The organism is Synechococcus sp. MW101C3 (assembly GCF_002252635.1).
Taxonomy (GTDB): domain Bacteria; phylum Cyanobacteriota; class Cyanobacteriia; order PCC-6307; family Cyanobiaceae; genus MW101C3.
Genome location: NZ_NQKX01000002.1, coordinates 53,469 through 108,780 on the forward strand (window position 1 = coordinate 53,469; position 55,312 = coordinate 108,780).

Annotated in this window: 55 protein-coding genes, 1 tRNA gene and 1 pseudogene (2 of these 57 only partly in view); 26 read left to right on the forward strand and 31 right to left on the reverse strand. The window is 62.4% G+C overall.

Features of this window, described 5'->3' with window-relative positions; genetic code table 11:
• A protein-coding gene (locus tag CJZ80_RS02535) for a PIN domain-containing protein (RefSeq protein ID WP_198948208.1) crosses the window boundary here: on the reverse strand, window positions 1–531 show its 5' portion. It extends 39 nt beyond the left edge of the window; only the first 531 of its 570 coding nucleotides appear in the window; the start codon lies at window positions 529–531; the stop codon falls past the left edge of the window.
• A 1-nt stretch (window position 532) separates the two neighbouring features.
• Window positions 533–973 (reverse strand): helix-turn-helix domain-containing protein, encoded by a 441-nt coding sequence (locus CJZ80_RS02540; RefSeq protein ID WP_233132747.1) that lies wholly within the window; start codon window positions 971–973, stop codon window positions 533–535.
• Between the two features lie 139 nt (window positions 974–1,112).
• On the opposite strand from CJZ80_RS02540, the gene CJZ80_RS02545 reads away from it, so the two are divergent.
• A complete protein-coding gene (locus tag CJZ80_RS02545) occupies window positions 1,113–1,520 on the forward strand; it encodes a lysozyme inhibitor LprI family protein (protein ID WP_158217400.1) in 408 nt (135 codons plus the stop codon).
• Window positions 1,521–1,534: 14 nt separating this feature from the next.
• On the opposite strand, the gene CJZ80_RS14840 is transcribed toward CJZ80_RS02545, so the two are convergent.
• Genes CJZ80_RS14840 through CJZ80_RS02565 form a run of 4 tightly spaced genes read right to left on the reverse strand, consistent with a single transcriptional unit; the run spans window position 1,535 to window position 3,295 of the window.
• A complete protein-coding gene (locus CJZ80_RS14840) occupies window positions 1,535–1,774 on the reverse strand; it encodes a helix-turn-helix domain-containing protein (protein ID WP_158217401.1) in 240 nt (79 codons plus the stop codon).
• Window positions 1,774–2,556, reverse strand: a complete 783-nt coding sequence (locus CJZ80_RS02555) for a BRO family protein (RefSeq protein ID WP_094510527.1) — start codon at window positions 2,554–2,556, stop codon at window positions 1,774–1,776. Before CJZ80_RS02555 ends, CJZ80_RS14840 begins: the two co-directional genes overlap by 1 nt.
• Window positions 2,553–2,858 carry a hypothetical protein gene (locus CJZ80_RS02560; protein WP_094510528.1) on the reverse strand — a complete coding sequence of 102 codons (306 nt, stop codon included), beginning with the start codon at window positions 2,856–2,858 and terminating at the stop codon, window positions 2,553–2,555. Before CJZ80_RS02560 ends, CJZ80_RS02555 begins: the two co-directional genes overlap by 4 nt.
• Window positions 2,858–3,295: a hypothetical protein gene (locus CJZ80_RS02565; protein WP_233132748.1), complete on the reverse strand. Its 438-nt coding sequence runs from the start codon at window positions 3,293–3,295 to the stop codon at window positions 2,858–2,860. The genes CJZ80_RS02560 and CJZ80_RS02565 overlap by 1 nt, the downstream gene beginning before the upstream one ends.
• A 456-nt stretch (window positions 3,296–3,751) precedes the next feature.
• On the opposite strand from CJZ80_RS02565, the gene CJZ80_RS02570 reads away from it, so the two are divergent.
• Window positions 3,752–6,982, forward strand: coding sequence for a DUF5906 domain-containing protein (locus CJZ80_RS02570; protein WP_094510529.1), 3,231 nt, complete (start codon window positions 3,752–3,754; stop codon window positions 6,980–6,982).
• Between the two features lie 776 nt (window positions 6,983–7,758).
• The gene (locus CJZ80_RS02575) at window positions 7,759–8,223 is read left to right on the forward strand and encodes a sigma factor-like helix-turn-helix DNA-binding protein (RefSeq protein WP_094510530.1); all 465 of its coding nucleotides are present in this window, start codon (window positions 7,759–7,761) and stop codon (window positions 8,221–8,223) included.
• 1,279 nt (window positions 8,224–9,502) lie between these two features.
• Here CJZ80_RS02575 and CJZ80_RS02580 read toward each other — a convergent pair.
• A protein-coding gene (locus CJZ80_RS02580; protein WP_369802981.1) for an IS3 family transposase occupies window positions 9,503–10,614 on the reverse strand; the annotation gives its coding sequence in 2 pieces (ribosomal slippage) (window positions 9,503–10,353 and window positions 10,353–10,614; 1,113 coding nt in all).
• A gap of 192 nt (window positions 10,615–10,806) precedes the next feature.
• On the opposite strand from CJZ80_RS02580, the gene CJZ80_RS02585 reads away from it, so the two are divergent.
• The 5 genes from CJZ80_RS02585 to CJZ80_RS02605 all read left to right on the forward strand — a co-directional run bounded on the left by CJZ80_RS02585 (window position 10,807) and on the right by CJZ80_RS02605 (window position 13,322).
• A complete protein-coding gene (locus CJZ80_RS02585) occupies window positions 10,807–11,220 on the forward strand; it encodes a hypothetical protein (protein WP_094510532.1) in 414 nt (137 codons plus the stop codon).
• The gene (locus tag CJZ80_RS02590; RefSeq protein ID WP_094510533.1) at window positions 11,217–11,450 is read left to right on the forward strand and encodes a hypothetical protein; all 234 of its coding nucleotides are present in this window, start codon (window positions 11,217–11,219) and stop codon (window positions 11,448–11,450) included. The genes CJZ80_RS02585 and CJZ80_RS02590 overlap by 4 nt, the downstream gene beginning before the upstream one ends.
• A gap of 116 nt (window positions 11,451–11,566) precedes the next feature.
• Window positions 11,567–11,890, forward strand: a complete 324-nt coding sequence (locus tag CJZ80_RS02595) for a hypothetical protein (RefSeq protein ID WP_094510534.1) — start codon at window positions 11,567–11,569, stop codon at window positions 11,888–11,890.
• The gene (locus CJZ80_RS02600; RefSeq protein ID WP_094510535.1) at window positions 11,887–12,192 is read left to right on the forward strand and encodes a hypothetical protein; all 306 of its coding nucleotides are present in this window, start codon (window positions 11,887–11,889) and stop codon (window positions 12,190–12,192) included. The genes CJZ80_RS02595 and CJZ80_RS02600 overlap by 4 nt, the downstream gene beginning before the upstream one ends.
• Before the next feature lie 113 nt (window positions 12,193–12,305).
• Window positions 12,306–13,322 carry a DUF932 domain-containing protein gene (locus CJZ80_RS02605; protein ID WP_094510536.1) on the forward strand — a complete coding sequence of 339 codons (1,017 nt, stop codon included), beginning with the start codon at window positions 12,306–12,308 and terminating at the stop codon, window positions 13,320–13,322.
• 850 nt (window positions 13,323–14,172) lie between these two features.
• Here the strand turns inward: CJZ80_RS02605 and CJZ80_RS02610 are convergent.
• The 10 genes and pseudogenes from CJZ80_RS02610 to CJZ80_RS02655 all read right to left on the reverse strand — a co-directional run bounded on the left by CJZ80_RS02610 (window position 14,173) and on the right by CJZ80_RS02655 (window position 22,774).
• The gene (locus CJZ80_RS02610; RefSeq protein ID WP_094510537.1) at window positions 14,173–14,424 is read right to left on the reverse strand and encodes a transposase; all 252 of its coding nucleotides are present in this window, start codon (window positions 14,422–14,424) and stop codon (window positions 14,173–14,175) included.
• A 16-nt stretch (window positions 14,425–14,440) separates the two neighbouring features.
• Window positions 14,441–14,890, reverse strand: coding sequence for a hypothetical protein (locus CJZ80_RS02615; RefSeq protein WP_094510538.1), 450 nt, complete (start codon window positions 14,888–14,890; stop codon window positions 14,441–14,443).
• Window positions 14,891–15,363: 473 nt separating this feature from the next.
• Complete coding sequence (locus CJZ80_RS02620) at window positions 15,364–15,900, reverse strand: hypothetical protein (RefSeq protein WP_094510539.1); 537 nt, start codon at window positions 15,898–15,900, stop codon at window positions 15,364–15,366.
• A complete protein-coding gene (locus tag CJZ80_RS02625) occupies window positions 15,870–16,952 on the reverse strand; it encodes a glycosyltransferase family 2 protein (RefSeq protein ID WP_094510540.1) in 1,083 nt (360 codons plus the stop codon). The genes CJZ80_RS02620 and CJZ80_RS02625 overlap by 31 nt, the downstream gene beginning before the upstream one ends.
• 2,300 nt (window positions 16,953–19,252) lie before the next feature.
• A complete protein-coding gene (locus tag CJZ80_RS02635; RefSeq protein ID WP_198948209.1) occupies window positions 19,253–19,726 on the reverse strand; it encodes a VOC family protein in 474 nt (157 codons plus the stop codon).
• A 203-nt stretch (window positions 19,727–19,929) separates the two neighbouring features.
• Complete coding sequence (locus CJZ80_RS15550; protein WP_233132785.1) at window positions 19,930–20,352, reverse strand: zincin-like metallopeptidase domain-containing protein; 423 nt, start codon at window positions 20,350–20,352, stop codon at window positions 19,930–19,932.
• 120 nt (window positions 20,353–20,472) lie between these two features.
• Window positions 20,473–20,706, reverse strand: a pseudogene (locus tag CJZ80_RS15555) (ArdC family protein); the annotation flags it as partial.
• Between the two features lie 449 nt (window positions 20,707–21,155).
• The gene (locus CJZ80_RS02645) at window positions 21,156–21,548 is read right to left on the reverse strand and encodes a DUF302 domain-containing protein (protein WP_094510542.1); all 393 of its coding nucleotides are present in this window, start codon (window positions 21,546–21,548) and stop codon (window positions 21,156–21,158) included.
• A gap of 54 nt (window positions 21,549–21,602) precedes the next feature.
• Window positions 21,603–22,139 (reverse strand): DUF305 domain-containing protein, encoded by a 537-nt coding sequence (locus tag CJZ80_RS02650; RefSeq protein WP_233132749.1) that lies wholly within the window; start codon window positions 22,137–22,139, stop codon window positions 21,603–21,605.
• Window positions 22,140–22,357: 218 nt separating this feature from the next.
• Window positions 22,358–22,774, reverse strand: coding sequence for a heavy metal-responsive transcriptional regulator (locus CJZ80_RS02655; RefSeq protein WP_094510544.1), 417 nt, complete (start codon window positions 22,772–22,774; stop codon window positions 22,358–22,360).
• Window positions 22,775–22,838: 64 nt separating this feature from the next.
• On the opposite strand from CJZ80_RS02655, the gene CJZ80_RS02660 reads away from it, so the two are divergent.
• Genes CJZ80_RS02660 through CJZ80_RS02670 form a run of 3 tightly spaced genes read left to right on the forward strand, consistent with a single transcriptional unit; the run spans window position 22,839 to window position 23,636 of the window.
• The gene (locus CJZ80_RS02660) at window positions 22,839–23,054 is read left to right on the forward strand and encodes a DUF3721 domain-containing protein (protein ID WP_094510545.1); all 216 of its coding nucleotides are present in this window, start codon (window positions 22,839–22,841) and stop codon (window positions 23,052–23,054) included.
• Window positions 23,055–23,100: 46 nt separating this feature from the next.
• Entirely contained in the window at window positions 23,101–23,355 is a 255-nt protein-coding gene (locus CJZ80_RS02665; protein ID WP_094510546.1) for a DUF3721 domain-containing protein, read from the forward strand.
• Window positions 23,352–23,636 (forward strand): hypothetical protein, encoded by a 285-nt coding sequence (locus CJZ80_RS02670; protein ID WP_094510547.1) that lies wholly within the window; start codon window positions 23,352–23,354, stop codon window positions 23,634–23,636. The genes CJZ80_RS02665 and CJZ80_RS02670 overlap by 4 nt, the downstream gene beginning before the upstream one ends.
• 12 nt (window positions 23,637–23,648) lie before the next feature.
• Here the strand turns inward: CJZ80_RS02670 and rppB are convergent, their stop codons facing one another.
• Together rppB and rppA are read right to left on the reverse strand one after the other, a co-directional pair.
• Window positions 23,649–25,022: a two-component system sensor histidine kinase RppB gene (gene rppB, locus CJZ80_RS02675; RefSeq protein ID WP_094510548.1), complete on the reverse strand. Its 1,374-nt coding sequence runs from the start codon at window positions 25,020–25,022 to the stop codon at window positions 23,649–23,651.
• 29 nt (window positions 25,023–25,051) lie between these two features.
• The gene (gene rppA, locus CJZ80_RS02680; protein WP_198948210.1) at window positions 25,052–25,762 is read right to left on the reverse strand and encodes a two-component system response regulator RppA; all 711 of its coding nucleotides are present in this window, start codon (window positions 25,760–25,762) and stop codon (window positions 25,052–25,054) included.
• Between the two features lie 123 nt (window positions 25,763–25,885).
• Between rppA and CJZ80_RS02685 the strand changes: the two genes are divergently transcribed.
• From CJZ80_RS02685 to CJZ80_RS02695, 3 genes are read left to right on the forward strand one after another with little or no spacing between them, the layout of a single operon-like run.
• Window positions 25,886–26,455 (forward strand): efflux RND transporter periplasmic adaptor subunit, encoded by a 570-nt coding sequence (locus CJZ80_RS02685; RefSeq protein ID WP_094510549.1) that lies wholly within the window; start codon window positions 25,886–25,888, stop codon window positions 26,453–26,455.
• 42 nt (window positions 26,456–26,497) lie between these two features.
• Window positions 26,498–29,617, forward strand: coding sequence for an efflux RND transporter permease subunit (locus tag CJZ80_RS02690; RefSeq protein WP_094510550.1), 3,120 nt, complete (start codon window positions 26,498–26,500; stop codon window positions 29,615–29,617).
• Window positions 29,618–29,648: 31 nt separating this feature from the next.
• Window positions 29,649–30,731, forward strand: a complete 1,083-nt coding sequence (locus CJZ80_RS02695; protein ID WP_233132750.1) for a DMT family transporter — start codon at window positions 29,649–29,651, stop codon at window positions 30,729–30,731.
• 31 nt (window positions 30,732–30,762) lie between these two features.
• On the opposite strand, the gene CJZ80_RS02700 is transcribed toward CJZ80_RS02695, so the two are convergent.
• Both CJZ80_RS02700 and CJZ80_RS02705 read right to left on the reverse strand, forming a co-directional pair.
• Complete coding sequence (locus tag CJZ80_RS02700; RefSeq protein WP_233132751.1) at window positions 30,763–32,961, reverse strand: heavy metal translocating P-type ATPase; 2,199 nt, start codon at window positions 32,959–32,961, stop codon at window positions 30,763–30,765.
• Between the two features lie 55 nt (window positions 32,962–33,016).
• Window positions 33,017–33,754, reverse strand: a complete 738-nt coding sequence (locus CJZ80_RS02705; protein ID WP_094510553.1) for a DUF305 domain-containing protein — start codon at window positions 33,752–33,754, stop codon at window positions 33,017–33,019.
• A gap of 160 nt (window positions 33,755–33,914) precedes the next feature.
• Here CJZ80_RS02705 and CJZ80_RS02710 point away from each other — a divergent pair, with 160 nt between their 5' ends.
• The 4 genes from CJZ80_RS02710 to CJZ80_RS02725 all read left to right on the forward strand — a co-directional run bounded on the left by CJZ80_RS02710 (window position 33,915) and on the right by CJZ80_RS02725 (window position 38,685).
• On the forward strand, window positions 33,915–34,412 hold the full coding sequence (locus CJZ80_RS02710) for a DUF411 domain-containing protein (protein ID WP_233132752.1): 498 nt from the start codon (window positions 33,915–33,917) through the stop codon (window positions 34,410–34,412).
• A 10-nt stretch (window positions 34,413–34,422) separates the two neighbouring features.
• Window positions 34,423–35,901: a multicopper oxidase family protein gene (locus tag CJZ80_RS02715; protein WP_094510555.1), complete on the forward strand. Its 1,479-nt coding sequence runs from the start codon at window positions 34,423–34,425 to the stop codon at window positions 35,899–35,901.
• Window positions 35,902–35,974: 73 nt separating this feature from the next.
• Complete coding sequence (locus tag CJZ80_RS02720; RefSeq protein ID WP_094510556.1) at window positions 35,975–36,385, forward strand: hypothetical protein; 411 nt, start codon at window positions 35,975–35,977, stop codon at window positions 36,383–36,385.
• A gap of 86 nt (window positions 36,386–36,471) precedes the next feature.
• Window positions 36,472–38,685 (forward strand): cation-translocating P-type ATPase, encoded by a 2,214-nt coding sequence (locus tag CJZ80_RS02725; protein WP_233132753.1) that lies wholly within the window; start codon window positions 36,472–36,474, stop codon window positions 38,683–38,685.
• 333 nt (window positions 38,686–39,018) lie between these two features.
• Here the strand turns inward: CJZ80_RS02725 and cadR are convergent, their stop codons facing one another.
• Window positions 39,019–39,435: a Cd(II)/Pb(II)-responsive transcriptional regulator gene (gene cadR, locus CJZ80_RS02730; RefSeq protein WP_094510557.1), complete on the reverse strand. Its 417-nt coding sequence runs from the start codon at window positions 39,433–39,435 to the stop codon at window positions 39,019–39,021.
• Window positions 39,436–39,526: 91 nt separating this feature from the next.
• Between cadR and CJZ80_RS02735 the strand changes: the two genes are divergently transcribed.
• From CJZ80_RS02735 to CJZ80_RS02750, 4 genes are all read left to right on the forward strand, one after another.
• Window positions 39,527–40,480, forward strand: a complete 954-nt coding sequence (locus CJZ80_RS02735; protein WP_198948211.1) for a vitamin K epoxide reductase family protein — start codon at window positions 39,527–39,529, stop codon at window positions 40,478–40,480.
• 101 nt (window positions 40,481–40,581) lie between these two features.
• Complete coding sequence (locus CJZ80_RS02740; RefSeq protein ID WP_094510559.1) at window positions 40,582–41,892, forward strand: Nramp family divalent metal transporter; 1,311 nt, start codon at window positions 40,582–40,584, stop codon at window positions 41,890–41,892.
• Window positions 41,885–42,550, forward strand: coding sequence for a class I SAM-dependent methyltransferase (locus tag CJZ80_RS02745; protein ID WP_233132754.1), 666 nt, complete (start codon window positions 41,885–41,887; stop codon window positions 42,548–42,550). Before CJZ80_RS02740 ends, CJZ80_RS02745 begins: the two co-directional genes overlap by 8 nt.
• Before the next feature lie 28 nt (window positions 42,551–42,578).
• Window positions 42,579–43,667 (forward strand): DMT family transporter, encoded by a 1,089-nt coding sequence (locus tag CJZ80_RS02750; RefSeq protein ID WP_094510766.1) that lies wholly within the window; start codon window positions 42,579–42,581, stop codon window positions 43,665–43,667.
• 172 nt (window positions 43,668–43,839) lie between these two features.
• Here the strand turns inward: CJZ80_RS02750 and CJZ80_RS02755 are convergent, their stop codons facing one another.
• From CJZ80_RS02755 to CJZ80_RS02770, 5 genes are all read right to left on the reverse strand, one after another.
• The gene (locus tag CJZ80_RS02755; protein WP_094510560.1) at window positions 43,840–44,352 is read right to left on the reverse strand and encodes an LOG family protein; all 513 of its coding nucleotides are present in this window, start codon (window positions 44,350–44,352) and stop codon (window positions 43,840–43,842) included.
• Entirely contained in the window at window positions 44,349–44,624 is a 276-nt protein-coding gene (locus CJZ80_RS02760) for a galactose oxidase (RefSeq protein ID WP_094510561.1), read from the reverse strand. Before CJZ80_RS02760 ends, CJZ80_RS02755 begins: the two co-directional genes overlap by 4 nt.
• Before the next feature lie 223 nt (window positions 44,625–44,847).
• Complete coding sequence (locus CJZ80_RS02765) at window positions 44,848–45,825, reverse strand: hypothetical protein (protein WP_144036882.1); 978 nt, start codon at window positions 45,823–45,825, stop codon at window positions 44,848–44,850.
• A 673-nt stretch (window positions 45,826–46,498) separates the two neighbouring features.
• Window positions 46,499–46,651, reverse strand: a complete 153-nt coding sequence (locus CJZ80_RS15240) for a hypothetical protein (RefSeq protein WP_158217402.1) — start codon at window positions 46,649–46,651, stop codon at window positions 46,499–46,501.
• A gap of 15 nt (window positions 46,652–46,666) precedes the next feature.
• Window positions 46,667–46,740, reverse strand: a tRNA-Pro gene (locus CJZ80_RS02770).
• Between the two features lie 995 nt (window positions 46,741–47,735).
• Here CJZ80_RS02770 and CJZ80_RS02775 point away from each other — a divergent pair.
• Window positions 47,736–48,644: a cation diffusion facilitator family transporter gene (locus CJZ80_RS02775; protein WP_094510563.1), complete on the forward strand. Its 909-nt coding sequence runs from the start codon at window positions 47,736–47,738 to the stop codon at window positions 48,642–48,644.
• 221 nt (window positions 48,645–48,865) lie between these two features.
• On the opposite strand, the gene CJZ80_RS15245 is transcribed toward CJZ80_RS02775, so the two are convergent.
• Window positions 48,866–49,039, reverse strand: coding sequence for a hypothetical protein (locus CJZ80_RS15245; RefSeq protein ID WP_158217403.1), 174 nt, complete (start codon window positions 49,037–49,039; stop codon window positions 48,866–48,868).
• A gap of 149 nt (window positions 49,040–49,188) precedes the next feature.
• On the opposite strand from CJZ80_RS15245, the gene CJZ80_RS02785 reads away from it, so the two are divergent.
• A complete protein-coding gene (locus CJZ80_RS02785) occupies window positions 49,189–50,022 on the forward strand; it encodes a sulfotransferase family 2 domain-containing protein (RefSeq protein WP_094510565.1) in 834 nt (277 codons plus the stop codon).
• Window positions 50,023–50,518: 496 nt separating this feature from the next.
• On the opposite strand, the gene CJZ80_RS02790 is transcribed toward CJZ80_RS02785, so the two are convergent.
• Window positions 50,519–51,832, reverse strand: a complete 1,314-nt coding sequence (locus tag CJZ80_RS02790; RefSeq protein WP_144036884.1) for an exo-alpha-sialidase — start codon at window positions 51,830–51,832, stop codon at window positions 50,519–50,521.
• A 250-nt stretch (window positions 51,833–52,082) separates the two neighbouring features.
• On the opposite strand from CJZ80_RS02790, the gene CJZ80_RS14845 reads away from it, so the two are divergent.
• Window positions 52,083–53,789, forward strand: a complete 1,707-nt coding sequence (locus CJZ80_RS14845) for a hypothetical protein (RefSeq protein ID WP_144036885.1) — start codon at window positions 52,083–52,085, stop codon at window positions 53,787–53,789.
• 136 nt (window positions 53,790–53,925) lie between these two features.
• Here CJZ80_RS14845 and CJZ80_RS02800 read toward each other — a convergent pair whose 3' ends face one another.
• Complete coding sequence (locus CJZ80_RS02800) at window positions 53,926–54,414, reverse strand: hypothetical protein (RefSeq protein ID WP_094510568.1); 489 nt, start codon at window positions 54,412–54,414, stop codon at window positions 53,926–53,928.
• A gap of 313 nt (window positions 54,415–54,727) precedes the next feature.
• Between CJZ80_RS02800 and CJZ80_RS02805 the strand changes: the two genes are divergently transcribed.
• On the forward strand, window positions 54,728–55,249 hold the full coding sequence (locus CJZ80_RS02805) for a cupin domain-containing protein (protein ID WP_094510767.1): 522 nt from the start codon (window positions 54,728–54,730) through the stop codon (window positions 55,247–55,249).
• Window positions 55,250–55,294: 45 nt separating this feature from the next.
• On the opposite strand, the gene CJZ80_RS15560 is transcribed toward CJZ80_RS02805, so the two are convergent.
• Window positions 55,295–55,312 carry the 3' portion of a hypothetical protein gene (locus CJZ80_RS15560; protein ID WP_233132755.1) on the reverse strand. Its footprint extends 201 nt past the window's final position, so the window shows 18 of its 219 coding nt (coding positions 202–219); its start codon lies beyond the right edge, outside the window; its stop codon occupies window positions 55,295–55,297.

The following is a 55,312-nucleotide window of genomic DNA, read 5'->3' on the forward strand; positions in this document are numbered from 1 at the left end:
CCTGCTCAAGCCTTGTTCCGCCATGGTCGCCAAGTACTCCTCGACTGTTTTGGGAGGATTCTTCAGGCTGGCTCGGTGCAGTCGCATCGCCGTGCAGACTCTCGCGCTATCCAGATTCAACTGATCCACCAGAAACGGATCGGGATGGCAGGCGCCAATCCCATAGCTCGCCAAGGCTTGCTCCGGGAAGTCATCCAGGTTGAAGGTGAGGATCAGATCGGCCCCGCACTTGATGGCGGCGGCTAGGACATGGCGGTCGTCCGGATCAGGTAGCTCCAGGGCTGGAATCAGGGTCTGATGGCCATCCACCAGCGCATCGCGCACGTGAGCATTCATCAGCGAGCGGGTGCGCTCCAGTTGCTGTTTGGGCAGATCAGGCCGGTTCCGCAGTACTGCTGTGATCCACTCGTCGTGAATCTGGTCGCTCCATCGCGCCTGGTAGAGATCCGTGAGGGCCAGTCGCATCAGCAGATCGCGAAGGGGAGCCGGATAGAGAACGCACGCGTCGTAGACGACGGTGAGGCGATTCACCTCAGTAGCCCATGCCCAGCTCTTGGGCCTGAGCTGCCAACTCATCGAGGGCTGCGGCACGCTGCTGATCGATGGCGTGCTTGTACGCCATCAGGTCGGCCGTGCGAATGCGCCGATGGGTACCGACCTTGCGGAAAGGGATCTCCCCTTGCTCTAGGCGCTCGATCAGGAACGGCCGTGACACATTCAGGAGATCAGCGGCTTGCTGGGTCCTGAGCTCGGCGTGCACCGGAACCAGCGTGACGGCATTGCCCTTGGCCATCTGCACCAGGATTCCCTGCAGCAACTCCAGTGCCGCAACCGGGATGGGGACGGACGCGTGCTGGCCACCTTCCAGATCCAGGGAGAGGCTGGCTTGACGCAGGCCAAGGCTGGTACGGAGGCAGGAGAGATCGCGCAGGCTTGCTTCTGCGGCCTTGGCCGCCTCAGCCGTGGGGATCACGGGCTCAATTGAACTGGGAAAAGCGACGGCCATGGACCAGGAGGAGGGGAAGGCCACTCGAACCTTAATCGAAATAAACGGAGCAAACGCAGCTTCCGCAAGAGCGTTGGGCTGGCGCGTCCTATTCCTGCTCAGATCTATGCATGGTCCGATTGTGTCCGGCTCCGCTTCTATGCGCCTGCTGCTGCTCGCCGCGTTTGTGATGGCAACCGCGCTGATCCCGTTGCCCGCCCAAGCCGCGGGTGACACCCTGGGCCAATCGGTGGAGCTGCTGCAGCGGTTTCCCTTTCGGCCCGACTGTGACGGCAACACCCAGGAGATCGTGGCCTGCCAGTGGCGCCAGCGGAATCAGGATGACGCCACGCTGCAGCGCCTGCTGAGTAGTACAGCCCTGCTGGAGCAATGGCGCGCCAGCCGCCGACGAGTCTGTGAGCTAGCCGCAACGAAGGCGGAGGGGGGCTCAATTCACCCCATCGTCTGGCTGAGCTGCGAGACCAGCGTCAATGCAGCATTGATCCAGCAGATCAGCCAGCCCCTGGTCCCCTGATCGGGCCTCGACATCTACAGGTGGCGGCGGCTCCAGCCTGTGATGGTTGCCTCCACGTTCTCCAGGTGCCACTGGAGCGGACCCCGACCCTGGGTGCAGCCCCAGCGGCGGTAGTGCTTGCCTGGTTGCAGTACCCCCCGCAGCCGCAGCTGGCGGAGGGTTTCGCGGCTCATTCCCAGGGCAGCACAGGCCTCTGCCGTGGTCACCCAGACCCGGTCACGCCCATTTTTGGGAGGTGTCGTCTGTTTCTCCATCAGGCCAGCTCCTGCAGAACGTCGATCAGGGCGGGGTTCCAGAAGGTTTGGTAACTGCTGAGGCCACCGGGGCAGTAGGGCAGGGCCTCTGCCCACTGCAGGCCAGCATTGGTGAGCTCCCATTCCCCACGCTGGTTGCGGACCTGCAGCCCACAGGCGGCGAGGTGCTGGTTTGTTTCTTTGGTCTTCATGCTCAGCAACTGCCCGAGCCCCGTGGCATTGAGGGAGCAGATCGGTTTCTCCGTCGCCGGCAGTGCCCGCCGCAGGGTTTCGGTCGCCAGGCCAGTGTTCACTTCAATGCAGGTGAGTGTGGCGGCCATGGCGATGCCGAGCTTCACGCCGGGGAGCTGGGCCACTGCCTGACCGATCAGCAGCAAGGCGCTGACGCTGTCCTGCTTGTCAGGCTGTAGAGCCGCTTGGGCAGGAGCCATGCCGGGTATGGCGTAGTGACCGGTGCGGCGGAGGGTGGGGAGCACCTCATGTGTGACCCAGCGCTTGAAGCATCTGGCCTCAGGCTTGTGGCTGCCGAGCACCAGGTCGTAGAGCCCCGGCTCGTTGATCAGACTCAGGCTGGGCGGATCGCCCGCGGAAGCACCCTCATTTGAAATGAGGGTCTTCTCGTCGGCATCGAGGCGGCTGAGAGCCTGGCTGACATTGCCAATGGCGAGGGTGGCGCAGACATTGGCGGCGACGAACCAGGGTTCGCCACGCTCGTCGGTGAAGACCCGGATCTGTTGTCTCTCGAACTCGAAGGGCACTAGGGAGAAAGCGGTGTTGGTCATCGTTGTGAAATTGGTTTGAAGGACGGTGCCCAACCGGTGGTGGTGACCGCATCGGGGCGCAAGACGGCGTTGGTGCTGGACGGAATGAGCCGCGGCGGTATCGAGCCAGCGTTCACCAGTAGAAGGGTGCTCAGCTGTAAAACCAGGACCAGCAGCAGCAGCCGGTAGAGGTCCCGCAGGCTGCTGACGTGGACGGTGGTGGTGGGCCGGCGGGCGCGGCAAATGGTCGGCGGCTGGGGTTTTCCCCCCTGGGTCCGGCCGCCGCCACCAACACCGCCGCCGATGTTGAGGAGGTGTGTCATCAGAAGGGCACCTCCTCAACATCGGCGGCCCAGCCCCTGGAGCCTGTGCCGGTGGACGCGCTGGCCGCGGGGTAGCCGTCGAGCTCGTTCAACCCATCGGTTGGATCGACCTGTTCGTAGGGCGCGAACTTCACGACCTGAGCGGTGCGCAGATGTGAGGGGAAGCCCTCCACATCCACGTAAAGCGTCCTGCGCTTGCCGGTGTCGCCGGTGGTAGCGCTCACGAACTGGGGAGGGATACGACCACGGTCGATAGCCGCGCGCAAGGCCCGGGAGCTGGGGAAGTGGAGGGCCCTTGCTGCCTCTGCCAGGGGGAGCCAGGGGCTGCTGCTGAGTCTGGGCTTGAGCTCCAGACGCGCCTGAATCAGATGCAGCTGAGCACTGATCAGATCGAACAGCTGCTTGGTGTCGTCTGTGGCTGTCAGGGAAGGACGCATGGCAGATGAGTTGGCACAGACACATTTCAGCCCATTGGATTAACAGATGGAGGCACTTAAACCGTGCAAACCGTGCGAGTTCAGCGGAACTGCACGGTTTGCACGGTTTAAGGGAGTGCACTATGGCTGGGTTCCGATTCAAATAAATGGGCCACAGCGCGCTTCGCCGCGCCTCCTACACTTGTTGCCATTTATGTCATGGCGAGCACTCTTTACTGCACATGGCCTGCTTGTTGAAGGGTGCAATCTGACGGGGGGCAGTAGCATGAAGGCTGCCGAACATTGTATGAGTTGGTGGATTAGCAGCTCCGCCTGGGCTGGTAATAACGGCGGTGATCGGGGGCGTGATCGGCAGGTCGTTCCACTACTGAGTGGGTGGCACAGGTCGTTACCGCTGGATGGACCGTCACCGTTCATCAATGCCGCCGAAGGCACCGCCATCGGAGGGGCCCGCTGATGGACGACCTCAACCAGAGCAACGCGGCGGGACTGGGGGATGCCACCGTGCGGCCCACCACCGGGGTGGCAATAGCCGAGCTACCGCATGAGAGAGCAAGGCCAAGAGCCTCGTCGACCTGGTGGAGGGACATCGCCGTGGCCTTGCGGGTAGATGTGGAGGAGGAGGAGAAGACAAGGGAAGCGGAGAAATTCGGCCTCTGGATGGAGAAGTACATCCGCCTAGAGGAGTCGCTGCGGCACATCAAGTTGTTGGGTCTGAGGGATGACGAGGTGCGGTTCCGAACGGTGCCCGTCAACCCAGAACACAAAAGCCTCCGCCGCAACTTCAAAGGCGAGGAGGGCGATCGAGATATTGCTAAAACAATCGTGGAAGAGCTAGCGCCTCTGGTGATGAATGGTGCTGCTGCCTTTGTGCTGCCAAATCCTGGCGGCAACAAGAAAGCCGACATAACCGAGGTCAGATCGATCAGGGCTGAGTGGGACGACCAGCCAATCGAATGGCAGATCGAGGGGTGGAAGGTGTTAGGCCTGCCCAAGCCCACATTCCAGGTAGCCACTGGAGGGAAAAGCGTCCACAGCTACTGGGTGCTCACCGAGGGGGTAGATCCTTTGCGGGGGGAGCTGGCAGCACGCCGGGTGGTGAAGCGGGCCACGGATGCGGGCTTTCCCTCGGATCCGGCGGTGGTGGGCAGGTCGCAGCCGATGCGGCTGGCCGGATCGCTCTATATCGGCAAGCCCTCCAAGGAGGGGCAGCCGAAGAACCCGCTGGCGGGTAAGCCCATTGGCTATGCCCAGATTTTGGAAGGAGCGGATCCGGAGCGGCGTTACACAATTGAGGAGCTTGAGGCGGTGCTGCCGGAGCTCACCAAGGGCGAATCCGAGGAGGAGGGTCGGGTACGGGCCGCTGCAGGCCACGTGTCGCACTCAGGCGAAGAAGATCCCTGTCCGGTTTGTGGTCGGGATTCCGACGCCGATTGCACGATCTTCGACAACCCAGATGGGGTGGTGGTGGTGTGCCATCGCGGGAAGAGCTTTAACCCGCCGACGGAACTGACCAAGGGTGATGTGATCGCCGGGAAGGTGGATCCTGCGACTCGGTGGGCGTACGCCGGGGAATCGGCCACGGGGAGCTGGGGACGACCGGCCGCGAAATTCAAGGAGGTGGGGCCGGAGGTGGCTCTGTTTAATGCCCGTCAGATGGAACAAGCCCTGACTGAGGCGCTGGCCACTCCGCGGCCGAAGCGAGATGAGGGGGCAGTGGCTTCGACTCCAGAGGAGGTGTCCACTCAAGAAGAAGCTCCTGCTCTAGGGGTCACCGGCAACCCCGACATCGATTGGAAGACGGCGGTTTACTGGGCGGAGAGCGAAGAGGATCGAGCCGCCCTAGGAGCAGCAGGTTTTGCCATCGCTGAAGGGATGGAGGGCAAGGACTTCCAGAGACGAACGGTGTTCCTGTGTTGGCCCAGCCGAGCGATGGTGAAAGTGCCACAGGCATTGAAGAAAGTCGCGGTGAAGTTTGCTGGCGTTGGTGGGGATCCTCGTCTGATTTACATGCCTTGTGAGGTGCCGCAGACCCGTGGTGGGTTGGACCCTGACGCGAGCGCGAACACACCGTCCAGCTTCCTCAAGCGACATGGGGGGAAGGAGCTGCTGCTGCTTGCAAGTCAGGCGGAGATGTGCTGCAAAAGAGATGAAGGCCGGCTGAAGTGGTGCTGGGATGGGTCACGCAAAAAGCCGAAGTTGCCGGTTCAGGTCACTATTGCAATGTCCGTTTTCAAGGATCAGTTCGTCGTTGATGGGCATGAGGAGCGCCTCTACGAATGGGAGGGTGATCACTGGTTGCCGTTGCCGGGAAAAGCGAGCACGGCGATTCAGCAGCCTCTGCAGCGGTGGGTGGCGGCGATGCAATGGAGCAACGATCTCACTCTTGACAGCAAGGCGAGGATCGGATTGGTCGCCGAGTTGCGCGATCACCCGAGTCGGCGGGCATTGTCTCTTGATCCGGTAGTTCAGCACGGGGTGCTGCCCATGCGAAATGGGGTTGTCAGGCTGTTGGATGGGGTGCTGCTGCCCCATGACCGGAAGTACGGCAACACCTGGGTGCTGCCATACGAGTTCAGGCCGGACGAGCTGCCTGTGAAGATCCTCGCTTGCATCGAGCAGTTGCTGCCAAAGCCGCATCAGCAGCGGTTGTTTCGGGCGGCATGTGCAGCCGCGTTGCGGCGGCTGGGGGCTAAGGGCTTCGTGGAGCTGACCGGCGTCGGTGACTCCGGCAAGTCGGTGCTGGCGCGGCTGCTGGAAGCACTGGTTGGGAGGGAATGTACGGCCAGCAGTCAGCTCCATCTAATGGAGGACAGGAACCAGCGGTTCGAGACGTATAAGGCGCGGGGTGCGGCGCTGCTGCAGTTTGCGGAGAGCCAGGACTATGCAGGACCGCTGGAGCGGCTGAAAGCCTTCACCGGGGGGGACTCCATCGTGGCTGAACGCAAGAACTCGACCGAGAAGTATGACTTCACCTTTCGCGGCTTGGTGCTGTTAGTGGGGAACTCAGCGGTCAAGGCGAAGGACGACTCTTCGGCGGTATTTAATCGAAGGAGGAGTATCCACCTTGATCAGCCTATCCCTGTGGCAGACCGGAGGGACATGTTGTCCTGGCGGGTTGATCACTGGGAAGGAGAGTTGGCGGACGAGCTGGGGGCCTTCGTGCCATGGGTGTTGGCCATGGATCCTCAGGAGGCAAGGGAGGCCATGGAGGAATCTGGGGGGCTGGCTGAGCTTGATGGGTTGCTGGATATGGAGCTGACTAACCCACTGGCGGATTGGGCGGAGCAGTATCTGATCTTCGATGACACTCCAGATGAGAAGGGGAAGTATCACGGGCTAAAGATCGGTACCATCACCTCCAGTGAGGGTTCCATGTTCGATGCGCCGAATCACAATATCTCGATGTTCGCTTACCCCGCCTACCGCGGCTGGATGGAGGATTCTGGCCTCAAGGGCAAAGAGTTGGCTCTAAGCCGGTTCAAAACCGCGCTTGTGAGTCTGTTGCGTGATCGATTGGGGCTACCACTGCCGAAGGGTTCAATGAACGTGAGTCCTTACAGGACAGGGTATGGGGCACGGATCCCGATGCTGAGGATGCGGAACGGAAATGTGGACGCTGATGTCCCTGGAGTAATTCGGTTTGCACTTCAGCGGAAGCTCGGCGGCCATTCGATGGAAGCGTAACGGTGGCTCGAGCTGGAGGCAGCGATGGCAAGGAACCAGTCGGACCTAGGGGGTGACGGATCCCGGCAAGGGGAGATGGGTTCGTTATGTACTTGTGACGTTAAGAACCCAGTCGTGAACAGGGATGTGACGGATGTGACGCTTTTCTTCTATTGAGATTTTGATTGGGAAAGAAAGGGAGAGAAAGAAAGGGGGTTGGTGACGAGTATGTCTACCCCTGAGTGGGGCCGATGGAGTTGGGAATATCCATCACATCCACCACACCCCCTGGTAGGCCTGGGTTTTTGACGTCACCTATCCGTCACGCCCCCGTCACCACCCATCACGCTGCGCCCGGCTTCGCCCACTGCGGTGGCTTTAGGGGGCGCCCCCGGCGCAAGTGGCAAGGCGCCAAGCTGCCCTCACCTCAGGCGAGCGCATAGGTATCAAGCCACTTGGCAAGTGTTACACGAAACCCTTGCGTGCCGCTCCTGTGTCCGCTCATTGCAGACTCTGGTGCCCTCACGCTTCCTGGGTTTGGCCAAGAAGATAGGCGGCCTTACAAGGCGGCAGTAAACTTAACTATCAGATGCTGGTTCCCCGCGTGGTCTTTAAGCGCCTGGAGCCCTGGCAAGTCTCCCGCATCCGCCTCAGCCCTCATACTTCATCCAGATCGGCCAGTGGGCTGAGTCAGGAGCGGTTGGCGGAAGCAGAAGGCACGAGATGGCCGTAGTGGATGTCGCCACTGCTGGAAGGCCCGCCAAAACTGACGAAATCCAACTCGAACAGAAGCTGCAATGACCTCAGCAACCCTGAAACCCAGGCAAAGGAAGGCCGTTTTGATGACGGCTGAGGGGATGCAGCTGCGTGAAATTGCGCAGGAGCTGGGTATTGGCTACACGACGCTGCTGTCATGGGGGCGGAACCCTGCGTATGTGCGAGCGGTTGATGAGGCCTTGCAGCACATTGAATCTGAGGCAACGAAGGAGTTGCAGCAGGGCTACGGAGATGCGGTTCAAAAAGCCAGAGAGCTGCTGCAGTCACAATCCGAATCGATTGCTTTAGGGGCTGCAAAGCTGATTATTAACACCATGAACCATGTGGTCGAGCGTCGTGAGTCTGCTACTCGGTGGGCAGAACTATCGCAGCAGATTGAGGGCTTAGAGAAGCGTCTGGCACGCAACGAGGTCATGGCCTCGGCGCATGACGTGGACCTGGGCGAAAGGGCGATAGAAGCGCACAGCATTGCTAGTCGGGGATAGATGGTCATTACGCAGAGCTTCTTGTGGCCACATTCGCCATTTGTTTGGTCTGTGGGGAGTGATCGTGAGAATGGCCAGGACAATACCCCTGTGACTGTTTTGTAGATTGCGGACATGACGTCATTTTGCGATCATGCCAATGACCAGCTTGGTTCCCTTTGACTTTATTGATTCAGAGGATGGCTGGATCCAGTCTTCTGTGTCTGAAAGTCTGCATGACTGATTCATTGAGAAGGGAGGACTTTTCCTGACAGCCAGTGTCATCCTTCATTCAGCTCTCCACTGAAGAAGTTCTCCGCGCTGGCCTCTCTAGCTCTTCTCTTTCACTCTTATACATTTACAAGTAACTATATGTCTTGTCTGCTTCTCTAAGGCTCATTCAGGATCTCGGTCATTGCCCGGCTGGTAGTCATTCAGTCCTCCTCAATTGCTTGACGTATTGCTCGCTGTGCCCTTATGTTGCTTTCAACCGATGAGACAGGACTGCGCCGCAGTCGCTCACTCTCACCGGTCAGGCTCACAGCCTTGATGCTGAGAGCCAAAGTGTCTAATCCTTCCTCCAACAACAGCGCAACTTGCGCACCAACCCTATGCATCATTGCTAGCGGTATTTGCTGCGGCTACAACATAGAAACGCTCCCCCAAGGTCGTACGGATCCCAGCCACTCCCGGTTGTGGTGCCGTCAACCGGTAGGTGCAAACGAGACGCCTGACGGTATTCAATCCGTTCAGCGCAGGGCATGCGGCCCCGTAGAGATACTCGTTCGACCAAACGACGGAGGGGTTTAGCGGGAGGACGAGGGCAGCAGATGCCCGAGGACGGATCGAGCCGGTGCGCACCGTTGTGCGGGTCAACAGGCTTCCCGTGACTAAGTCTCTCCAGCGTTGCGCCAACACACAACAGGCGCCCATACATGCGCAGGACAGTATCAATAGACGCTAAGTCTTCCTCCTGCGGGGCCTTGCGGCCCTGACGCGCTACGCCCTTCCTTTGCCCATTGGGGCCCGGCGGTGCCGTCGCAGCGAGATCGAGCACGATCTCCTTCCCTCTTCCCATCTCTTCCAGATGGATCACCAGGGATGCGGTGCAAAACCGGCTTCCAGTCTCCGGATGGGACTGAAAAGAAGGGCAAGAACACCCGACGAACACCATCCAAATCCCCAATCCACCTGCATGCCTTCCAGACCTCTTGGAGGTCACTGCGTAGCAGGCAAGGCGCAGCGAGCGCCTGACGTGACCCCCTTTGCTGGTCCAGTTCCTCTGAGAGCTTGGGGGTAGTCAGGCCGCTCTCCACTGCTGGAGGACTTCCAGGGGCGTACGCCCCTGGAGCGCCGAATGCGGTCTGTAGGTGTTGTACTCGATTCGGTGCTGTTCCGCCAACAGCCTGGCTTCCGCCACCGTTGCGAACAGCTCGATATTCAGGAACTCATCCCGGAAGCGGCCGTTGAACGACTCCACGAATGGATTCTCCCAGGGCGAACCTGGCTCGATGTAAGCCGTACACAAACCGCTGCCTGTGCACCACTCCTGCAGGGCATGAGCAATGAACTCAGGCCCATTGTCCATTCGCAGATAGGTGGGTGCCGGAAACAGCCTGAGCAACTCCTCGATCGTGTCGATCACATCTACAGCCTTGCAGCGGCGGCCGACACGAATGGCCAGGCAGACCCGGCTGTATTCATCCAGCACGTTCAGGAACTTCAGCGTCCGTCCATCCATCGTCTGGTCAAACTGGAAGTCGATCGCCCAAACCTGGTGGGGGTATTCGGCCCGCAGGAGCTCTCTGGAGCCGCTGGCAGTGCGGGAACGCTTGCGCCGGCGCGGCAGGGGCCGCTGGAGGCCCTCCTCCCGCCAGATCCGTTGCACCCGCTTGTGGTTGACACTCCAGCCCTCCAGCCGCAGCCGGCGGTAGACCAGACGCCGGCCCCAGCGCACATGGCGCCGGGCCAGCTCACGGATCCGCCGGCGGAGCTTCTGCTCCTCGATCGCCGCCACCGGCATGGGCCGGCGCTGGGTGTTGCGGTTCTGGCCGGCCAGCCGGCAGGCCCGTCTCTGGGAGACCCGGAATTGATCCTGCAGAACCATCACTGCCCTGCGACGTCGTTCCGGGCTCAGAAGTTTCCCTCGGCCAGCTCCTTCAGCATCGCCTTGTCCAGCTCAGCGTCGGCCAGCAATCGCTTGAGACGAGTGTTCTCCTGCTCAAGCTCCTTGAGGCGCTTGGCTTCTGTGGCCTTCATGCCGCCGTAGAGCTGCTGCCAGCGGTGGTAGCTCGGGACCGACACCTCCAGGGCTCGACACACGTCGGCGACGGTCTGACCCTGGTTGAGGAGCTGCTCAGCGGTGCGCAGCTTGCGGATGATCTGATCGGGCGTGTGGCGCTTGCGTTTCATGGGGCTTCTCCTGGCCAAGTCTGGCCGGTAGGGAAGCTCTCATAAGGGCTGGCTCAGTTTTCGGGGTCCACGTCACGCCCCCCTGTGTCCCTGCCAGGGGGCGTCTTGCTGTTTGGCGGTTCAAGTCCGCCTGGATTGGTTCGCCCCGCTACGTGCGGGGCTTTTTTGTGTCCCTCTGATGCTGTGACTTTCATGACTGCTTCCAGCCTCTACCTGCCAGGTCCACCCCTGTGTCCCCCTGAGCCCGTCTTCCTCAGCAGAAGCGAACGGGATACGCGCCAGCTCTCCCTGGTCAGCTATCTGCTGCCCACCCACTGGGCCTGCTACTTCATCAACGCTGACCCCACCGGTCTTGAGGATGACCAGATCGCTGCTGCCGATGCCTGGTGGCAGGAGACCTTCTCCTCCCGATGCGCCAGCTGCGTCGATGCCGCTGAGGAGTACGGCTTTACGGCGTTCCACGACGCTGCTGGCTACTGCCTGGCCACTGACTGCACCATCTACCGCTTCCTCCTGACGGCTCCAGTGCCGGCGGTGCCGGCTGTGGCTTCCCCCGTTGGGCCCCCGGCGACTGCTGAGGCTCCCCCGTTGGCTGCAAGGCCATGAGCGGTTATTGCAAGGTCCGCTTCCGCTGTGCCCGCAGCGGCAACGCCACCGCCGGTCTGGTCTTGCCAGCGGAGCGCGTCCGAGGCGCCTCCTACTCCAGCCTCTCGCGCTACTTCCCGGCCGCTGCCTTTGCCCGCATTCGCTCTCCCTGGCTGGATGTCTCCCCGCCATTCGATGAGGCCGCTGAAGCCCTGCGGTTCTGTTTCCCCGAGAACGGACCAGGGCACTGACGCGTGTGCACACCAGTGAGCGCTCTGGTCCCCACCTGCCGCTCCACCACTTCCAACTGGTGAACCCCCTGCCTCCCTCTCAATTCCCTCCACCGCCTGCTGCGCAGGCTTTTTTCATGCATTTCCACAGCCAGATCACCATCCGCCGCCCCGATGGTTCCCTCTTCCCTCCGATCGGCCTCCTCCATGAAGACGATGACGTCCTCACCGGAATCCTGTTCCTGCAGAGCATGGGCCGCCAGATGGCGTGGCATCGCAATGGCGAGCTCAGCGGCCTCCAGCTCCAGGTCACCCCTGCCCCTGAGCCTGAAAGCGCCCGAACCGTCAGCCGGGAAGCCGCCAGCTTGCCCCCACCGAGCGCCGCGGAGCTGGAACTGGAAGAAGCCTTCTCCTTCCTCGATTCCCCTGCCTGCTGCCCCAATGGAGCCCAGAGGCCATGAATATCACCGTGCTGACTGGCACCGCCCCCCTGCCGGTACAGCTGACCTGCTTTGAGTGCGGCGCCATCCGCGCCGAGCTGCTCCTGCTGGTCCCCAGCGTCACCCCCCGCTGGCACGAAGAGTCCGCCGGTGGCTTCTCAGTGCTGATCGAGGTCTGGGGGAAGCAGGCACAGGAACTCAGCGACCACGCCACCCCCGGCATGCGGCTGGCCGCCTCCGGACGGCTATGCGGCAACCACTGCGGCCTGCGGCTGGTGGTCGATCGCTTCCGGCTGCTCAACACATCCCCCTCCTCCAGCTGATCCGTTCAAACGGGCAGGCGGGTGTGAGCCCCGCCGCAGCAGTTGCCGGTCTCCCCCCCGAGGCCGGCTTTTTTGTCCTCTCTGGCGGCCTCTGTGCCGCAGCTGTGAACCTCATGTCCCACGATTTCCACTCCGGTGTCTTCCTCAACAGCCAGCCCGCCTGGCACCGCCTGGGCCTGGTCCTTGACGGCACCCTGCCGGCGCGGGAAGCCTTCCGCCTCGGTGGCGCCGACTTCCATCTCGCCGGCCGCCCCGTCTACGACGCCGATATGCAGCCCATTGATGGCTACCAGGCAATTACAAGGACCGATACCGGCACCACCCTCTCGGTGATGAACGCCACCTATGAGGTGGTGCAAAACGAGCAGTTGATCCGGGTCGCCGAGGCCCTCCATAGCGATGCGGTCATGGATGCGGTCTGCGTCCTGGCCGGCGGCCGCAAGGTGACCTTTACGGCAAGGGTGCGCCAATCAGAAGGGGAGGTGCTCCCTGGTGATCCGGTGAATCAGTACCTGGTTGGCTGCACGAGCCATGACGGCACGATCGCTTTCTCCGTGTTCTTCTCCCCCATCCGGGTGGTGTGCAAGAACACGCTCTCTCCTGCCCTGGGTCTTGCCTCAGCGCGTAGCCGGCGCCAGCAGGGCTGCCGCATCCGCCACACCCGCAATGCCAATGCCTTGATCAGCCGGCTCCCTGAGCTGATTGACCTGCAGCGGCAGCAATTCAGTGGAGGGCTGGCCGAACTGCGGGCGATGGCCGCCGCCCCCTGCACGGCTGCGCAGTTCCGCAGCTATGTCGAGACCCTGTTCGCCGATCAGCTGCGGGGCTCGATCAATGACCGCCGGGGCGATGCGGCGACCAGCCGGCCCAGGCGGCTGGAGGATCTCCCCGCCTGGGAGGGTCTGTCCGCCAAGTTCGACGGCCAGGCCATCGGCAGTGACATCCCGGGGGTGCAGGGCTCGATGTGGGGCGCCTACCAGGCGGTGACCGAATACCTCTCCCACGACGCTGGCCGCTCGAGAGATCCGATCGAAGCCGCCCGCCAGCGGCTGGAGGGGCTGTGGTTCGGTAAAGCCGCCGCCACCCTCACCCAGGCGCATGAACTGGCGCTGGCGGCGACCCGCAGCTGAGGGCCTGCGGCTGGCTACAGACGGGATCAGAAGAAAGCAGACGAAAAATGGGCAAGGTCTCTGACCTCCTTGCCCGTTTTGTCCACACCAGCGGGCTGCGATGACCACCGGTGCGGCTTGATGGTGCCATGGCTTCTTAGGGATTCGGTTGAGCTGGGAGGCGCCGGAGCTTCCCCCGATCCCGTAGATCCTGGCGATCTTGAACTGGTTAACAACCTTAGGTGTGGTGGTGGCGGCCTTTGCCCCGAGCACGTCAGCAGTGGAGCCCTGCGGGCTTACCGGGGCATCCGACCCTTGTGTGAGCTGAATCCCCCAGGATGAGTGCCTCCACAACAGAGAAAAGCCCCAATCATCCCATTCCATGAACAATCATCACCCAGCGTTTCGAACAATTCCGATGACTTCCTACGAACCCAACGTCTGGACAACGATCGCCACCTTCTGTCGGGAGCTAGCTCCTATCAGCGGGGCGTTACTTGACTCCATCGGTCAAACAGCAGCAGCAATCGATCGCGCCGGATTCGAATCTCGCTCACTCAGAGCACCGGTAAATCGAAACCAACAGCCGGTGCTAACCAACGAGAACGAATCCGGTCACGGCTGATCGGGATCCCCTCCCTGGTCAGATATCCCACCATCCGGCGGCTGCGGCTGCAGGGGTCTTCCAGGTCATGGGCATGGATCCTGGCCATGATCCGTAGCGTCGATCGCGGCAGGCGCAACAGCGCACACTGAAGACTGACGCTGAGCTCTGATGCCAGTAATCGACCAGCTTGCGCAGTTCACGGGCATTAGAGCAACTCAGACATTTTTGAGCCACTCCAGCTCCATCTGCAGCCACGCGTAGCCGTCAGCCTTCTGCTAGGCAGTACTGATGGAACAGCTCGGCCTCTTTGGCCTGCCCCTCGTCCTTGCCATTGGGCTCCTTGCCTCTGGTGAAACGCTCGGTGGCTCCGTCGAGCAGCTGCCGCTTCCATTGGCTGCCCTGGATCGGGTGTACAGCGTGGTGGGCGGCGATCTCATGGATCGTCTTGCGGTCACTGATCGCCGCCATGGCGACCTTGGCCTTGACCTCGGGGCGGTAGGTACGGCGCTTGCTCAACACTGTGAGCCCCCTTTCAGGGGCGATGCCCCACCTCAGAGGTTAACGATGGGGGCTGTCCAGAAAAACCAGTCCACCTCTCGGTGGGCAGTTGATCGACCATGGCCTCCAGCCCTACGTCCCGCGCTTTTTCCGTTTCTGGAGACCTGGAGTCTGGGGCGGCCAGGCCACCGAGCCAGCTGCCGCCGCGTTCTGGCCGGACCTGATCCAGGCTCTGGTGGGTCCAGGGGGCTTCCCCGCGAGCGTTCTTCGGCAGGCGCACCATCAAGGCCCGATCCCTGAGCCAGTGGGCCAGGGCGCCTTTGATGCAGCGCTTGAGATAGGCCGCTGCCGTGCTGTGGTCTTTGATGCGGCCACAGGCCCGCAACAGCTCCAGCTGGGCCACACCACGCGCCTCATCGGCTTCGACCAAGTTGGCGTAGCGGCGGTGGTCCTTCGGGTGCACCTGGAGGGCATTGATGCACAAAGCGATCGCGTTGAGAGAGAGAGAGGGCCCATCGTGAGTTGGCGCAGGACGCGCCCCTCAACAGGCAGCACCGCGTAGGGACCATCGGAGGAAAACCAAGCCAGCAATACGACGCCCCCTCGACCCGCGTGCTGTGCCAGCAAGGCCCCGACAGGTGCTCCTGAACGACCACCGCCCCAGCCACCGCGCAACCAAGGCGCTGAACCCCACCGGGGAGTGACAAAGACCCGACCGCTGAACTCAGCCGGTACTTCCTTCTGTCCGCCTCAAAACACCTCCAGCAACACCCACCCGCGCCACGGCCGGGCAAAGCGAAACCCTGAGCAGGCGCTAGCGGGTGAAGCGAAGACCGCAGGCCCAGGGTCCCGACAGGTCCCATCGATAAGGCCCAGCAGAGCCCTCTGCCGCTCCTGCACTTCAGTTGCACCGAGCAAACACCAGGTTAGTGAGTTTGTGCATGGGGCTGAAAACCACTAAACCGACGCCTGCTGGATCGGCTGATCGCCAGGGTTGTTCTCGCCCTGCCGGTTCGACATCGCCAGCAGCAGCGGCAATAGCCGCAGCCTGTTGTAACGCTGCAACCACAGGCAGGGCAGGTTGAACAGCGTTGCGAAGCTCAGGTTGATCACCACGCCCACCGGTGGCAGCCACAGCGCCGTCACGATCCAGAACGGCCAGATGGCGAGGTGAACCAGTTCGGCCCGGCGTGTTTCCTCCACCAGGCGATGCAAGGTGCCGGCATCGCGGCCCACCAGGCTGTTCTTCCGCACACCCCCCGGCAGGGCATCGCCGGCATCCGGCATCAGGGGTTTCCATCGCTTGATGCCGAGCCACCGCTCATACGTCTTCCTGCTCTCGGGCCAGGGGCGCGGCCGCGTCAGCCAGCTGTCGTCCGCCAGCACCGCCTGCGGCAGGCGCCGGGCCAGGCCACCGATCACCACTGACCACACCAACCACCCCAGCACACAGGCCAGGGCCGCTATCGCGTCGAGACCTGCCTGCCTTTCCATTCGATCGTTCCTTGTTTCAGATTCAAGATCGCCATGAAGAACACGGCCAGAAAGAACAGCACGGGGATCGGAAACACCAGGCAGATCCAGGCGAAGTTCCCCACACCCCTGGTGAGCGTGATCAGCTGCACGGCGAAGGCGAGGTAAAGCAGCAGGTTGGGCAGCACCGACGGTTGGCCCATCAACGGCCAGCCCAGCAGCGATGCCGGCAGGCACCACGCCGCCCAGAACAGGCCGGAGATCCACAGCAGCACGGCGAGCATCCAGAAGCCATTCACCTCTCCTGCGGCGGTGGCGAAGTTCTTGGCGAAGCCCCGCACCATGTCGCGAAAGCCGCCGGGATACATGCGGTACTCGATCAGCCCGTCGCCGATGTAGGCGCTCACCGGGAGTCCGGCTTCCTCATAGAGATGGCCCATGAACCAGTCCTCCACCACCTTGCCGGCCACGGCCTCATGGCCGCCGACGCGGTTGTAGTCGGCCCGGCTGGTGGCCATCGCCGGCCCGAAGGCCACGCCACAACGGGGCCCCATCGGCACTGCCATTAACCCCACCAGGCTGAACAGCACCGACAGCTGCTCATAGGCCTTCTCGGTGCGATGGAACGGCTGCACTGACACCAGTCCGCCCAGCTTCTGCTGGTCTGCCACCAGGCGTTCCAGAAATTCAGGGCTGGGCTCAGTGTCGGCGTCGAGAAACACCAGCAGCTCGCCCTTGCTGGCCTGCACGCCATGGTGCAAGGCCCAGGTCTTGCCGCACCATCCCTCCGCAAGCGGCGGCGGTTGAATCACCGTGGCCCCGGCCGCTGCCGCGATCTCCGCCGTGCCATCGCTGCTGTGGTCATCCACCACGATCACCTCCAGTGGCGCGAAGGTCTGGGCCTGGAGCGCCGGCAGCAGGTTGGGCAGGGTGCCCTCTTCGTCGCGGGCGGGAATCAGCACCGACACCTGCGGCTGACCCTCCACCGTGCCCTCCGGCAGCCGGAAGAGCCGCAGACAGAGCGCCCAGCCAAGAAGCCAGCGCACCAGCATGGAGAGAGCGACGAGATTCATGGCGGTTCCCAGGGGAATGGGCTCCAGACGTTGAACGTAGGAAGCGAGTGCGCTGGCGGTGGTCCTCAGTCAGCGGCCCCGGGAGTGTTGTCACTCGGGTGGAGCAGCAGCGGGAATCCGTTGTACTCCGTGAAAAGAATTAGCAGACCCTGAGGAGGTCACGCCACCGCGGACACAGGCGCCTGTACCCAAAGGACGGCCTGGCACTGTGGTCCGCGGCGGCGCATTTCAGCTACTGCAGTGGTTTTCGCCAGGCACTTCCTGGCACATCCTCGACACCCCCCCCAGCGCCACGGGCGGTGACGGCGTAACCCCGAGCAGGCGCGAGCGGGTGGAGCAGGCATCGCAGGCGCTGGGAACCTCCAGGCGCTGCTCGACGAGCAGCACGTTTCACCTGAGGGAGAGGCAAAGGGGCCGCAGCCCCTCAGGCGTCAGTCCAGCTCCCAGCTGCGTTCACAGCGTCGCAGCTCCAGCTCGATCGCCAGCTTGCGCGGCCGTTGATGCAGTGGCCAAATCAGCCCCAGCAACCAGCGCAGCTGACGCGTGTGGCGCTGCAGCCACTTTCAGCAGGAGATCTTGATCGAGCGGCTTTTCATGGCTGAGGCGCCAAAGAACACCGCTCGCGAAACCCGGGGCCAGATCCGTCAAGGGCGTTGCAGGCCCTTGCAACGCCCTTGACGGATCTGGCCGCAGGCCGAAAGGCGCAGCCATAGAAAAGACCTGCCCACCGGGTTACGGTCGGCGGTGTCTGGCGCAGCGGCCATGAAACTGCCGCCTCAAGGCTCCTCAAAGGGATAGAAGCCCGGCTGCTCCTCCACCTGCTGGCGATCCAGATAGGAGTTGGAGGACCAGCTATCCCAATCAGAACCCAACAGGCCCTGGTCGGCAGCAGGCAGCGAGAGTTCAGCCTGCAGACACTCCGGTCCGGCTCAGGCTCCTGCCAACCCTGGGCGCAGGCAACCTGCCAGGCCTCGATCGTGGCGGCCAGCTGAGCGCTGGTGGTTGCGGGTGGGAGTGGAGACGTCGGCTCCATGGCAGGAACGGCGTAGAACACCGTCCCCACCCAGCGGCTGCAGCAGCTCAGGCAGGGGTGCCAAAGGCACTCGCGTCAGCCCTTGCCGGTTGCTGCCCCCATCCCCCCAACCCAGCGAGGGACCGATGGGGTGCGGGTGGATCATCGGGGCGGGGTTAGGCGTTCCGGTGGAGGTGATCACCAGACGGACACCTGCTGCCTGGCCAAAGGATTGTTGTTAGTTGACGAGCCGAATGGCATGACCTGGGCGATATCGCTATCGCGTCTTGCCCTGGAGCAGGAATCTGGTCGGTGGTGGTCACCGGCTGATTGCTCTGTAAGAGAAGTTCCACCACCGAACCCCCGCCGAGACATTGACCTTGAGCGATTAAAACAACAGAATCATTTAACTCTTTACTAGTCACCAGCCAGAGTAAAAGGGCTTGGTACGACAACAGCTGGTCCATGAATGCCGCGCCACTGCCGGTGGTGGGATCGATCGCTGCAGGGTTGAACCATCACACCAAGCGAGCTGAGTTCAGCTGCACCAGCTAAGCAAGAGTACTGGGCAGGGAAACAGCACAAACAACTTAACATTTGAGTAGGCAGGAAGACTCATTTCATGGGTGTTTGAAACACCATGTTCGTATTGTGGAGATATCCGCAGAAGAAAGGACCATGGCTCGCTCGACCTACCCAGTTTCCTATTCGGCTAATCAGCACCCCACCGGGAACGACATGGCTCATGGGCTGCAGGTGCCAGAAATGGATAGTTCCCAGGAGAAGCAATGGGATTCTGTGGAAGCGTATTTTGAATGCATCACCACCTGCTCACTCGACGACGGAGAGTGTGTCACCCATTGCGTGGAGGAACTACGTGAACACCATTGACTGGTTTTCCAAGCCGTCCTCTTTGTGTGCTGGTATGAGCGCAGCTCAGTGAGAGTTTGGGCAATGGCATCAGCCAGTCGTGGGCCCATTGTAGGGGAGCTATCGGTCGTCGCCGTAGGGCTTGGGACTGTGGAATGGATACCATTGACCAAAAGGATGCTGCCGTATGACCTCATTGTTTCTATGTTGCGGCAGCATCCCCCGACTTCATCGGCAGGCAGGGCCAGAAAGTGAAGCCTGAGCCGATCAGGTGCTTGGAGACTTAGGAGGAGGTTGATTGTTCAGCTGGTAGCAATTATTTAGAAGTATGCCATGAATATTCCAGCTCTTGGCAACAGAGCAAGCGGCAGTCACTCGTTGTTTCACAGTCGCTTGTCCCCCCGCACGACGCCCCGGATTAAAGCCATTCAGCCAGCTCCACAGTGATTCCATCCGGTCCGCAGAGAAAAATGAGCTTTCGGCGATGGAAGGTGATGACCTCGTTTCGCAGCTTGATGCCCGCAGCTTTCAGCCTGTCAACTTCAGCATCCAGGTTATCTACCGCAAAGCAGATATGATTGAACCCCAGCTTGGCGAGATTGCCAGTCGTTGGAGCAGGAAGGGGAACAGGCTGACGGTACTTCAGCAGTTGTACTTCGATGCGCGGTGAGCAGTTCTCCAAAGCAAGTGTGATGTGTTCTGCTTCGATACCTTCCACCCCCATGTAACTGGAGAAGACGGGGCCCTTGATCACTACAGCCTTATCCTCCTTGAAGCCCAGGAGCCCGAAAAAGTGCTTGGCTGCCTCAACATCACTGATCACAACTGTGATGTGGTCAAAATGTTCAATCATGGGGGGCACCTGTTGGTGGATGGAGCAGGTTTCTGTCATTTCTCACCACTACCGGTGAAGCGGCAGGTGGAGCATTTAAGCAAGCATGGACCAAGCTGCCCGCTCGATCAGCCAGGGTCGTTTTCTACAGCCTCTGGTAGCACCAGTTCCACAGCTCGCCTGGCCTCACCCAGCACCTGGAACAACACCTGTGGAGTTTCCCGGAGCAGGTCCAGCCAGTGCCCCGGGTATGCCGCGTGGTTTTAAAGGGCACTGTCGATCTCCAACCGGTCCCCCAGCAGGACTGAACCGAGTTCCGCCACCAGTTCTTCTCGGGCATAGGCCCGAGAACCAAACCGCCCCCTCAGATCCCGCTGGAGGCAGCTGGCGTGCCCCGTGGAGTGGATCACCTCGTGGGCCCAGGTGGCGTAGAACCCAGCGGCGGAGTGAAAGGCAGCGTGCTCCGGCAGCTGGATCCGATCGATCTGGAGGAGGTGGCAGGCTCGTTCACCCCCAAAGCTGAGCGGTACCGGCCAGGCCCCCAGCAGAGCTTCTGCTGCAGCCAGGCGGTCTGGTTCACTGCGCTCCGCCCCAGCTGCTTCTGCCTGCCTCTGCTCCACCCAACCAGCAAGGGCGTCACCTTCCAGGTCGATCGCGTTGAACACCACCACGGGCCGGAAGCTCATCCATACCCGGTCTGTATGCGCGTCGTCCGGCTTGATGCCTGGGGTGGCTGTCGATGCGTCCAGGCTCCCCGACCGCTCCGTGTCACCTGCCACCCGGTTCACCTGCGGCCTCAGGATCCGCACCCCCTGAGAGCCCTTGCGGGGGAAGATCCCTAAAGCTTTGGCCTCAGCAAACCCGCACCAGTAGGGCAGCGCTGAAGCCCTCAGGTGCATCCCGAAGGTCAACAGGATCGGGTTCGCTCCCTGGTAGCGATGCCCTGAGAGCAGGTTGACGTGGTGCCCACCACCGGAGGCGTCCCACTCCCTCCGCCAGGGCGTAGTGCCAGCCTCCAGCAGCTGGATGATCGCCTCCACCAGCTTCTCTGTAGAAGCAGCCTCTCCCTGCCGGTGGTTGCTTCTGGAGCGGGACTCGGGACTGGGACCGGGAGCGGGAGGAAGAAGAAACAGCAGCCATCAGGCATCAGCACAGGACCCGAAGCACCAGCACGGCCAGCAGCAAGGGCTGGCCCAGGCACTAAGGCACAAGCCAGTGCCCCAGGCGTTTCGCACGGAAGGCGGGCCAGCTTGCGTCAGCCCTTGTGCGGCCGCGCATGCTGAGGAACCCTGCGCTTGATGACATGAACCAGGAAGACGTCCCCCTTGACATTCATCTGGAGGGAAAAGATGCCAGCGCCAACCACACATCTGTTGGCTAGCCCATAGTCGCCAAAAACCCCGATCCCGCCCCGCCACAGCTCATCAGCAGGCGGTCCCTTCTTACTGAGCTGCTCCGCATCGAGGCTTCAGCGGGATCTGCCATGCGACTAGGCCGCGGCGGCCTTAATGATCGCCGTGGTGGAGGCCTCTACGGCTCGGGCCACCTCCTGCAGGGACGGATCAGCCGAGAGGCCCGCGAGCATCACCTCGGGGCGAATCATGCCGAGGCGGGTCTGGCCGGCTTCGGTGTAGACCGAAATCCTGCACGGCAAGGCCATGTTGAGCGCCATTGAGGTGCTAAGCACTGCGGCGGCCTGCTGAGGGTTGCACACCTCGAAGATGCGGCACTGCTCTGGGAATGGCAGACCTTTGCTGCGCAGGGTGTTGCCCAGATCATGTACTGCCAGTACGCCGAAGCCGTGGTCCACCACTGCCTCCTGGAGGGCGGCACTGGTCTCCTCGAAGGTTTTCAGTGTGTCGGTTATGAAGAACGGATCCATGGCTGGTGTTGGGTTGGAAGATGCGGAGTCCGTCTGAGCCGCCCTTGATAAGAGTCAGGTCGTTCCGTACCAGTTGCGATACCACTGAGTCATCTGCTCGATCTCCCTGCTCTGCTCCTTGCCCATCGCCTGCTGCATCGCCTTCAGCTGCGGATGCTGGCTGCTGTTCTGGGCCATCGAGGCCATCATCACGCCCATGCGGTGGTGGGGAATCATCTGCTCAATGAAGGCCCGATCGAAGTCGGCGGCGTTCTTGAGGGCGGCCAGGCTCGTGCCCATCATTTCCATTCCGCTGCAGCAGCCCATGCCCATACCAGGGCCCATGCCACCACCCATTCCCCCGATGCCCATGGCTCCACCACGCGTCATGGCGGGAACGTCGCCGCCGTACCACTGCCGGTACCAGGTGCGCATCTGAGCGTTCTCACTGGTCTGGCTGGCCTTGATGTTCCTGGCCAGCTCTTTGATCTCGGGCCGCTTAGCTCGGGTGAGGGCAAGATCGGCCATGGCGATCGCCCCGTGGTGGTGAGGGATCATCATCACGATGAAGTGCTGATCCATCGACTGGGAGCCCATCAGCCCCCCACCCATCATCCCCGATCCCATCCCGCCTACTGGTGGGATCGCTGAGGCGGGTGGCTGTGACAGTGCTGGAGCTGCCAGGGACAGGACAAGCACTCCCAATCCTGCTGTCGTCGCGAAACGGTGATGGTTCATCAGTTCTGCTCCCTGGGTTCTGCCTGTCATCAACATGGGGACGCAGAAGCAAACTGGACGAAGCTGCGGGTCATTGCTTCACATGCCAGCTGTCACACCTGAAGATTGGGGCAGATCAGATCGCCGTCCTTGGCGGGATCGCTCTGCCAGCCAGCCAGCAAGTCCTGCAGTTCCTTCCTGAGTTGCCTGAGCTCCTTGATCTGGCCATCGATCCGCTCGATCTGACGCCCCAGCTGGATCTCGATGTCGCCGCAGGGCAGCTCACCGGCGTCGTGCACCGCCAGGCAGCCCTGGATTTCCTCCAGGCTGAGCCCCAGGGTCTTGAGCCGACGGATGAACTCCAGGCGCCGCAGGCTCTCTTCAGCGAACAGGCGGAAGCCGCCTTCGCTGCGGCCGATCGCCGGGAGCAGCCCCAACTCTTCGTAGTAGCGCAGGGTCTTGACCGGCAGGCCACTGCGGCCAGCGAGGGCACCGATTTTCATGCCAGTCGTGACGCCGATGGCCACCATGGGCTTGACTCTCCATTCGTGGGGAGACTCTAAAATGGATCTCTGACTTTTTCGCTGGCATTCCGTGAACCGTATCGCCCTGGCTTTTGTCCTGCTGGCCGCTGGCTGCCTGTCCCCTGGCGCCGCCCGCGCCCAGGCCTACGACATGTTCCCGAGCAAGGCCGCTGCGGAAGTGCGTGCGAAGGAGCTGAAGTGCAGCGGTGTCTTTGCGATGGGCAAGGACTGGATGCCGTGTCAGAACTTTGATGTCTATCAAAAGGCCGTTTCCAAGGAGAAGTGACTCCACATTTCTGCTCTGTTTCCTTTACCCACGCGGTTACCACTCGATGAATCAGCACCACGCCATCCCCCTCTTGAAAGGAAGCCGGTGGCCTCTGCTGGCTGCCCTTGCAGCGACGACCTTCTCCCCGCTCTTCATCACTCCGCCCGCCGCCGCGCACATGAAGGGCATGTTCAAAACAAAGCAGGAGGCGGAGCAGCGCGCTGCTGAGCTCAAGTGCAAAGGAACTTTTGCGATGGGCTCCTTGTGGATGCCCTGTGCCAATGAACAGCAACTGCACAAGGCGCTTCAGAACGAGTGAGCCGCCTTCCCCTGCTACGTCGGGTGCACCGCAGCCTCGTGCCCCTGGCCGCCCTGCCACTGCTGCTAACTGCGCTCTCCGGCTCGCTCTACGGCGCCCTCTCGGCCCAGGGGATCGAGGCCTTCTGGCTGATGAAGCTGCACACGGGCAACTTCGGCCTTCTCAATCTGCAGCCCTGGTACTCCTCGATCCTGGCGCTGCTCACCCTGTTCGTCATCGGCTCCGGCCTGGGACTGCTGCTGGGTCGCCGCAGGGGGACGCCCGCCAGCCCACCGTTCTGAGCAGGCGGGCGATCAGCGGGGGACAGGCAACCCGGGGGAGTTCGCGGCCAGAGGCAGGGTCACCGTGAAACAGCTGCCGGAGTGCCCATCCGAGCGCACCGTGATCGCCCCCCGGTGGCGACGCACGATCGCCGCCACGATCGAGAGGCCAAGGCCGGTGCCGCCCTGTCGGCGGGAACGACCGGGATCACTGCGGAAGAAGCGATCGAAGATGCGTTGTTGATCGGCCGGAGTGATGCCGATGCCGCTGTCCTGCACCTCCAGCAGCCCATGACTTCCCTCGCGCTTCAGGCTCAGCACCACCTCCCCTCCTGACGGTGTGTACTGAATCGCGTTCAAGAGCATGTTGGACACGAGCCGATAGAGCTCTGATTCCACGCCCAACACGTTGAGATCGTCATCACCACCCTGCAGGCGGAGCTGCACCTCGGCAATCGACGCCCCCTCGCTGGTCTCCTCCAGCAGATCGCGCGCGATCTGTGTCAAGGAGCAGGACTGCAGGCCTGCTCCGGCCTCGGGACCATCCAGTCGGGCCAGCAGCAGCAGGTCACTGATCAAGCGGCTCAGCCGCTGACCCTGCCCGTAGACCACCGCCAGCGCGTGCTCCCCGGCGAGGGGGTCAGCTGACAGTTGCGTCTTGTGGGCCTCCACCACAGCCAGCAGGTTGGCCAGAGGTGCACGCAGTTCGTGGGCTGCATCGGCGGTGAACTGCTCCTGCTGCCGGTACGCCGCCAGCAGAGGCCGCATCGCCAGACCCGACAGCCACCAGCTGGCCAGGCCCGCCACCAGCAGGGCGAGCACAACAATCGTCTGGGTGGCCCACCAGAGCCGTTGCCGCTCTGCGTCGAGCCCGCTCAAGCTGCGTCCGATTTGCAGATACCCCCAATCCAGCTCCTGCGCATTCGCGCCAGGGTGCGCTGGCGTGTGGGAATGGTGCAGGTGGATCGAATACTGCAGAAAGCGATCACCTCCCAGCCCTGCCACCACCATCCAGGTGGGGCCGGGGCGTTCAGCCTTGACCCTTGGCGACCCCGGGGAGTGGGCGATCAGCGCACCACGGGGATCCAGCAGGCGCAGGTAGAACCGCTCCGAGTCCGTGATGCTCACAGCATGGCGCGGGATCAGTGAGGGGGCCGGCTGACAGGGGGATCCGACCAGACAAAGGCCAGGCAGCACCGCGGCCAGCTGGGGCGAGGGCCTGGCTTCCGCGGGCAGCAACGGCTTGAGGCTGTCATGCAAGGTGCCGGCCACGGTTTCCACCTCGCGCTCAAGGGCCGACCAGTTGGAGCGCATCAACAGGCCAAACATGCCAAGGCCTGCGCCATAGAGAATCACCCCGATCACCGCGAGGTAGACAGCCGCCAGTTGCAGGCGGCTGCGGGACATGGGTCCAGGCCTGGCCACGGTGAGCCGTTCTATTGCTCTTCCTCCGGCTCAGGATCAAAGCGGTAACCCTTCGAGGGGACCGTGGCAATCGGACAGGCCAGCCCGTAACTGGCGATCTTGCGCCGCAACAGACGCACCTGGGCCGCGACCACATTGCTGATCGGATCCTCATCCAACGACCAGAGCTGGGAGCGCAGCCGCGAACCCGGGATGATCTCCCGCGGATGCTCCATGAAATAGGCCATCAGCTGCAGTTCCTTGGTGGAGAGGGTGATCCTGGTGGTTTCCTTTCCCCGCTGAACGGTGAGGCAGCCCTCGGCCGGATCCAGCACATAGGGCCCGGAATTGAGCAGTGGCTCGCGATAGTTGGGCTGGCGGCGCTGCAGCGCCCGGATCCTTGCCAGCAGTTCCTCCATCGCGAAGGGCTTGCTCAGGTAGTCGTCGGCGCCGGCATCAAGGCCCTGCACCCGGTGGCTGGTGTCGGCCAGCGCCGTAAGCATCAGCACCGGCAGGGTGAGGCCAGCCCCGCGCACCCGCTGGCAGAGTTCCGGGCCTGAAACACCCGGCAACATCCAATCAACGATCAGCAGGTTGTAGGTGGTCAGCTCGCTGCGCAGCAGGCTCCAGGCCCCCAGGCCTTCCGCCACGTGATCGACGACATGCTGCTCGGCCCTGAGCACCGCCTGAATCGCCCCGGCCAGCTCGGCTTCGTCCTCCACCAGCAGGATGCGCAGGGGCATGGGCCTGGAACAGAAGTCAGAGATTGCGGCTGATCCTAGGTAGCGCAGCCGGTTTCACCTGTTTTTCATCCCCCTTGCGGCATCCTCTGCGGGTCCTTGTCCTGCCCTTGCGGCACCAGCAGCATGCGCGCCTTTCTTTTGGCCACCAGCCTCAGCCTCGGAACCCTGGCCCTCGGTGGCCTCAGCCCCGCCATGGCCCACGTGGGCCATGGCGATGAGTTTCAGCAGAAAGGGAATGTGCGCCAGGTGAAGGCCAGCGCGGAGATCGATTCCCTGCTGGGCATCACCACCGCCCCCGCCGCTGAAGCCGGTGGTGTGGTCACCATTCCGGTGGCGGCGGTGGTGGATGCGGACGGCAAGCCCCTGGCGTTCGTGAAGAGCGGCGCCACGTACGACCCGGTCTTCCTCCAGACCGGGGCCAGCCAGGGCGATCAGATCGAAATCACCGACGGCAGCATCTCGCCCGGGGACAACGTGGTGACCCAGGGGGCCCTCTCGCTCTACGCCGAATCGAAGAAGAGCCAGAGCGCCGCCGCACCCAGCGGAGAAGGATCCACACCGGAACCGGCAACCCCAGTGGCCGCCGCTGCAGGTGAAGCAGGCGGCCTCAACCCCCTTGTGATCGGTGCCGGCGCTGCGGTGCTTGTGGTGGGCGGGGTGCTCGTGGCCTCACGCATGGGCAAGAAGAACTGACCTCCGACCCCTTCGCCCTTTGCATCACCACCTCCCGATCCCATGTTCGAACGCCTTCTCAATCAGACGTTGCGCACGTCCATCGCCAAGCGCTGGCTGGTTGTTGTTGCCGCCATCCTGATCACCCTCTGGGGTCTGTCGATCATCAGCCGGATGCCCCTGGATGTCTTTCCCCAGTTCGCCCCTCCCCAGGTGGATGTGCAGACCACCGCTGATGGCCTGGCACCAGAAGAGGTGGAACAACGCATCACCGTGCCGATCGAGTCAGCCGTCAACGGGCTGCCGGGAGTGGAAACCGTGCGCTCCTCCTCCAAAGTGGGGCTCTCGATGGTGCAGGTGGTCTTTAATCAGAACGCCGACATCAACCGGGCCCGTCAATCGGTGGCGGAACGACTGCAGCAGATTGAGGCTGAGCTGCCTGCCAATGCCAGCGCCCCAGCGATCTCGCCGCTCGTGTCGCCGCTGGGCACAATCCTGCAGTACGCCTTCACGCTGAAGGGCGGCGGACCAACCTCAGCGATGGAGCTGCGCCGGATCGTCGCCACCACCTTCAACAACCAGATTCTGGCGGTGCCCGGTGTCTCCCAAGTGACCCTCTACGGCGGTGAGGAGGCCCAGCAGCAGATCCAGATCGACCCCCAGCAACTTCAGGCTCGCAATGTGTCGCTGCAGGCCGTGGCCGAGGCGGCCGCTGCCGCCAGTGCCAACGCCCCCGGCGGCTTTCTGATCGCCGGCGGGCAGGAGAAGCTGATCCGCGCCAGCGGCCAGGCGAGCAGCAGCGAGGATCTTGCCGATTCTGTGGTGACAGGCAGCAAAGGGCAATCGCTCCGGCTCGGTGATGTCGCCGAGGTGCGGCTGGCCAGCGCCCTCAAGCGCGGCGATGGCAGCTTCAACGGCAAGCCCGCGGTGGTGCTGATGATCAACAAACAGCCCGACATCGACACCCCCAGAGTCACCCGTGAGGTGGAGGAGCGGATCGCCGCCCTCAGCAAGAGCCTGCCGAGCGACATCCAGGTGAAGCGCACCTTCCGGCAGGCCAATTTCATTGACACAGCGATCAAGAACGTCAGCGCTTCCTTGATCGAAGGGATCGTGATCGTCTCGGTGGTGATGGTGCTGTTTCTGATGAACTGGCGCACCGCCGTGATCACCCTCAGTGCCATCCCTCTGTCGCTGGTGATCGGCCTGATGCTGATGAGCGCCTTTGGGCTGGAGATCAACACCATGACCCTCGGTGGTCTGGTGGTCGCCATCGGCTCGGTGGTCGACGACGCCATCGTCGACATGGAGAACGTCCACACGGGGCTGCGCCAGAACCAGGTGGTCGCCCATCCCAGGAATCCGCTGCAGGTGGTGTTCGAAGCGTCGGTGGAGGTGCGCCAACCGGTGCTCCTCTCCTCCCTGATCATCGTGGTGGTCTTCGCGCCGATCTTCAGCCTCACGGGGGTGGAAGGGCGGATCTTCGCGCCGATGGGCCTTGCCTACCTGTTCTCGATCGCGGCCTCCAGCCTGGTGGCGCTCACGCTCACGCCAGCGCTCTGCGCGATCCTGCTGGCCAACACGCGTCTCCCCGCCGAGAACACCTGGATTGCCACCTGGGCGGAGCGGACCTACCGGCCCCTGCTGGAGATGGCGCTGATCTCCCCCAAACGGGTGCTGGCCGCAGCGTTGGCGCTCGTGGTGGTGGCCTGCGCCATCCTGCCCAGCCTCGGGCGGGTGTTTCTGCCGGAGTTCCGCGAGAAATCCCTGGTGAACTCGATGGTGCTCTACCCCGGCGTGTCGCTGGAGATGACCAACCGCGCCGGCCTGGCCCTCTCCAAAACCCTGATGGCCAGCCCCCTGTTCGAGTGGGTGCAGATCCGCGCCGGGCGGGCCCCTGGAGATGCCGATGGAGCAGGCGTCAACCTGGCCCATGTGGATGTGGAGTTGAGTGATCAGGCGATGAAGGATCGCCCTGTTGCCATCGCCCAGCTACGAGAGGCCTTCCTGAAGCTGCCCGGGGTGGCCCCGAACATCGGTGGCTTCATCTCCCACCGCATGGATGAGGTGCTCTCGGGTGTGCGCAGTGCCATCGCCATCAAGATCTACGGGCCAGATCTGGCGGAGCTGCGCAGGATCGGCGAGCAGGTGCGGGATGCGATTGAGCCGATCCAGGGGGTGGTGGATCTGCAACTCGAACCCCAGTTGCCGATCCAGCAGGTGCAGATCGCCTTCGATCGTCAGGCCGCCACCGCCAATGGGCTCACGATGCAGCAACTCGCCGATGCGGTGGAGATCGCCCTGAACGGCAAGACGGTGGGACAGGTGGTGAGCAACGGCACCGATCGCACCGATGTGGTGGTGATGCTGCCCGAGGACTCCCGTAACAGCCTCGATGCCCTACGGGCCATACCGATCGCCACCCCCGCCGGCACCTTGCTGCCGCTGGGAAGCCTGGCCACCATCGACTACGGCCTGGGCGCCAATGTGGTGAATCGGGAGAATGTTTCCCGCTTGATCGTCGTGTCCACCAACGTCAGCGGCCGGGCGCTGGGAACGGTCGTCGGCGACATCCAGAAGACCATCGACAGCAAGATCAAATTGCCCAGCGGCTATCTGATCCGCTACGGCGGTCAGTTCGAATCGGAGGAGCGAGCCACCGCCAACCTGGTGATCTACAGCCTGTTGGCCATGATGGTGATCGCCGTGTTGATGTTCGTGTCTGTGAAATCACTACCGGCCACGATCGCCATCCTCCTCAACCTGCCCCTGGCCCTGGTCGGTGGCCTGGTGGCCATCCTGCTCACCGGCGGTGTGCTCTCGGTGGCCTCCCTGATTGGGTTCATCACCCTGTTCGGGGTGGCGGTCCGCAATGGCCTGCTGCTGGTGGACAACTACAACCGCCGCCACGCGGAAGGAATGGAGCTCAAGGAGGTGATCCGCGCCGGCAGCCTTCAGCGCCTCAACGCGATCCTGATGACGGCCCTGACCTCGGCTCTGGGCACGCTGCCCCTAGCCCTGGCCTTCGGGGCGGGCAACGAGATCCTGCAACCGCTGGCGATTGTGGTGCTCGGTGGCTTGATCACCTCCACCATCCTCACCTTGCTGGTGCTCCCTGCTCTTTACGCCCGCTTCGGTGGCTGGTTGCTTCCCCGCCAAAAGCCAGCTGTGCGCGAGGCTTGATCCCATGATCCGAGGTCCCGCCTCGAGTGCCATGGCGAACCCCCAGCGGCGGGGGCTGGTCGCCGGCCTGCTGGCCGCTGTGTTCTTCGGGCTCAGTGCGCCGTTGATCAGCGTGATCAGCTGCGAAGCCTCGCCGTTGATGATCGCGGCCCTGCTCTACGCCGGAGCCGCCCTGGCTCTGCTGGTGGTGCGGGCCGCCGGGGGCCGCCAGCAGGCAGAGTCGCCGGTTCAGCGACGCGATCTGGCCCCCCTGATGGGGCTCACGGTGCTGGGGGGCATCGTCGGGCCCCTGTGCCTGGTGCAGGGGCTCACCTTGCTGTCCGCCGGGTCGGCCTCGCTGCTGCTGAATCTGGAGGCGGTGTTCACGATGCTGATCGCGGTGCTGATCGGCCGGGAGCACCTCAGCCGCAACGGTTTGATCGCCGCGGCCCTGATCGTGGCAGGTGCCGTGTTTCTTTCGGAGGGATCGCTGGGCGGGACGACGGTCCAGGGGGGACTGTTGATCGGGTCGGCCTGCCTGGCCTGGGGCATCGACAACAACCTCAGCCAGCGGCTGAGCCTGCGCAATCCGCTCCAGATCTCCCTGCTCAAGGCCTTCGGAGCCTCGGTGCCGATGTTGCTGCTGGCCATGGGCCTCGGCCAGCGGTTCCCCGCCGGGCCCGGGCTGCTGGCCGCCCTGGCGATAGGGGCCGTGGGCTACGGGCTCTCGATCTGGCTCGATCTGCTGGCCCTCCGGGAGCTGGGTGCGGCCCGCGAGGCGGTGGTGTTCGCCACCGCACCGTTCGTGGGGGTGGTGTTCTCGGTGCTGGTGTTGCGCGAAGCCTTCACCATCCACCAGGCGCTCGCTGCACTGTTGATCATGGTTGGAGTGGGCGCGCTGCTCAAGGAGAACCACACCCACCGGCACCGCCACGCGGCCCTGCGGCATGTGCACCGGCATCAGCACGACCCGGCCGGCGGCGATCCCCATCACGCCCACGACCACCGGTTGGTGGATCTACCGCCGCCGGGGTCCCGGGGGCCCTACTGGCATGCCCACGACCATCTGCATGAACCGATCGACCATGACCATCCCCACGTGAGCGATGCCCACCACCGCCATCGCCACGGGTAAGCAGCGGGAGGAGGCAGGAGCTACGGCCTGATCAAGCCGCTCGGTACCGCCGCAACAGCGACGAGTTGACGATCACCGACAGCGAACTCATGGCCATGGCCGCACCGGCGATCATCGGGTTCAGCAATCCGAGCGCAGCAATCGGGATGCCGATCCCGTTGTAGATGAAGGCCCAGAAGAGGTTCTGGCGGATCTTGCGCATGGTGGCCCGCGACAGGCCGATGGCGGTCACGACCAGCCGCACGTCGTTGCCCATCAGGATGATGTCACCGGCCTCCTTGGCCACATCCGAACCGGAGCCGATGGCGATGCCGATGTTGGCGGTGGCCAGGGCCGGGGCGTCATTGACGCCATCACCCACCATGGCCACGTTCTGCCCCGCCAACTGCAGGGACTTGATCGTTCCAGCCTTGTCAGCTGGCCGGACCTCGGCGATCACCTCGGTGATCCCCACCTGGGCGGCAATCGCCTCTGCGGTGGTGCGGTTGTCGCCGCTGAGCATGATCACCCGCACCCCACGGCGCCGCAGCAGGGCCACGGCCTGCTCGGCCTCGGGCCTGACAGTATCGGCCACGGCGATCACTCCAAGGATCTGATCGGGGCGCCCCAGCACCATGGCCGTTTTCCCCTGGGCCTCGAGCCCAGCGAGCTGGCCCTCCACAGGTTCGGGAAGCCGGGGCAGGAAGCGGCTCGCCAGGGAACGGTTGCCGAACCAGACGACGTCCCCGCCCTCTTTGGCGGTGATGCCCTCACCCACCTGGGCCGCAAACTGCTCCAGCGGCAACAGCTCCAGATGGCGCTCTGCAACGGCCTCGGCAATCGCCGCCGCCAGGGGATGTTCTGAGCCATGCTCCAGGGAACCTGCGAGCTGAAGCACTTCCTGCTCCGAATGGCTTGCCAGGGGCTCCAGATCGGTGAGCACCGGCTTGCCCAAGGTGAGCGTGCCGGTCTTGTCGAAGACCACCGTGGTGAGCTTCTCGGCCCGCTCCAGCACCTCGCCGCTGCGGATCAGGATGCCCTGCTCGGCGCCCTTGCCCACCCCCACCATCAGCGCCGCGGGGGTGGCGATGCCCAGGGCACAGGGGCAGGAGATCACCAGCACGGCAATGAAGGCCAGCAGACCACTGCTGAACTGGCCCGCCAGGGTCCAGAAGGCAAACGCCGCGAAGGCGATCAACACCACGGCTGGAACAAACCAGCCGGTGACCTGATCGGCCAGGCGTTGCACGCTGGCGGTGCTGGCCTGGGCCTCCTCCACGATGCGCACGATCTGGGCCAGGGCGGTGTCGGATCCCACCCGGCTGGCCTGGAAGCGCAACAGGCCCATTCCATTCACGGTGCCGCCGATGAGTTCGGCACCAGCCTGTTTGGCCACCGGCAAGGATTCACCGGTGAGCAAGGATTCGTCCACTGAGGAGCTGCCATTCAGCACCACCCCATCGGCGGGGATCTTCTCGCCCGGGCGCACCAGAACAGTTTCGCCTGTGTCGATGGCATCGGCGGGCACGGTCATCTCCACCCCTTCGCGGATCACCGTGGCCGTGGCGGGCTGAAGATCGAGCAACTTGCGCACGGCGGCTGAGGAGCGTTTCTTGATGATCTCCTCCATGTATTTGCCCATCAGCACGAAGGCGATCACCACCGCCGAGACTTCGAAATAGACATCCCGTTCACTGACGCCAACCGGCAGCCAGGTGGGCGCAAAGACCACCACCACGCTGTAGAAGTAGGCGACGGAGGTGCCAAGGGCGATCAGCACGTCCATGTTGAGGGCGCGGCGTTTGAGAGCAGCCCAGGCGCCGGTATAGAACGACCAGCCACCGATGAACTGCACCGGGGTGGCGAGCAAGAACAGCCACTTCCCCCAGCTCATCCAGGGCAGGAAGGACACAGGAGCCCAGGACACCAGACTCACCCCAGCGGCCAGTGCGATGAAGGCCCCGGCCCGGAACAGCGCCAGCGCCAGCACCCCGCCGATCACGAAGCCCACGCGACGGCGCATCACGCGCAATTCGCGGTCGGGATTCTGGAAGGTCTGCAGGCAACTCTGGCTGCAGAAGTAGTAGTCGCGGCCGCCGCGCTGGGTGCTGAGGGCTGTGGCCCTGGGAACCACCATGCCGCAGATCGGATCCTTGGCCATGCCTTTGCCGCCGCCGGTGGGCGGCGGGCCGTGGCTACCGGGGGGCATGTGGTGATGGTCGTGTTCCTTGCAGCTCGTCGAAGCGTTCATCCTTCCTGCTCCTGATCCATGGGGCTTGCTAAAGGTGGTTTAAACAGGTTTTCGCTCAAAGACGGAACAGCGCGTCGTACTTGAAGTACTCCGGCTTGCGCAATCCCTCCACCGCCAGCATCCTGCGCAGTTCGATGATCTCGGCGCGCTGGGCCACGATCACGCCGCGAGCAAAGCGCCGGATTGTGGTGTTTGTGCTCTTGGCCAGGGCGTCGTGGGCCATCATCAGTGCCCCGGCGTGGTGCTCAAGCATGCCCTCGAGGAACCACACCACCCTGTTCTCCTTGGTGGGGAGCTCGCCCATCATCCGCATGCCATCGATCTGGGCCTGGCTCATGCGCGTGAGGCCGGAGAGGCTGTTCGGATCACCGCCGCTCGCCAGTGCCACCGGGTAGACGGGTGCCTGGGGGTACCAGGCCTTGCGCCACAGGCCCATCGCCCGGATTTCGTTGGCCTGATCGCGCCAGATCGTATTGCCCAGAGCACCGACACCAGGGGAACCGATGCCGAACACAAATTCGCTCATTCGCAGCGCGCCGGTGTGGTGCTGCACCATCCCGTCAATGAAGCGCAGGTCGTAGGTGGCACCGGCCGGGCCCACGTCGTGGGCGTGGCCGGCATGGGCCGGGGCGGATCCGGCCGGAGCAGACATCCCAGGCATGTTCATCATCCCTGGCATGCCCTGGTGCCCTTCGTGATTCATGCCACCGGGCATCTGGGCCAGGGCAGGAGCCGCAACGGAGAGGGCAGAGGCCAGACCGATCAGGGTGGCGGTGAAGCGGAATGGGTACATGGCGGCAAGGTGAGACCTCCCAACGGTATGGTCTCCCCTTGACAGGAGAGTCAAGGGCCAAGGGCGCAGCAAATCTGCGCCGGTCGATGCCGGTCATCACGGGCTTGACTCTCCACCTGAGTGGAGGCACTACGGTTGAGACATTCCCGCATCGCAGACCATGGACTCGACATCTTTCCGCGGTCATTCGCGGTTCTTTGGGCTGCTGCTGGGGGTCGGCGCTGTTGCTGCCGTTGTCTCAGCGGGCGGGTCGCTCCCGGCACGCGCCAGTGCTCCAGCCCTGATGCCGGTCACCTCCTACCGATCCGCGAGCTGCGGGTGCTGCAAGGGCTGGGTGCAGCACATGCGCGCCAATGGCTTCGCAGTGCGCGATGTCGTGGTGGCCGATGTCGGCGTCGTCAAGCGACGCCTGGGGGTCCCCGCCCGCCTGGCCTCGTGCCACACCGCCGAAGTGGCTGGATTTGCCCTTGAGGGTCACGTCCCTGCCGCCGATGTGAAACGGCTGCTGCAGAAACGCCCACCTGTGGCGGGCCTCGCCCTTCCGGGGATGCCCCTGGGCTCCCCAGGCATGGAATCGGCCTACGGCAAGGAGGCGTTCACGGTGATGGCCTTCACGCGGACCGGAGCCATCAGCAGTTTCTCCCAGCACGGCAAATGAGGACCCAACCATGACCACTCCCCTTCGGCGACGCCAGGTGCTCGGACTTGGGCTCGCCGGCCTCGGCACGGCCGTGGTCGGCCCACTTCTCTGGGATCGGGTGCAGCACTCCGCCGCCCGTGCGCAGCCCGCCGGTGCGACGCGGCTGGGCTCCGTTGGCGGCGTGGCCGATCTGGAGCTGGTGGCCAGCGCCACGCCGGGGAGGCTTCCCGGTGGCCCCGCCACGTTGCTCACCTACAACGGCCGCTCGCCCGGCCCGCTGCTGGAGGTGAATGCCGGCGATCAGGTGCGGCTCCTGCTGCGCAACGACCTCCAGGAACCCACCAACCTGCATTTCCACGGACTGCACATCCCGCCTACCGGATCAGGCGACAACGTCTTCCTGACCGTGCCGCCCGGTGGCTCCTTTTCCTATGAGTTCACGCTCGCCAAAGACCACCCGGCCGGCCTCTTCTACGTGCACCCCCATCACCACGGTCACTCGGCCGATCAGGTGTTCGGTGGTCTCGGGGGCGCCCTGGTGGTGCGCGGCAATCTGGATCGGATTCCAGAGGTGGCGGCCGCCAGCGAAAGCGTGCTGGTGCTCAAGGACTTCGCCAGCGCCGACGGTACGGCTGAGGCCGGCATGGGGATGGGGATGGAGCGCATGCTCGGCCGGGAAGGTCCACTGCTGACGGTGAACGGGGAGCTCAATCCCGGCCTGGCGATCCCCAGCGGCGGTCTGCTGCGGCTCCGTTTGCTCAATGCTTCCAATGCCCGCATCTACCGCCTCGCCCTGGAAGGGCACCGGATGGTGCTGATCGCCACCGATGGCGGCGCCATCGCGACCCCTGAGGCCCTCGACGAACTGCTGCTGGCCCCTGGCGAGCGGGCCGATGTGCTGGTGCAGGGCAACCAGACTCCAGGCAGCTACCGGCTGCTCAACCTGCCCTACCAGCGCAGTGGCCACATGGGGATGGGCCAGGTGGCGGACGCTCCTCAAACCCTGGCCACCCTCAACTACGCCGGATCAGTGGCGCCGCTGCCACTCCCAAAAACCCTGATTCCCGTGGCGGCCCTGCCGCAGCCGGAGCGCACGCGCCGCTTCTCCCTGGCCCATGCCATGGGGATGGGAATGGGCGGCATGCAACACGGCATGGGCGGCGGGGGGATGGGCGGGGGTGGCATGGGCTTCGTGATCAATGGCCAGCCCTTCGATCCAGATCGCATCGACACCCGGGTGTCGCTGAGTAGCACGGAAGACTGGCTGATCGTCAATGACGATGTGATGGATCACCCCTTCCACTTGCACGTCAATCCCTTCCAGGTGATCAGCCGCGCCGGCCGCCCCGAAGCCCAGCGCCGCTGGAAGGACACCTTGCAGGTGAAGGCTGGCGAGGAGGTGCGGATCCGCGTCACGTTCAAAGATTTCACGGGGCGCACCGTCTACCACTGCCACAACCTCGACCACGAGGATCTGGGGCTGATGGGGGTACTGCAGATCGACTAGTGGATGGTCTGACTCAGCTCAAGATGCTCACGCCCATAGCCGCCAAAGACACAGGACTCGAATTGATCCGTGAATGCGCCACGTCCTGACCCTGTTGCTGTCCTGCTGCTGGCTGGCCGCTCCGGCGCTGGCCGCGGATATGGAGGCGTGCCGGAACCTGTTGGAGCAACGCGATGCCCTGGCCGAGCAGGCCATGAAGGCCGAAATCGCCCTGGTTCGAACCATCCGCGAACGAATCTGCTCGGTCCTCAGCCAGCAGGCCGATGGGGCCAATGCCAACGACCGCAAAGTGCGCACCATCGACTACCAGGCCCTGCTCGACTGCCGCCACAAGTCGGAAGTACAGCTGCTGCGCAACCAGCAGGTTCTCTACGTCAACCGCCAGCAGTTCAGGTTCTACGTGGCGGCTGGAGCCAAGCTGGCCCGGCAAGCCGATGGGCTGATGCAGCAGATGCAGAATCAGGAGTGTCCCAAGCTGCGTTGACGAGCAACCTGTGGCTATACGGTGCCGCCAGATCCTTGACCCTGAAGTGACTACAGGCTGTTAGATGGGGCCTGGAGGACAGGGCCATGGCGGAACCTTGCTGCAACAGCGGAACCAGCGGGCAGAACGCTGGAGCCACCATGGAGCCGCAGCCGGAGCTGGCAAGCGCCAGAGAAGCGCTGTTTCGGATCAGCGCAATGGATTGCGCCACCGAGGAAACCGAGATCCGCCATGCCCTCTCAGGTCTCGACGGCATCCGCAGCCTGAGGTTCGTGCTGGCCGATCGCGTTCTGGCGATCGATGCCGAAGCAGCAGCGCTCAACTCCGCCCTTGCCGCGATCCGCCGTTTGGGATTCAGCCCGGAGCCGATCAGCGCCGATCACCGACAGACAGCCGATCAGATCCGTACCGAACGGCGCCTCGAACGGCTCCGCCTGGGGGGTTCCCTGGCACTGGCGCTTACGGCGGAGCTCCTGCATCTGGTCGTTCCCGCCTACCCGGGCTATGAACTGGTGGAGATCGGGATCGCCATCGCCGCGATCGCCCTGGCGGGCTTCTCCGTATTTCGCAAGGGCCTTGCGGCCCTGCGCCAGGGCCGGCTCAACATCAATGCATTGATGAGCGTGGCGGTCACGGGCGCCTTCCTGATCGGCCGCTTCCCGGAAGCCGCCATGGTGATGGCGCTCTATGCCGTGGCCGAGGCGATCGAGGTGCGGGCGGTGGAGCGGGCCCGCCAGGCGATCACCAGCCTGATGGCTCTGGCTCCCGATGAGGCGGAGATCCGCCAGAGCGATGGCCGCTGGCAGCGCGTGACCGCCAGTGCTGTGGCCATCGGTGATGTGGCGAGGGTCCGCCCGGGGGAACGACTGCCGCTTGATGGCACGGTGCTTTCTGGCGTAAGTGCGATCGATCAGGCGCCGATTACCGGCGAAAGCCTGCCGGTCGACAAAGGCCCAGGTGATGAGGTGTTTGCGGGCACCATCAACCAGGGCGGCGCCCTGGAAATCCAGGTCACGGCACCTGCCTCGCTGAGCACCCTGGCGCGCATCATCCAGGCCGTGGAGGAAGCCCAGGCCTCCCGTGCTCCGATCCAACGCTTCGTGGATCGCTTTGCAGCCCGCTACACCCCGGCGGTGTTCGTGGTGGCCCTGGCCGTGGCCCTGCTGGCGCCACCCTTGCTGGGGTTCACCCCCCTACAGGCGATCTACAAGGCCCTGGTGCTGCTGGTGATCGCTTGCCCCTGCGCTCTGGTGATCGCCACACCAGTCACGGTGGTGAGCGGCCTGGCCACCGCCGCCCGCCGCGGCATCATCATCAAGGGCGGGCTTTACATCGAGGAGGCCCGCAAGATCAAGGTGCTGGCCCTCGACAAGACCGGCACAATCACCCTGGGCCAGCCCCAGCTGGTGGCCTTCTCCCCTCAGCAAGAAGGGGCAGACGCTGGCGTTCTCAAACAGTGGGCCAGCAGCCTGGCGGAGCGCTCCGACCATCCGGTGTCACGGGCCATCGCCGCAGGCCTCGATGGTGAGCGGCTGGCCGTGGAGTCCTTCGAGGCCCTCCCCGGAAGGGGGGTGCTGGGCGTGATCGCGGGGCGGCCGCTGATGCTGGCCAACCACCGCTGGATCGAGGAGCTGGGGCTCTGCTCCAGCGACCTGGAAGCATCGATGCAGGTCCATGAGCGCCAGGGTTGCTCGCTCAGCCTGCTGGCGGATGACAGCGGCGTGCTCGCCCTGATTGCCGTCGCCGACACCGTTCGGCCCAGCTCCGAGGCCGCCATGGTGGCCCTGCGGGCCCTCGGCGTCACCCCGGTGATGCTCACGGGCGACAACGCAGCCACCGCCGGTGCGATCGCGGCCCTGGCCGGCATCGAGGAGGTGAAAAGCAACCTGCTGCCCCAGGATAAGCTCGAGGCGGTGGCCGATCTGCAGGCCCGCTATGGATTCGCGGCCATGGCCGGCGATGGCATCAACGATGCCCCGGCTCTGGCCCAGGCGGACATCGGTTTCGCGATGGGGGCAGCCGGCACCCACATCGCCGTCGAAGCGGCCGACGTGGTGATCATGAACGACGATCTGATGCGCGTACCGGAAACGATCGCCCTTTCGCGCCGCACCTTTCGAATCCTGCGCCAGAACATCGCGCTGGCGTTGGGAATCAAGGCCATTTTTCTGGTGCTCACCGTGGCCGGTAACGCCACGATGTGGATGGCGGTCTTTGCGGACATGGGCACCAGCTTGATCGTGATCGCCAATGGTCTGCGGCTGCTCCGCAGACCCAATCTCCTCACCCTTCCTGGCTAAGCAGCCTTGACTCTCCTCTAGAGTGGAGACTGTATGGTGGTTTTTCCTTCAATGACTGTGTGATGAAGCTCACTCCGTTGGTTTTATTGCTTTTGGCTGGGATTGCCGTTGGCTCCATGGCCGCTCCTGCCCAGGCGAATGAATCCTCCATTCCCACCAGTACCGAGCGGAATCGAGATTCCAATACAGCTCTCCCGGTTGTCGCACAACAACCGGGAGGTGGCACACCTTCCACGGGGGGATGTTGCTGCTGCAGGTAGTCCAAGCCCGTCATGAACTGACATCGCCAGGCTTTTGAGTTCTGCCAGTCTTCTGATCAACCACTGCGGGTCTTCAGGCGACTGGCTTTCTGCTTTCGGTGCACCGATTCAGCTCGGCGAGAATTCCGCAGATCTCCCCTTGATCCGGCTGCTGGCAGAGCCCTCTGAGCTCCCGCAGTTGATCCTGAAGTTTGTGCAACTCATTCACGCGGGCATCGACCTCGGCGATCTTCTCGTCCAGCAGGGCATTCACCGTCTGACAGCTTCCTGAGGGTGTGTCGAGCGCCCCGATCAGGATGCGGACCTCCTCCAGGCTCATGTCAAGGCTGCGGCAATAGCGGATGAAGCGTAACTTCTCCGCATGGCGCGGCGAATAGAGGCGGTAGTTGCCATCGGTGCGCTGTGGCAGCGGCAGCAAGTGCTCGCGTTCGTAATAGCGGATGGTTTCGATCTTGACCCCGGTGGACCGGGCCAACTCGCCGATCTGCATGGATTCATCCCCTTGGGTTGGCAAGTCGGGCGGACAAGCCTCCCTGGCGCAACGCTAGGCCCTTGACCCTGAAGCCACTTCAGGCTTTTCAATGGCCGTATCTCAGCCGTTCTCTCCCCCTGTGAGCAGCGCTACGCGAACCAAACCTCTCTCCAGCCGTCGATCGAGCCAGGAGCCAGGCCGGCCCTGGGTGCGCCTCACCATGGCCGTGCTCGCCACGATCGGCATGATCGATACCGGCTCGATCACCGCCAAGCGCTGGGGTTGGATCGGCAGCCTGTCCTGTCCGGGCGGTAGCGATGGCTGCGACAAGGTGCTCGGCAGCGCCTGGGGCACGCTGCTGGGCCAGCCACTTTCTCTCTATGGGTTCCTGGCCTACGGCACGGTGCTCCTGCTGGCCCTGATGCCGTTACTGCGAGGAGGTCTGCGCGTCCCAGCCTCGGAGGGCAATCGCTGGGCTCTGTTCCTCGTCAGCTGCGGCATGGCCGTCTTCAGCCTGGTGCTGATGGGGCTCCTGGTCTTCGAGATCAAGGCCTTCTGCACCTTCTGTGTGGTCTCAGCCGCCCTCAGCCTCGCGCTGTTCCTGTTGAGCCTTGTTGGAGGTGGCTGGATCGACCGCAACCAACTGATCTTTCGCGGAGTGATGACAGTCCTCCTTGTTGGTCTGCTGGGGCTGGGCTGGGCAGCATCGGCGGACCAGCCTGTCGCTCAAAGCGGACGGGCGGCTCCAGCTGTCATCAGCGCCAGTTCGCCGGCCAAGATTGCCCTGGCGGAGCATCTGAGCAGCGTCGGCGCCCGGGTGTTCACGGCGTACTGGTGCCCCCACTGCCATGACCAGAAGGAGGCCTTCGGCAAGGAGGCCGCCGCCAAGCTCCAGGTGATCGAATGCGCCGAAGACGGCGCCAACAGCCAAGCGCAGCTGTGCAAGCAGCAGGGGGTTCAGGGCTATCCCAGCTGGCAGATCAAGGGCGTCGTGGATTCGGGCGTCAAGCCACTGAACACCCTCGCCGATCTCAGTGGCTACACCGGTCCGCGTGACTTCTGAGCAGGCCGTGATCCCTTCCCTAGGGCGGGGTCAGGCCAGCCATGCCCCAGCAGGATCGCAGCCACCCTCGCCTTAGCCTCCAGCTCCGCTGACGTCGCTTCATGCCTGATGCACCGATCGGCACCGCCTCTCGCATCGACACGCAGGCCGTGGAGGTACCCGCCGGCCTGGGCACCCTGCGCACCTTTCTGCGGGTGCTCGGCCCCGGCTATCTGGTGGCCGTGGGTTACATGGATCCCGGCAACTGGGCCACGGATCTGGCGGCCGGTTCCCAGTTCGGCTATCGCCTGCTGTGGGTGATCGGGCTCTCCAGCCTGATGGCGATGGTGCTCCAGTCGCTCTGCTGCCGGCTGGGCATCGCCACGCGGCTGGATCTGGCCCAGGCCTGCAGCCAGCTCCTGCCGCGGTTCTGCCGGATTCCCCTGTGGCTGCTGGCCGAGGTGGCGATCATTGCCTGTGACCTGGCCGAGCTGGTGGGCAGCGCCATTGCCCTGCAGCTGCTTTTCGGTCTTCCTTTGCCCTGGGGGGTGGGCCTAACGGCCGCCGACACCCTGTTGCTGCTGGCCCTGCAGCGCTTCGGGATCCGCCGGCTGGAGGCCCTTGTGATCGCCCTGGTCGCCCTGGTCGGGGGTTGCTTCGCGGTGGAGATGTTCCTGCTGCAGCTCAATTGGAGCCAGGTGGGCCAGGGCTTCTTTCCCCAGGCCGCCAGCCTCAGGGACGGGCAGCAGCTGTTTCTGGCTGCCGGGATTCTCGGGGCCACGGTGATGCCACACAACCTCTATCTGCACTCCTCGCTGGTGCAAACCCGCCGCTGGATCGGCGGCCAGGTGGCGCAGCGCAGGGCCCTGGCTTTCAGCACCTGGGACACCCTGATCGCCCTCAGCCTGGCCTTTCTGATCAATGTCTCGATCCTGGTGCTGGCCGCCGGCAGCTTCTACGGACGGCTACCGCAGCCGGTCACGGACCTGAGCGAGGCCTACCGGTTGCTGACGCCGATGCTGGGCACGTCGCTCGCCAGCGTGCTGTTCGGGGTGGCCCTGCTGGCGGCGGGCCAGAGCTCCACCCTCACCGCCACCATGGCCGGCCAGATCGTGATGGAGGGGTTCCTGCAGATCCGACTGCCCGACTGGAAGCGGCGACTGCTGACCCGCGGCCTCGCCCTGATTCCGGCGATGGCCACGGTGATCCTGTTCGGGGAACGGGCCACCACGAATCTGCTGGTGCTGAGCCAGGTGTTGCTGTCGCTGCAGTTGCCGTTCGCGGTGATCCCGCTGGTGTGGTTCTGCGGGCGGCGCAGTCTGATGGGCGAGCTCAGAGCGCCGCTCTGGCTTCAGGCAGCAGGCTGGCTGTGCGCCAGCGTGATTGCGATGATCAACCTCTCCTTGCTCAGCGCGGTGCTGCGGGGTGGCTGAACTGTTGACAGCCGCCTCTGCGTGGACCCATGACGAGCAAAAACCACTGGGAGTCGATCTACGCATCGAAGCCCCTGAGTCGTTGAGCTGGTATCAAGCCCATGCCGATGACTCACTCCGGCTGCTTCAGGCTGCCGGCCTACCACTGGATGCGACGATCATCGATGTGGGCGGGGGTGCCTCCACGCTTGTGGATGACCTCCTGAACCTTGGCTATCAACGGATCACGGTTCTGGACCTTTCCAGCGCGGCACTGGCCGTGACCCGAGAGCGGCTTGGCGCACGCGCCGCTGCGGTGCAGTGGCTGGAGGCCGACATCCTCACGGCCACCCTGCCCGACCATGCCTATGACGTCTGGCATGACAGGGCGGTGTTTCATTTCCTCACCAGCCCCGCCGATCAGCAGGCCTATGTCCGGGCCGTGCTGCAGGCGCTCAAGCCTGGTGGCACTCTGCTCCTGGCAACCTTTGCAGAAGATGGCCCCACCACTTGCAGTGCCTTGCCTGTGGTGCGGTACAGCCCTGAGAGGCTCCAGGAAACTTTGGGGACAACATTCCGTTTGCTCGATCATGGGTGGTTCCGCCATCGCACACCAAGCGGCGCGGAGCAACACTTTCTGTCCTGTCGGTTCCAACGGACTTCCCCATCGTTTGCATAGGAGCCTGCCCGTTGCTTTGGTGATCCTGATGACCTCCCAGCCGCGAGAACAGCGCCGCGGCTGGTTGGCGGGCCTGATTGCTGCCGCCCTGTTCGGCTCCAGCGCTCCGCTGATCGGCAGCTTGAGCCACGGGCCGTCCCCCGTGCTCGTGGCGGGTCTGCTGTATGCCGGTGCGGCATTGGTGCTGTTGCCCCTGGCCGTGGTCGAGGCCCCGACCAGCCGCCACGCTCCGATCCAGCGGCAGGATCTCCCCCTTTTGGGGCTGATCACCCTGCTGGGCGGCATCGCCGGTCCGATCGCCCTGGTCAAGGGCCTGGGGCTGCTCACCCCGGGGGCCTCGGCGCTGCTGCTCAACCTGGAGGCGGTGTTCACGGTGCTGATCGCCGTAGGGGTGGGGAAGGAGCATCTCGGCCGTGACGGCTGGGCAGCGGCCGCCCTGACGCTCACCGGAGCCCTGGTGCTCTCGGTGGGTCCCATGGGCGGCAGCCAGTGGCAGGGCGTGCTGTGGATCGCCCTGGTCTGCCTGTGCTGGGGCATCGACAACAACCTCTCCCAGCGCCTCAGCCTACGCAACCCCCTGCAGATCTCCGCCGCCAATGCCCTCGGGGCTGCCCTGCCGATGCTGGCCGTGGCCCAGCTGCAAGGGCACCCCATTCCGTTCGCCTGGATGAGCGTCGCCCTGCTCGGCATCGGCGGCCTGGGCTATGGCGTGTCGATCTGGCTGGACATGGTGGCCCTGGCCTCCATTGGCGCCGCCAGGGAAGCCGTGGTCTTCTCCACCGCTCCCTTCCTTGGTGCTCTGGTAGCGGTGGGCCTGCTGGGTTCACCGCTCAGTCCATCGCTGCTGCTGGCGGCGGCCGCCATGGCGGTCAGCACAGGCTTGCTGGTGCGATCCAGCCATGGCCACTGGCATCGCCATGCCGAACTCGATCACCAGCACCGTCACTTCCACACCCCTGTAGACGGCGATGCGCACCACCTTCATTCCCACCGTCCGGAGGATCTCGCGGACCTCGAGCCTGGCCAGCCCTTCTGGCACAGCCATCGCCACCGCCATGCCCCGCTGTCCCACGAGCACCACCACGTCAGCGACGTTCACCATCGCCATCAGCACTGAGTCGCCCGCTCTGCCTACTCCTCAGATCCGGATCAATGGCCAGCTCCCCGCTGGTGATCCCAAGCCGCTGGTCAGTGCGCTCCAAGCCGGTTCGGGCAAAAGCGCAGCACCTGGCGGCCATGGATCAGCCAGCCCTCCATTGGGGTCAGGGAGACACGATGTGATGGACGACTCATGCCTCTGTGAGTATGGCCTCGATCAACCGGCAGCACTCCTGCACATTGCTCACGCTCTGTACCCCCTTGCTCAGCGAGCAGAAGAACTCACGCCACAGCGGCGGCACCGCCAGCAGGATCAGTGGCCTGCCTGCATTGAGCGCATGGGCGGCTTCTGAGGCTGTGCCGGGGCCGCCGCCCCCGCAGATCACCACCACATCGGCGCTGAGCACGTTGATCACGTTGCGGGCCTTTCCCAAGCCGGTGAACAGGGCCAGATCCAGCTCCGCAGTGCTTTGCCTCTCCTCTCTGCTCCCTTCATCGGGCAACACCCCCACCACCAGGTGCCCCTCCACCCGATTCGCTCCGCGGCTCGCTCCCGCCATCACCCCCGCAGGTCGGCCACCGGTGAGCAGCACCCATCCCCTGGTGCTGATGCACTCCCCCAGCTCCTCGGCCAGGGCCACCGCCTTAGCGGAAGCGCCCTCTCCCGCACCCATCACACCCACCACTGTTCGTCGGTTGCTCATGCCACCTCCGGGCACCAGCCCCGCTGGCGCGTCATGTCCTCGGTCCAACCCTGGCAGCGGCAGGTGAGGTGCTCCCCTTGGGGCAGCAGGCCCTGGTGCAGCTGGCAGGTGAGCAGGGGGATGCAGCTCACCCCCGCGTAATGCCGGAAGAAGTGGCAGGTGAGGCAAACCGTGTGGCTGCGGCTGGCCACCAGCACCTCCTCATCGAGATAGGGCCATGCCTCCGATTGATGCCTCCTGCCCAGCAGGGTTTGCGCACCGATGGGAACCATGGGAGCGAGCGGGGTGAGCAGACACGGGCGTCTATGCTGTGGAAGTACAGCCGTACTAGCGGGGATGAGTCTTGCTTGGCCAGCGAGGGAGCGACATTCCTCGTGCATTGGCGGGTGGATGGAGGCTCGGCACCGTGGCCTGTGCACGGTCTTCGTGCGCTGTGCCACTTGGGCCTCCTTGCCGCAGCTCGGGCGACTTTCAGTCGTCCTTGAGGCGGGCGTTTCACATGTCTTCGGGCTTGCGTTCTTCCTGGAACTTCCATCCGCAACCCTTCCCTCCTCTAGGGTCACTCATTGAAACGACGAACCAGCCAGGGAAAATTGGAAGTGGCTGAGGCAGGGGGCCCGTCGCCGAGGCGTTTCGCGCATGCCGTTTGAGGGTGTCCGTCGTCGCGTGCACCTTCTTGGCCAGCTGCTTCGTGGTGTACACCTCAGGGGAGAGATCGGGAATCGAAACCGGAATGGTTGAGCGGGGAACCATCAATCCAGTGCCGAGCTGCTGGTGGCCATCCGGTACTGCCTTCAGTCCGAGCTGCGACCGGATGAACGCCTGCACAATCAGATTGAACTCAAGGCTCTTTCCCGAGGTGAGCCGGTTCTGATTCAGCTGACACCACGCGAGGATGGCACTCAGCCCCTCGCGACCATCGATGGGGATCTCCTCGGACAGAACAAAACGGCTCAGCTGCGCCAGAAGCTCGTCAATGAGTGTGTCGTCCAGCCAGCCAGTGGCCTCATCCTGCGCCTCCGGGGGCGACGGGAACAGCGCCTTGTACGTGAGGTGGCCCTTGCATCTCCTGGACCGGGCGACCCGTTGAGACCGCAGGCGGGGAACCGCATGGATCATCACCGGGCGATGCGGATCACATAGAGCGCCACGATCACTCAGAGTCCCAAGGGAACTGATCACATCGACCCCCAGGCCGATATCAAATGATGAAAAGCGTGGGGCGCAGACCTCAGCTATTCGGAGGAGGGAGATGTTGCTGATCTCAACTCGCGCCAATTCACAGAGATGCTGCATGCGCAGATCCAGTTTCTGGCAGAAATCTGGGATCTCCGCTAACGGCTGCAGAAGCCTACGCTCCGCTTCCAGGATTGAATTAGTTGGCCATGCGGCGCTGATTCCTGAAGAGATTTGCTGGATGCTCTGCAGGTCGAAAGCAATCAGATTCCCGATCTGCTTTTCGTTAATGAACAACCTGTTGGGCTGCATCTTAACAGCGGGGGGGCTTCAGAATCACCTGGTAGGTTTCGGATGCGTTGCGCTCAACCCTTTCCTTGGCCAAGGCGATCCCTGGCTGAAACGCTTGCTGATCTGCAACCCTCATCCCTAAGGGATGTTGGTCAGGAGAATATCTGGGGACGGCTTGGAGTCGGGGCGTTCGTCCCACTGCTGTGATGCAGTCGGTGCCTACTCGTGCTCTCGTGGTGGACATTCCTCTGAACGCCGGCGGAGCCGCACCCGGTGATGATGAGGCTCATTTGAGTCTAACTGTAGCAGGATTTCCCCGTTTGCTCCCTGACGTGACCACTAGTGATGGTTGCAGGCTAGCGAAAGCGCTGGTCATGGGCACTACCTGTGGATTCTCAGCAGTGAGAACGGCCCTACCTGGGGACTGCCCTGCCCACATGGGGACAGCTACGTCAACGATTGGGTATGCCTTAGGCACAACACGCGTGAGAACTCGTATTGAAGTCGCTTTTTGTACGGACTCATAACGCCCTTAGCCAGGTTCTAGGTGACAATGACGACTGAGCGATGCGCCAAGTCGACCTTAGATCGGAGGACGATCTCTCAGACCTGAGCGCACCCTCACTACGTCACTACCAGCGCTGGGTGCTGTTCGTCAGGTAGCGGGTTGCTGCAGGTTTCAAAAGAATTCAGTGGCTTCGTTGATCAGCAGCATCTGACCAAACCCCACGAGCTGCCGGCGTGAAACCTCCCCCTGCAGCTTGCTGATCTCTGATTCCCAGCGTTGGGCAGGGCATTGTCTTGCAGATTCTCTTGCAAGCACCTTGGCCAATCCCAGAAAAGTCAATCGGGGCGACAGGATTCGAACCTGCGACCTAGTGCTCCCAAAGCACCCGCGCTACCAAGCTGCGCCACGCCCCGTCGAGCCAACCCTACCGCACGCACCACCGGAAGCCTGCAACCCCTAAATCCCTGTGAGAGCAGCAGGTTTCAGCGCCCATTGATCACGCCACGCCCTTGCCTCAGTGCTTGCCAGCACGGCAATCGAGAGCCTGGAAGGCTCAGCTGTGATCAGCACCAATCTGTTGGATCAACCTGGGATCCAAGGGAAGCGCGCTGGACTGCCCGAACGCAGCCAACGCATAGACCTCGCCCCATACCGAGGCGGCCGACCGGTTGGGGTGGGGAGATGTCTGCTGCCGCGCTCGGGTCCCGACTGCGGCACCTCAACGGAGCCGCGTGGGAATCCGCATCCACGATCAGGCTGTTCCCAGCGCCTGCACTCACCGAAAGGAAGCAGAAGCAGAAGTAGAAGTAGAACGACCCGTTCAGAATTGCAACGCCTGCGTGGTTAAGAATGAGGAAGGAAGGATGTCACAGCCCCCTTCTCGGCGTCTGGTGAATGGACACCCCATCGTGGTGTTGATGGACTCAGCCCATCCCTTCTGTCGGCAACCGATTTCCCGCCTCGCTCCGGGTACGGCTCCGCGCCTGCAGCCGGGCCAACGGAGGCAGATGGTCCCAGCAAAGGGGAGAACGACACCGTCCCATCGCCCTGCTACGTCGCCGCACTCCATGTCCAGCAGCACCGACTCCCCCAGCTTCGACATCTACGCCTCCCGCACGTTGCTGCTGACCGTCACCCGCAGCCTCTCGGTGGTGTCCATGGTGCTGTTAATGGTGTTCACCTCCGCCATCTTTGGCGTGCCAGGCCGTAAGTGGCGCGGGCAGCTCCGCCGAGCTCAACCCGCAGAGCCGGCAGACGGGCTGAACCCCGCACCAGAAGCGGCACCCACGCCTGAGGCGGCACCGCCACCTCAGGCCCTGCATCGCAGAGCACCATTGGTGGTTGGCAATCCTCTCCGGCGGCATCAGCATCGCCAAGGAGCGCCTTTCTGCCACCGCGCCCGGTATCAATGGGATTCGCTTCACCTCGCACCTACACCCTGGTTTCGGTAGGGGCGGCCGTGGCCACGATCGTGCTCAAAACCGCCGCTTGGAAGCTCACCGGGTCGGTGGGGCTGCTCTCCGATGCGATCGAATCCGGGGTGAACCTGGTGGCGGCGCTCGGCGCCTTCTGGGCGCTCACGCTCGCCGCCAAGCCAGCCGACCGTTCTCACCCCTACGGCCATTTCAAGGCCGAGTACTTCTCCAGCGGGCTGGAGAGCGTGCTGATCGTGGTGGCGGCTTTGGCGATCATCACGGCGGCCGTGGGACGACTTCAGCACCCGGAGCCCCTGGAGCAACTCGGCATCGGCCTGGCGCTCTCCCTGGTGGCCACGGCCCTGAACGGCCTGGTGGCCTGGTTGCTGCTGCGGGCGGCGCGTCGCTTCCACTCGATCACGCTGCGGGCCGATGCCCACCACCTGCTCACCGACGTCTGGACCTCGTTCGGTGTGGTGCTGGGAATCGGACTGGTCAAGCTCACCGGTCTGACGATCCTCGACCCGCTGATCGCCATTGCTGTGGCGCTCAACATCCTGGTCACCGGCTGGAAGCTGCTGCACGAAACCGCCTCCGGACTGCTCGATCGGGCCTTGCCCGAGCCCGACCAGAAACAACTGGAAGACCTGCTCGCTGCCTACGCCACGCCGGAGCTGCATTTCCACGCCTTGCGCACACGCGTGGCTGGTTCACGCCGCTTCGTGGCCTTCCACGTGCTCGTGCCAGGCCACTGGACCGTGCAGGCCGGCCACGATCTCTGCGACCGGCTGGAGAGGGAGATCGCCCAGGCGCTGCCACGCACCCACGTGCTCACCCACCTGGAACCGCTCGAAGATCCGAAAGCCTGGGACGATCAGGGCTTCGGTTGGGACGAGGGGTGAGGATTGGACGTGATGCCTCTTTGGACACGCTCAGGAGGCTGCTGGAAATGGGGGAAGAGATACGGGAGTTCGCCTGTTGTGTGACCGTCGTTAGTGCCGCAACAATCCGGTTGAGTGAGCGGTACGCAGGGGCTGGCCAGCGGCTTGACCAGGCCGAAATGAATGGTTAGGAACCTTCGTTGTGGTCTTCCTGGTTCCCTGTTGGCCTCACTCGTGCCATGTCAGTTAAATGGTTCGCAAAGACCGATCAGCACCTGCCAGGCGGCACCTTCATCCTCTCCGCCATGACCTTTTGACGCTTGGAGCGCTGCCTGATCGTGCACGTGCTGGTAGGCACCAACCCAAGCCGCAGGGCCGCCCATGAATCCAGCCCTTCCCTGCGATCGCAGGGTCATGGCTCAGTTGATGCGATGCCCTTTGCTGAGTTTCCCTGGGAGGCTTCAGAAGGGCTGGATCATTTGTTTCGAAGCTTGTTTTGGATCTGAAGAATGGCAAGGGAAGCCTCTATCATCATCGAACTGCAACACGAAATAATCGTTCGACAATGATCATTAGGCACGATCTCAGATTGGTCTTTCTTCATATCCCGAAGTGCGCAGGCAAAGAGTTGCGTGCAGTATTTTCTGCTGGCTCAAAGCCTGAGGATATGGAGAGTTACTTCAACTTTGCCTACAGTCAAAAGCTTAAACGGCATGTTGACTTGGCCCACCTGCCCATTGATGATATAATCCATTTCCCTGCCTACCACTCGTTAAGAAACTACACCGTCATCGCTGCAGTGCGCAATCCCTATCAACGACTACGCTCTGCGATCAAGGAGTATTGCCGTCAATACTCCAAAGAAGACGAACGAATTGCAAATCAAAGTGGGCCCACAATGTTATCCAGATCAACTTACATGCGAGAAGTCCCGGTCAGGCACGGTCTACGTGATCCTCGGTTCGTTCACTCAATGCCAATGCACTGGTTCTCTCACTATGGCCAAGAACCTTGGGTTGACCATATTGTACGCTGCGAAAGCCTACGAAACGACGTGTGCAATCTTGCGCAAAAACTGAATTTGCCGCCAGAAATCGAAGATCTGGCGACCAAGACTCTTGCAGACCAAGATCCTGCCGGCAACACCGAGGCCGTCACTCCGGAGGAAGTAAATCTCGCGAATACTCTGTATGCTGTGGATTTTGATGTGTTTGGCTACTCTCGGCTCCAGGCAGAAGGAACGAATCATGGCCTTATTGCAGAAACCATCTCTGCCCTAACTCCTGGTGAAAGGCATTCCCATAGCATTGGGCTTCTCGAAAGGGCACAAAGAGTGGAGTGGCACTGGGGGCCTGTGAGTGAAATCCCGAGCCAATCTCAAATGACGCCAACAAGATAAGTCTTGAGTAGGGCCTCCTGAGATAGTGACGCATGGACTCACTCCACACAAAGGGAGCAGCAGCAACGGCGTGATAGCAAATTCTCTGGTTGCAGCAGTTCGATCACAGAAGAGCGTCCATGGGGAGCCTCTGGCCACCTCATTCCCCATGAGAAGCTGCAGCCAGTAGGTACAAGCACATAGAGGCTCCCAGAGCTATTCGGATCCATTGCCAGCACATTCAGTGCATTGGTTGAACTCTGGGTGACTGTGAATTTGTCGCGAATCAGACCCATCTCATCCTAATCGACCGATGATCGCTATAGAGTTTGCCGCCACGGGGACGGAAGAACTGTCTAACGCGAACTGATGACGATGCTCGCGCTGTTACGTGCGGAGATCATAGGCCGGCTATTCGGCTTAGTGGAGCTGATCTACGATCATTATCTGTGAGCGGTTCGGGCTTCTATCGCAAGCAAGAATGATGAAAACAGCGCCAAACTGTTATCCGAGTATGCTAGCCTACTTCGTAGAAAACTAAACTCTGATCATCTCGAGACAACTGTACTTGCTGAAAGACAGGAAGCTCATCATCAATGTATCCAGGAGTTTCCACCCTTACGTTCCCTGATTGCTCAACTTCATCCTGGCTGAGCCTGGCCACAACACTCCATGTCACACCACCATCAGAGCTGGAGCTGACCTCGGCTACTGTGTTGAGACCTATTCTAGCGTTATAAGTAATATAGAGTGTGCCGTCATCTGCTATGCTCATTTGCATGTAGTCGCCGCTTCGATAGTTAACAATCTCCTCTGGCTCGCTCCAAGTGTTAGCAGTAGAATCATAGCGAAGATAGACAACCTGTCCCTCTCCATTGTTGGTAGCAACATGGATGTTTCCTTCGGGATCAGTTACAGAGCTGAAATGGGTCGCATTTGGATCGCGCTGGTCGTTGCCAAGCTCAATCAATACTTGATTCGTAATCCGAGATCCAGTGCTGTCTGGATAGGCGAATTCAGCCCACTTTAATGTCAGCCCATCTTTATAGAGCAAGCCAACTCCCCTGTCAGTAACAATGACTTCCCCGGAAATTGGGCCATCACCAGTTGAGCTTGGGATGGTGCGGGGGGCCTGAACCCAACTTTCCCCACCATCCATGCTGTAGGAAACCATTAAGCTAACGTCACCGGTCAATCGGTTAGTTGCCGTATAGGAAACGAATAGAGTTCCATCATCAGACCTTGCAACGGACGGTCTCTCGTAGATCATTGTTCGATCTCGAGCAACATCGACGGTGGCTTCTATCTCCCAGGAAGCATCACTATCAGAGTAAGCAAGCTGAGAGAAGGCAATGGATCCAAAGTCAGTAGAAAATGCAACGTACAACCCGTCCCCAATCAATACACCATCGGACGTTGAGGAGGCATCTGAGCCTGGCAGGACTACCGAAGAATCCCAAGTCTCCCCTCCATTCACAGCTGTGTATAGTGTAAGTTCGCCAGTATTGGGCAGAATATGAATGATGCCATCATCTGTGATCCAAGAATGCTCCTGGAATCGAGCTGAAATCATACCTTCACCACCTTCTATCGAGGTTGGCGTGCCCGTGATGGCGTCAATTTCGTCCTGAGTGAATGCAGCTTTAATAGAAGAATAAGCCTCAAGAACCTGATCTTCTAGATTCGATCCAGCAACCTTCGCTCCCGAGATAGACTGAAGGGTTGGGAGTGTGTCATTGGAGATCCTCGTAGTGTCGAGTAACCAATCTGTTCTTGCTGAATCAGTGTGAATCAAAAGAGAGCGATCGACCTCGTTGAAGAAGGGAGCCACTCCTGCTTCAAGGCCAGTGGAGGCGGAAGGCCACCAAGGCTGGTTCCTAGTGAAGCTTTCAGAAAAATCCACGACGCTACACTTGAATCAAAACTTAACCATAGGTGCGTTGCATGGTTTTGCAATAGTCCTGTAACAATTAACTTCTAGTTAAGAATGCGGAACGTTTTGCTTTGAACACAGGCTTCCTTGCGGGGAAGGCAATATGGTACTCATGTGCGTAGAGTAAATGAGATTTGAGTTAGTTCAAATGAGCATTAATCTCGCATTGTTAAACTTCAATGAAAATTCGAACTTGTATGAATTTACTGAGGAAGAGCTTTTCATTCCTCTGGGTGCAGCCGTCACCACTTTGGCTGGCGACGATGTCATCAGAGTAACGGATTCGCTTGGAACGGGCCTGACGGTTGAAGGGTCGCTGGAGGCTGGAACAGGTAATGACAGATTTGCTGCAAGCGCGTCCGAAAACGGAATTGTCAATCTAGGTATCGTCAATACAGGTGATGGAAATGATGTGTTGGCTGGGCGAGGCGGCTCTGGCTTCGGTGTAGCCAACTCTGGCTCCATTATCTTTGGAGGAGGGGAAGATGTATTGCTGGCCGAAGGCGTTACATCTGGTTTATTCAATGACTCCCTCATTAACATGGCCTCTGGGGCCGATGCGATCAGGGCGATCGGTCGAGATGGTGATGGAATCATCAACTCATCGGTGATCTTTCTAGGTGACAGTGATGACATCGTTAATGCAAGCAGCGAGGGTGATGATGGAATTGATAATCGTGGGTTGCTGGATGGTGGTACTGGTGATGACACGGTTAGAGGATCAAGTACTTCTGATGCTGGCATTGAAAACAACGGAGGAAATCTTTTCTTGGCAAGGGGTGATGACGCCATCATTGGCAAGGGCGGCCAATATGGAATCTTTAACCTTAATAGTGGGTTGATTGGCTCTGGCCCGGGTAACGACCTTGTTAAGGGTGAGGGCGCTGGCTATGGAATCTTTAACCAAGGTGGAATCAATACTGACGAAGGGTCTGATCAAGTTGTTGGAATAGGGGGGGCTTGCGGCATCCAGAACGAATCACTGATTCAGACATCAGAAGGAAATGACTCTGTGGTTGGCAGTGGTGATACCCTTGGTATCTCAATTGGTGAATCGGGTCGCATCTTCACTGGCTCCGAGGATGACACAATCGCGGGAGAAGCTGATAATGGAGATGGCGTTTCTAACGCCGGAATTATATTCACTGATGTAGGCGATGATCTCCTTATTGGCAATAGTGAGAATGGGATTGGGGTTGTTAATTCTAACCTGATTAACTTTGCTAATGGGTCCGATCGATTGATTGCACGTTCACTTGATGGAGACTCCTCGGGCTTGCTCAATGATGGCGGCTCAGTCTTTATGGGTCGAGACGGCGACGCTGTGGAGGGTGAGAGTCTTGGTGGGTATGGAATCTCTAACACCAACAATGGCATTCTAAACGCTGGGTCTGGTGCTGATCAGATTGTCGGCATAGGCGGCTCAGCTGGTGTTTTTAATCAGGGAACCATTGATGCTGGTGCAGATGATGATTCTCTTGTGGGTCAAGTGAGAGGAGCAGAAGGGGCGGCTATCTGGAACGAAGGGTTTATCAGTATGGGAGAAGGCAATGACACGGTTGACGCCATCTTGGGAGGTTTTACAGGTGGTGGCATCGTTGATTTAGGGAATGGAAACGATGCCATCTTGGGTTTTGGCGATGTCAACGCGAATGGCGGAGCAGGCACTGATCGACTGCTGCTTGACGCTGGGACTTACCAGATTTCGGAAGGCGTGCTTACGCGCTCTGGCTCTAGTGCTGTATTGACGTTTCAAGGAATTGAACAGATCGGCAGTGCCACTTCTGGGGACAGCGTGAATCTTCTTAATGGCACTCTCGTCGTTGGAGTGGATGGAGCTATTGCTTTTACCTAGATCTATTCTGCATGAATAGAACACAGCAACACTGGGTAGCCCCTTGGGCTATCTAGTGGTCGCTGAAGGCGGGCCATCAAGCTGACAATTCTCCTGCTGCTTCAGCAGCAGCGCATTCAACGGGTGGCTGCAGCGATCAGGGCTTTGGTGCCAGCAGCTCGGCCAGGAAGCTGGAGAGGCGGAATCCAGCCGGACTGGAATAGACGATGTCGGAAATCCTCCAGGTGCCTGCAGGCCCCGGCACCAGCTGATAGCGCAGCTGCTGCGGCATCTCAGAGGGGCGGTTGCGCAGGCCTGCCTGCACCGCCACCCGGGCTTCCAGCCCTCCGCCGGGAAGAGCGGTGCAGCCGAGCACTTTCGCGCCAAAGGTTGACACCTGGGTGCCGCTGAACAGATCGAAGTCAACGAATCGACCGCTGGCTGGATCGAGCGCATAGGCACGCCGCAACTTCTGATACAGCCCATCAGTGAATCGGCTTTGCTGGCTCGTGATCTCGATCGGCCCGCGCCGCTCCTGCCGAGCCACCTGCCAGCGGTAGAGGCCATCAAGCTGGGCCTTCGCGGAAGCAGGGCACGGGGTGATCGCCACAGCCAGCAACGCTGGCAACAGCAGGGGTAGTGGCATGACGTCGTGCTGGCGCTTGTTTCGATCCTGGCAGCCAGGACACGCTTCAGGGCGAGGCCATTCCGATTGCAACAGCACTCTGTGAATTGGCGATGCCCAGGCCGCTTCATGGTGCGGGGTGGCGTCCTTCTCGAGATCCCCCTCTGCCAGGAACGATGACGTCCCATGCTCCAGCCATTGAAGCTCTTGCCTCTCCGCACCTCTTGTTCGAGCAGTTCCCCAGGCCTGGCTGGCTGCGTGGTCACCCCCACCACAATGGCCATCTGCATCTGATCTGGGGCAGATTGGAGCGCTTGCGGAGGTAGCTGTGCTGATGGATGGTCGTGCACTTGCCCTGGCTTGTGGGCTGGGGCTGCTGGCGCAGGCGTCGCCTGCTCGTACGGACGAGGTGATCGGCCGTCCTGGCGACGGCGGGGTGATCACGGTGCGGCCGGCCACGCAGCTGGACAGCCGCCAGGGTCTGGGGCGCTTCGTGGGCATCTCCGGTGCCAACAGCGGGGCGCGCACGCTCTCGCTCAACCGCGTCGTGATCCCGCCCGGTGCCAAGGCCCGAGCCCATCTCCACCGCAACTACGAGACGGCGATCTACCTGCTGCAGGGAACGGTGGAAACCCGCTATGGCGCCGGCCTGCGCCATCGGGTGGTGAACCGCGCCGGCGATTTCATCTTCATTCCCGCTGATCTTCCCCATCAACCGGTGAATCTCAGCGCCACCGAGCCAGCGATCGCCATCGTCACCCGCTCCGACCCCAATGAGCAGGAAAGCGTGGTTCTGCTCGACGATCAGGGTCAGCCCCTGCCGGCCCACCTCCAGCACGGTCACGCCCATCCCTGAGCGCGGGCGATTGCCAACGAGTGATAGGCGTCGCTGCTGCAGCCTTCAGGCCTGGGGTGCCAG

Excerpts from the sequence above, each read along its gene's own strand:
- CJZ80_RS02625 (WP_094510540.1), bottom strand. The coding sequence starts at position 16,952 with ATGAATCTCGTCGCTCTCTCCATGCTGGTGCGCTGGCTTCTTGGCTGG.
- CJZ80_RS02545 (WP_158217400.1), top strand. The coding sequence starts at position 1,113 with ATGCATGGTCCGATTGTGTCCGGCTCCGCTTCTATGCGCCTGCTGCTG.
- CJZ80_RS02665 (WP_094510546.1), top strand. The coding sequence starts at position 23,101 with ATGAATCAGCACCACGCCATCCCCCTCTTGAAAGGAAGCCGGTGGCCT.
- CJZ80_RS14840 (WP_158217401.1), bottom strand. The coding sequence starts at position 1,774 with ATGGAGAAACAGACGACACCTCCCAAAAATGGGCGTGACCGGGTCTGG.
- CJZ80_RS14845 (WP_144036885.1), top strand. The coding sequence starts at position 52,083 with ATGAGCATTAATCTCGCATTGTTAAACTTCAATGAAAATTCGAACTTG.
- CJZ80_RS02785 (WP_094510565.1), top strand. The coding sequence starts at position 49,189 with ATGATCATTAGGCACGATCTCAGATTGGTCTTTCTTCATATCCCGAAG.
- CJZ80_RS02695 (WP_233132750.1), top strand. The coding sequence starts at position 29,649 with ATGGCGAACCCCCAGCGGCGGGGGCTGGTCGCCGGCCTGCTGGCCGCT.
- CJZ80_RS02590 (WP_094510533.1), top strand. The coding sequence starts at position 11,217 with ATGAGCGGTTATTGCAAGGTCCGCTTCCGCTGTGCCCGCAGCGGCAAC.
- CJZ80_RS02750 (WP_094510766.1), top strand. The coding sequence starts at position 42,579 with ATGACCTCCCAGCCGCGAGAACAGCGCCGCGGCTGGTTGGCGGGCCTG.
- CJZ80_RS02740 (WP_094510559.1), top strand. The coding sequence starts at position 40,582 with ATGCCTGATGCACCGATCGGCACCGCCTCTCGCATCGACACGCAGGCC.
- CJZ80_RS02800 (WP_094510568.1), bottom strand. The coding sequence starts at position 54,414 with ATGCCACTACCCCTGCTGTTGCCAGCGTTGCTGGCTGTGGCGATCACC.
- CJZ80_RS02650 (WP_233132749.1), bottom strand. The coding sequence starts at position 22,139 with ATGGGTGGGGGGCTGATGGGCTCCCAGTCGATGGATCAGCACTTCATC.
- CJZ80_RS02805 (WP_094510767.1), top strand. The coding sequence starts at position 54,728 with ATGGATGGTCGTGCACTTGCCCTGGCTTGTGGGCTGGGGCTGCTGGCG.
- CJZ80_RS15245 (WP_158217403.1), bottom strand. The coding sequence starts at position 49,039 with ATGACCCTGCGATCGCAGGGAAGGGCTGGATTCATGGGCGGCCCTGCG.
- CJZ80_RS02555 (WP_094510527.1), bottom strand. The coding sequence starts at position 2,556 with ATGACCAACACCGCTTTCTCCCTAGTGCCCTTCGAGTTCGAGAGACAA.
- CJZ80_RS02725 (WP_233132753.1), top strand. The coding sequence starts at position 36,472 with ATGGCGGAACCTTGCTGCAACAGCGGAACCAGCGGGCAGAACGCTGGA.
- CJZ80_RS02700 (WP_233132751.1), bottom strand. The coding sequence starts at position 32,961 with ATGAACGCTTCGACGAGCTGCAAGGAACACGACCATCACCACATGCCC.
- rppB (WP_094510548.1), bottom strand. The coding sequence starts at position 25,022 with ATGTCCCGCAGCCGCCTGCAACTGGCGGCTGTCTACCTCGCGGTGATC.
- CJZ80_RS02720 (WP_094510556.1), top strand. The coding sequence starts at position 35,975 with ATGCGCCACGTCCTGACCCTGTTGCTGTCCTGCTGCTGGCTGGCCGCT.
- CJZ80_RS02620 (WP_094510539.1), bottom strand. The coding sequence starts at position 15,900 with ATGGAAAGGCAGGCAGGTCTCGACGCGATAGCGGCCCTGGCCTGTGTG.
- CJZ80_RS02735 (WP_198948211.1), top strand. The coding sequence starts at position 39,527 with ATGGCCGTATCTCAGCCGTTCTCTCCCCCTGTGAGCAGCGCTACGCGA.
- CJZ80_RS02565 (WP_233132748.1), bottom strand. The coding sequence starts at position 3,295 with ATGCGTCCTTCCCTGACAGCCACAGACGACACCAAGCAGCTGTTCGAT.
- CJZ80_RS02645 (WP_094510542.1), bottom strand. The coding sequence starts at position 21,548 with ATGGATCCGTTCTTCATAACCGACACACTGAAAACCTTCGAGGAGACC.
- CJZ80_RS02635 (WP_198948209.1), bottom strand. The coding sequence starts at position 19,726 with ATGACAGAAACCTGCTCCATCCACCAACAGGTGCCCCCCATGATTGAA.
- CJZ80_RS15550 (WP_233132785.1), bottom strand. The coding sequence starts at position 20,352 with ATGAGCTTCCGGCCCGTGGTGGTGTTCAACGCGATCGACCTGGAAGGT.
- CJZ80_RS02585 (WP_094510532.1), top strand. The coding sequence starts at position 10,807 with ATGACTGCTTCCAGCCTCTACCTGCCAGGTCCACCCCTGTGTCCCCCT.
- CJZ80_RS02600 (WP_094510535.1), top strand. The coding sequence starts at position 11,887 with ATGAATATCACCGTGCTGACTGGCACCGCCCCCCTGCCGGTACAGCTG.
- CJZ80_RS02570 (WP_094510529.1), top strand. The coding sequence starts at position 3,752 with ATGGACGACCTCAACCAGAGCAACGCGGCGGGACTGGGGGATGCCACC.
- CJZ80_RS02595 (WP_094510534.1), top strand. The coding sequence starts at position 11,567 with ATGCATTTCCACAGCCAGATCACCATCCGCCGCCCCGATGGTTCCCTC.
- CJZ80_RS02775 (WP_094510563.1), top strand. The coding sequence starts at position 47,736 with ATGGGATTCGCTTCACCTCGCACCTACACCCTGGTTTCGGTAGGGGCG.
- CJZ80_RS02755 (WP_094510560.1), bottom strand. The coding sequence starts at position 44,352 with ATGAGCAACCGACGAACAGTGGTGGGTGTGATGGGTGCGGGAGAGGGC.
- cadR (WP_094510557.1), bottom strand. The coding sequence starts at position 39,435 with ATGCAGATCGGCGAGTTGGCCCGGTCCACCGGGGTCAAGATCGAAACC.
- CJZ80_RS02710 (WP_233132752.1), top strand. The coding sequence starts at position 33,915 with ATGGACTCGACATCTTTCCGCGGTCATTCGCGGTTCTTTGGGCTGCTG.
- CJZ80_RS02685 (WP_094510549.1), top strand. The coding sequence starts at position 25,886 with ATGCGCGCCTTTCTTTTGGCCACCAGCCTCAGCCTCGGAACCCTGGCC.
- rppA (WP_198948210.1), bottom strand. The coding sequence starts at position 25,762 with ATGCCCCTGCGCATCCTGCTGGTGGAGGACGAAGCCGAGCTGGCCGGG.
- CJZ80_RS02560 (WP_094510528.1), bottom strand. The coding sequence starts at position 2,858 with ATGACACACCTCCTCAACATCGGCGGCGGTGTTGGTGGCGGCGGCCGG.
- CJZ80_RS02655 (WP_094510544.1), bottom strand. The coding sequence starts at position 22,774 with ATGGTGGCCATCGGCGTCACGACTGGCATGAAAATCGGTGCCCTCGCT.
- CJZ80_RS02690 (WP_094510550.1), top strand. The coding sequence starts at position 26,498 with ATGTTCGAACGCCTTCTCAATCAGACGTTGCGCACGTCCATCGCCAAG.
- CJZ80_RS02575 (WP_094510530.1), top strand. The coding sequence starts at position 7,759 with ATGACCTCAGCAACCCTGAAACCCAGGCAAAGGAAGGCCGTTTTGATG.
- CJZ80_RS02760 (WP_094510561.1), bottom strand. The coding sequence starts at position 44,624 with ATGGTTCCCATCGGTGCGCAAACCCTGCTGGGCAGGAGGCATCAATCG.
- CJZ80_RS02715 (WP_094510555.1), top strand. The coding sequence starts at position 34,423 with ATGACCACTCCCCTTCGGCGACGCCAGGTGCTCGGACTTGGGCTCGCC.
- CJZ80_RS02705 (WP_094510553.1), bottom strand. The coding sequence starts at position 33,754 with ATGTACCCATTCCGCTTCACCGCCACCCTGATCGGTCTGGCCTCTGCC.
- CJZ80_RS02605 (WP_094510536.1), top strand. The coding sequence starts at position 12,306 with ATGTCCCACGATTTCCACTCCGGTGTCTTCCTCAACAGCCAGCCCGCC.